The 57,671-nt window shown below is 70.5% G+C and carries 47 protein-coding genes (1 of these 47 running past the window's edge); 33 read left to right on the top strand and 14 right to left on the bottom strand.

All coding sequences use genetic code 11. From position 1 onward, the window contains the following. Positions 1-1,765: the 3' portion of a methyltransferase, FxLD system gene (gene fxlM, locus IG08_RS0130375; protein WP_030609476.1), read on the top strand. The gene continues 326 nt to the left of window position 1, outside the view; the window shows 1,765 of its 2,091 coding nt (coding positions 327-2,091); its start codon lies off the left edge, out of view; its stop codon occupies positions 1,763-1,765. Between the two features lie 90 nt (positions 1,766-1,855). Continuing rightward, positions 1,856-2,992, top strand: a complete 1,137-nt coding sequence (locus IG08_RS0130370; RefSeq protein WP_030609473.1) for a hypothetical protein — start codon at positions 1,856-1,858, stop codon at positions 2,990-2,992. 98 nt (positions 2,993-3,090) lie between these two features. Here the strand turns inward: IG08_RS0130370 and IG08_RS0130365 are convergent, their stop codons facing one another. The 5 genes from IG08_RS0130365 to IG08_RS0130345 all read right to left on the bottom strand — a co-directional run bounded on the left by IG08_RS0130365 (position 3,091) and on the right by IG08_RS0130345 (position 7,811). Further along, complete coding sequence (locus IG08_RS0130365) at positions 3,091-3,375, bottom strand: hypothetical protein (RefSeq protein WP_030609469.1); 285 nt, start codon at positions 3,373-3,375, stop codon at positions 3,091-3,093. Between the two features lie 71 nt (positions 3,376-3,446). Continuing rightward, on the bottom strand, positions 3,447-4,133 hold the full coding sequence (locus tag IG08_RS0130360) for a TniQ family protein (RefSeq protein ID WP_030609467.1): 687 nt from the start codon (positions 4,131-4,133) through the stop codon (positions 3,447-3,449). Beyond that, positions 4,124-5,176 (bottom strand): TniB family NTP-binding protein, encoded by a 1,053-nt coding sequence (locus IG08_RS0130355; RefSeq protein ID WP_106981051.1) that lies wholly within the window; start codon positions 5,174-5,176, stop codon positions 4,124-4,126. Before IG08_RS0130355 ends, IG08_RS0130360 begins: the two co-directional genes overlap by 10 nt. Continuing rightward, on the bottom strand, positions 5,173-7,062 hold the full coding sequence (locus IG08_RS0130350) for a Mu transposase C-terminal domain-containing protein (protein WP_030609462.1): 1,890 nt from the start codon (positions 7,060-7,062) through the stop codon (positions 5,173-5,175). The genes IG08_RS0130355 and IG08_RS0130350 overlap by 4 nt, the downstream gene beginning before the upstream one ends. Further along, positions 7,059-7,811, bottom strand: a complete 753-nt coding sequence (locus IG08_RS0130345) for a TnsA-like heteromeric transposase endonuclease subunit (RefSeq protein ID WP_030609460.1) — start codon at positions 7,809-7,811, stop codon at positions 7,059-7,061. The genes IG08_RS0130350 and IG08_RS0130345 overlap by 4 nt, the downstream gene beginning before the upstream one ends. A gap of 716 nt (positions 7,812-8,527) precedes the next feature. Between IG08_RS0130345 and IG08_RS0130340 the strand changes: the two genes are divergently transcribed. The 4 genes from IG08_RS0130340 (at position 8,528) to IG08_RS0130325 (ending at position 13,006) form a co-directional block, all read left to right on the top strand. Continuing rightward, positions 8,528-9,733, top strand: a complete 1,206-nt coding sequence (locus IG08_RS0130340) for a site-specific integrase (protein WP_234343009.1) — start codon at positions 8,528-8,530, stop codon at positions 9,731-9,733. Between the two features lie 457 nt (positions 9,734-10,190). Beyond that, positions 10,191-11,489 carry a bifunctional 3-oxoadipate enol-lactonase/4-carboxymuconolactone decarboxylase PcaDC gene (pcaDC, locus tag IG08_RS0130335; RefSeq protein WP_030609457.1) on the top strand — a complete coding sequence of 433 codons (1,299 nt, stop codon included), beginning with the start codon at positions 10,191-10,193 and terminating at the stop codon, positions 11,487-11,489. A 71-nt stretch (positions 11,490-11,560) separates the two neighbouring features. Continuing rightward, positions 11,561-12,196, top strand: coding sequence for an MBL fold metallo-hydrolase (locus tag IG08_RS0130330; protein WP_030609455.1), 636 nt, complete (start codon positions 11,561-11,563; stop codon positions 12,194-12,196). Between the two features lie 30 nt (positions 12,197-12,226). Further along, positions 12,227-13,006: an exodeoxyribonuclease III gene (locus IG08_RS0130325; RefSeq protein WP_030609453.1), complete on the top strand. Its 780-nt coding sequence runs from the start codon at positions 12,227-12,229 to the stop codon at positions 13,004-13,006. An 85-nt stretch (positions 13,007-13,091) separates the two neighbouring features. Here the strand turns inward: IG08_RS0130325 and IG08_RS0130320 are convergent, their stop codons facing one another. Next, positions 13,092-14,915: an SGNH/GDSL hydrolase family protein gene (locus IG08_RS0130320; RefSeq protein WP_030609451.1), complete on the bottom strand. Its 1,824-nt coding sequence runs from the start codon at positions 14,913-14,915 to the stop codon at positions 13,092-13,094. Between the two features lie 125 nt (positions 14,916-15,040). On the opposite strand from IG08_RS0130320, the gene IG08_RS0130315 reads away from it, so the two are divergent. The 3 genes from IG08_RS0130315 to IG08_RS60270 all read left to right on the top strand — a co-directional run bounded on the left by IG08_RS0130315 (position 15,041) and on the right by IG08_RS60270 (position 16,552). Further along, positions 15,041-15,448, top strand: coding sequence for a DUF6278 family protein (locus tag IG08_RS0130315; RefSeq protein ID WP_030609449.1), 408 nt, complete (start codon positions 15,041-15,043; stop codon positions 15,446-15,448). A gap of 134 nt (positions 15,449-15,582) precedes the next feature. After that, a complete protein-coding gene (locus tag IG08_RS0130310; RefSeq protein WP_030609448.1) occupies positions 15,583-16,326 on the top strand; it encodes an amino acid ABC transporter ATP-binding protein in 744 nt (247 codons plus the stop codon). Positions 16,327-16,363: 37 nt separating this feature from the next. Further along, complete coding sequence (locus IG08_RS60270; RefSeq protein WP_158812295.1) at positions 16,364-16,552, top strand: hypothetical protein; 189 nt, start codon at positions 16,364-16,366, stop codon at positions 16,550-16,552. 47 nt (positions 16,553-16,599) lie between these two features. On the opposite strand, the gene IG08_RS0130300 is transcribed toward IG08_RS60270, so the two are convergent. Together IG08_RS0130300 and IG08_RS0130295 are read right to left on the bottom strand one after the other, a co-directional pair. Continuing rightward, a complete protein-coding gene (locus tag IG08_RS0130300) occupies positions 16,600-18,165 on the bottom strand; it encodes a CocE/NonD family hydrolase (RefSeq protein WP_030609446.1) in 1,566 nt (521 codons plus the stop codon). Positions 18,166-18,281: 116 nt separating this feature from the next. Beyond that, positions 18,282-19,040, bottom strand: coding sequence for a hypothetical protein (locus IG08_RS0130295; RefSeq protein WP_030609444.1), 759 nt, complete (start codon positions 19,038-19,040; stop codon positions 18,282-18,284). A gap of 144 nt (positions 19,041-19,184) precedes the next feature. Here IG08_RS0130295 and ggt point away from each other — a divergent pair, with 144 nt between their 5' ends. Beyond that, complete coding sequence (ggt, locus tag IG08_RS0130290; protein WP_030609442.1) at positions 19,185-20,984, top strand: gamma-glutamyltransferase; 1,800 nt, start codon at positions 19,185-19,187, stop codon at positions 20,982-20,984. Between the two features lie 70 nt (positions 20,985-21,054). On the opposite strand, the gene IG08_RS0130285 is transcribed toward ggt, so the two are convergent. The 3 genes from IG08_RS0130285 to map form a co-directional block, all read right to left on the bottom strand. Then, positions 21,055-23,592 carry an ATP-dependent Clp protease ATP-binding subunit gene (locus IG08_RS0130285; RefSeq protein ID WP_030609439.1) on the bottom strand — a complete coding sequence of 846 codons (2,538 nt, stop codon included), beginning with the start codon at positions 23,590-23,592 and terminating at the stop codon, positions 21,055-21,057. Between the two features lie 87 nt (positions 23,593-23,679). Continuing rightward, positions 23,680-24,213, bottom strand: coding sequence for a GNAT family N-acetyltransferase (locus tag IG08_RS54550; protein ID WP_043455579.1), 534 nt, complete (start codon positions 24,211-24,213; stop codon positions 23,680-23,682). A 44-nt stretch (positions 24,214-24,257) separates the two neighbouring features. Continuing rightward, entirely contained in the window at positions 24,258-25,031 is a 774-nt protein-coding gene (map, locus tag IG08_RS0130275) for a type I methionyl aminopeptidase (protein WP_030609434.1), read from the bottom strand. Positions 25,032-25,063: 32 nt separating this feature from the next. Here map and IG08_RS0130270 point away from each other — a divergent pair, with 32 nt between their 5' ends. The 11 genes from IG08_RS0130270 (at position 25,064) to IG08_RS0130220 (ending at position 38,331) form a co-directional block, all read left to right on the top strand. Continuing rightward, positions 25,064-25,315 (top strand): helix-turn-helix domain-containing protein, encoded by a 252-nt coding sequence (locus IG08_RS0130270; protein ID WP_030609430.1) that lies wholly within the window; start codon positions 25,064-25,066, stop codon positions 25,313-25,315. Positions 25,316-25,463: 148 nt separating this feature from the next. Further along, a complete protein-coding gene (locus IG08_RS0130265) occupies positions 25,464-26,342 on the top strand; it encodes an HAD family hydrolase (protein ID WP_030609427.1) in 879 nt (292 codons plus the stop codon). After that, positions 26,330-27,523: an MFS transporter gene (locus tag IG08_RS0130260; protein WP_030609423.1), complete on the top strand. Its 1,194-nt coding sequence runs from the start codon at positions 26,330-26,332 to the stop codon at positions 27,521-27,523. Before IG08_RS0130265 ends, IG08_RS0130260 begins: the two co-directional genes overlap by 13 nt. A gap of 135 nt (positions 27,524-27,658) precedes the next feature. Further along, the gene (locus IG08_RS0130255) at positions 27,659-29,128 is read left to right on the top strand and encodes a hypothetical protein (protein ID WP_030609420.1); all 1,470 of its coding nucleotides are present in this window, start codon (positions 27,659-27,661) and stop codon (positions 29,126-29,128) included. Positions 29,129-29,426: 298 nt separating this feature from the next. After that, positions 29,427-30,269 carry a nitrilase-related carbon-nitrogen hydrolase gene (locus IG08_RS0130250; RefSeq protein ID WP_030609417.1) on the top strand — a complete coding sequence of 281 codons (843 nt, stop codon included), beginning with the start codon at positions 29,427-29,429 and terminating at the stop codon, positions 30,267-30,269. Next, positions 30,266-31,552: an aspartate aminotransferase family protein gene (locus IG08_RS0130245; protein WP_030609414.1), complete on the top strand. Its 1,287-nt coding sequence runs from the start codon at positions 30,266-30,268 to the stop codon at positions 31,550-31,552. The genes IG08_RS0130250 and IG08_RS0130245 overlap by 4 nt, the downstream gene beginning before the upstream one ends. A 38-nt stretch (positions 31,553-31,590) precedes the next feature. Next, positions 31,591-33,141 carry a PucR family transcriptional regulator gene (locus tag IG08_RS0130240; protein WP_030609411.1) on the top strand — a complete coding sequence of 517 codons (1,551 nt, stop codon included), beginning with the start codon at positions 31,591-31,593 and terminating at the stop codon, positions 33,139-33,141. 155 nt (positions 33,142-33,296) lie between these two features. Continuing rightward, positions 33,297-34,139, top strand: coding sequence for a nitrilase-related carbon-nitrogen hydrolase (locus IG08_RS0130235; protein WP_030609408.1), 843 nt, complete (start codon positions 33,297-33,299; stop codon positions 34,137-34,139). Between the two features lie 97 nt (positions 34,140-34,236). Further along, positions 34,237-35,640 carry a dihydropyrimidinase gene (hydA, locus tag IG08_RS0130230; protein WP_030609405.1) on the top strand — a complete coding sequence of 468 codons (1,404 nt, stop codon included), beginning with the start codon at positions 34,237-34,239 and terminating at the stop codon, positions 35,638-35,640. Between the two features lie 11 nt (positions 35,641-35,651). Continuing rightward, positions 35,652-36,671, top strand: coding sequence for a TIGR03842 family LLM class F420-dependent oxidoreductase (locus IG08_RS0130225; protein WP_030609402.1), 1,020 nt, complete (start codon positions 35,652-35,654; stop codon positions 36,669-36,671). A gap of 133 nt (positions 36,672-36,804) precedes the next feature. Further along, entirely contained in the window at positions 36,805-38,331 is a 1,527-nt protein-coding gene (locus IG08_RS0130220; protein WP_030609399.1) for an NCS1 family nucleobase:cation symporter-1, read from the top strand. Between the two features lie 21 nt (positions 38,332-38,352). Here the strand turns inward: IG08_RS0130220 and IG08_RS0130215 are convergent, their stop codons facing one another. Together IG08_RS0130215 and IG08_RS0130210 are read right to left on the bottom strand one after the other, a co-directional pair. Next, the gene (locus tag IG08_RS0130215) at positions 38,353-39,018 is read right to left on the bottom strand and encodes a hypothetical protein (RefSeq protein ID WP_030609395.1); all 666 of its coding nucleotides are present in this window, start codon (positions 39,016-39,018) and stop codon (positions 38,353-38,355) included. Between the two features lie 148 nt (positions 39,019-39,166). Beyond that, positions 39,167-40,183, bottom strand: coding sequence for a carboxymuconolactone decarboxylase family protein (locus tag IG08_RS0130210; protein WP_030609392.1), 1,017 nt, complete (start codon positions 40,181-40,183; stop codon positions 39,167-39,169). Positions 40,184-40,350: 167 nt separating this feature from the next. Here IG08_RS0130210 and IG08_RS0130205 point away from each other — a divergent pair, with 167 nt between their 5' ends. From IG08_RS0130205 to IG08_RS0130165, 9 genes are all read left to right on the top strand, one after another. Continuing rightward, on the top strand, positions 40,351-41,463 hold the full coding sequence (locus IG08_RS0130205; RefSeq protein WP_030609387.1) for a sensor histidine kinase: 1,113 nt from the start codon (positions 40,351-40,353) through the stop codon (positions 41,461-41,463). After that, positions 41,460-42,122 (top strand): response regulator, encoded by a 663-nt coding sequence (locus tag IG08_RS0130200; RefSeq protein WP_030609386.1) that lies wholly within the window; start codon positions 41,460-41,462, stop codon positions 42,120-42,122. Before IG08_RS0130205 ends, IG08_RS0130200 begins: the two co-directional genes overlap by 4 nt. 37 nt (positions 42,123-42,159) lie before the next feature. Next, positions 42,160-42,975, top strand: a complete 816-nt coding sequence (locus IG08_RS0130195; protein WP_030609384.1) for a class I SAM-dependent methyltransferase — start codon at positions 42,160-42,162, stop codon at positions 42,973-42,975. Positions 42,976-43,020: 45 nt separating this feature from the next. Continuing rightward, positions 43,021-44,847, top strand: a complete 1,827-nt coding sequence (locus IG08_RS0130190; protein WP_030609381.1) for a gamma-glutamyltransferase family protein — start codon at positions 43,021-43,023, stop codon at positions 44,845-44,847. A gap of 85 nt (positions 44,848-44,932) precedes the next feature. Beyond that, complete coding sequence (locus tag IG08_RS0130185) at positions 44,933-45,778, top strand: inositol monophosphatase family protein (RefSeq protein ID WP_030609378.1); 846 nt, start codon at positions 44,933-44,935, stop codon at positions 45,776-45,778. Positions 45,779-45,890: 112 nt separating this feature from the next. After that, positions 45,891-47,300, top strand: coding sequence for a phytoene desaturase family protein (locus tag IG08_RS0130180; RefSeq protein ID WP_030609376.1), 1,410 nt, complete (start codon positions 45,891-45,893; stop codon positions 47,298-47,300). Continuing rightward, positions 47,297-47,806: an O-acetyl-ADP-ribose deacetylase gene (locus IG08_RS0130175; RefSeq protein WP_030609372.1), complete on the top strand. Its 510-nt coding sequence runs from the start codon at positions 47,297-47,299 to the stop codon at positions 47,804-47,806. The genes IG08_RS0130180 and IG08_RS0130175 overlap by 4 nt, the downstream gene beginning before the upstream one ends. A gap of 356 nt (positions 47,807-48,162) precedes the next feature. Then, positions 48,163-48,753 (top strand): hypothetical protein, encoded by a 591-nt coding sequence (locus IG08_RS0130170; protein WP_030609369.1) that lies wholly within the window; start codon positions 48,163-48,165, stop codon positions 48,751-48,753. A gap of 221 nt (positions 48,754-48,974) precedes the next feature. After that, a complete protein-coding gene (locus tag IG08_RS0130165; protein WP_030609366.1) occupies positions 48,975-52,835 on the top strand; it encodes a glycoside hydrolase family 2 TIM barrel-domain containing protein in 3,861 nt (1,286 codons plus the stop codon). A 42-nt stretch (positions 52,836-52,877) separates the two neighbouring features. Here IG08_RS0130165 and IG08_RS0130160 read toward each other — a convergent pair whose 3' ends face one another. Then, positions 52,878-53,234, bottom strand: coding sequence for an ArsR/SmtB family transcription factor (locus IG08_RS0130160; RefSeq protein ID WP_030609363.1), 357 nt, complete (start codon positions 53,232-53,234; stop codon positions 52,878-52,880). 56 nt (positions 53,235-53,290) lie between these two features. On the opposite strand from IG08_RS0130160, the gene IG08_RS0130155 reads away from it, so the two are divergent. From IG08_RS0130155 to IG08_RS0130145, 3 genes are all read left to right on the top strand, one after another. After that, positions 53,291-55,384: a heavy metal translocating P-type ATPase gene (locus IG08_RS0130155; protein ID WP_199820928.1), complete on the top strand. Its 2,094-nt coding sequence runs from the start codon at positions 53,291-53,293 to the stop codon at positions 55,382-55,384. A gap of 207 nt (positions 55,385-55,591) precedes the next feature. Beyond that, complete coding sequence (locus IG08_RS0130150; RefSeq protein ID WP_030609358.1) at positions 55,592-57,061, top strand: AlkA N-terminal domain-containing protein; 1,470 nt, start codon at positions 55,592-55,594, stop codon at positions 57,059-57,061. A 32-nt stretch (positions 57,062-57,093) separates the two neighbouring features. Next, positions 57,094-57,576, top strand: a complete 483-nt coding sequence (locus IG08_RS0130145; protein ID WP_030609355.1) for a methylated-DNA--[protein]-cysteine S-methyltransferase — start codon at positions 57,094-57,096, stop codon at positions 57,574-57,576. Positions 57,577-57,671: the final 95 nt, after the last annotated feature.

The raw sequence follows: 57,671 nt of genomic DNA, 5'->3' as shown, positions 1-57,671 counted from the left end.
CAAGGACAGCCGCCACCTGCTCACCTATCAACCAGGCTCGGAGCAGCTGGGACGCCGGGAAACCGCCGTGCTGCTGGCAAGCGTGATGATGCGGGCGGCCGACCTGGACTGGTTCGAGCAGGGCGACGTATGGGAAAAGGTCGCCGCCCTCCGACCGGCCACCGGCCTTCTACCTCCTGCGCGGGCCGCCGAACTGGCGCCCGCGATGCGGAAGCTGATGGCGGTCGACGCCCATGGCCTGTGCCGCCCGAACGGCCCGCTCGCCGAGCACAACGAGTGGGTCGCCGCTTTCGAGTGGGCGGGCAGCGCGCTCGCCGACCTCGCAGGCCGCGGCGCCCTCACCCGCGGTCTGCGAGCCGTCATTGCCCACCACGTGATCTTTCACGCCAACCGCGCCGGTCTCCTCCGGGACGACCAAAGCGCCATGTCCCACATCGCACGAGAGGTCATCATGGGAACGAGTGACAACACCGCGTCGACCGACGACGCAACGGCCGAGACGGATAGCGTCAGGGCGGTGAACACCGACACGATCGCCACCCCCACGGCTGACGCCGAACGCCTCCGCAACGCCCTGGTCGACCAGCTCCGCGCGGACGGACACGCCCGCACGCCCGCCGTCGAGACCGCGTTGCGGACCGTGCCCCGCCACGTGTTCGTGCCCGAGGCGTCGCTCGAAGACGCCTACGCCAATGCACCAGTGCACATCAAGTACGACACCGACGGCACGTCCATCTCCTGCGCCTCCCAGCCGGGCGTCGTCGCCCTCATGCTGGACCAGCTCGACGCCCAGCCCGGCGAGCGCATCCTCGAACTCGGCGCCGGCACCGGCTACAACGCCGCTCTCCTCGCCCACCTGGTCGGGGAGAGCGGGCACGTGACCATCCTCGATGTCGACGACGACCTTGTGGAGGGCGCTCGCGCACACCTGGCCGCAGCCGGTCTCACCAACGTCGAGGCCGTGACCCGCGACGGGGCCCTCGGCTACGCCGAAGGAGCGCCGTACGACCGGATCATCGCCACCGTGGGCGCTCACGGCGTACCACACGCCTGGATGCAACAGCTCGCCCCCGACGGCCGGCTCCTCGTCCCCCAGCGTCTGAAGGGCACCGTCTCCCGGTCCATCGCCTACGAGCAGCGTGACGGTCGATGGGTGTCTCTCGGCAGCGAGATGAACACCTTCATGCCGCTCCGGCGGGGCATCGCCGACGACGACCGCCGCGTCATCCCGCTCAGCGCAGACGGCACCGTCCGGCTTCAGTTCCCCGCTGGGCAGCACATCGATGCCGATGCGCTCGCCGGAGTCCTGGACCAGCCGCGCACCGAGGAGTGGACCGGCATGATGGTCCGCGCCATGGAATCGCCGGAGTGGATGGAACTTTTCGTCACCTGTTCCCTTTCCGCCGGCCTCATCCGGATGCTGTTCCCCCAGAGCGCCAAGGGCACTCTGCTCACGGAGGACCCCTACCCCTCGTCGACCGCGGCCGTCGACAAGGGCGCCGTCACCTACCTGGCGCGACGCGTGTCGAAGAAGAAGACCCCCGAGGGCGGCAAGCTCTGGGAGTTCGGCGTCATCGGCCACGGCCCCGGCAGCGACGAGCTGGCCGCGAAGGTCGCCGACGCCATCCGCACCTGGGACAGCGCATACCGCGGCCGCGAGGCCACGTTCGAAATCCAGCCCCTCGACGCCCCCGCCATCGAGCAGCGCCCCGGCCTCTTCGCTCTCGACACCCCGCTGAACCGCATCGTCGTCGACTGGCGGTGACGCCCCCTGCGTAGGGGACGGTGCCCGCTGGCGTACGGCTGCTGGCGGGCACCGTCGCCCCAGCACTTCTCACTCACGCCCGGGGGGCCCATGGACCCGCACGGACCCATAGCCCAGCGCTTCCCGCTCGTCGCCCGATTCCGGCCCGCCTGTCTGCCCCTGCCCGAACGCGTGGGCGGCCTCGTCGACCTCGCCGAGACGGCGGTGAACAAGGGCGACCAAGGGCTCGCATCCGCCGTCTACAACCAGGCCGCACTCATCGCCTCCGACCTCGGCCTTCCCGATCTCGCCCGCGAGATGTGTCACCAGCACGCCGCCGCCTACCTCGACGCGTGCCCCCTACCCGGCATGAGCGCAATCCGGGGACTGGAACCGGTCGTCAACCTCGCCCGCCTCCAGATCCGCGCCGGCCACACCGACGAGGGACGCCAGCACCTACTCGACCTGTACAAGGTCGTCGAGGCAGGCACAGCGGCCCGGTTTGAGGGTGTCGCCGTACCGGCGGACCTCACTACGACCGACGAGGACCGCCACGAGGTCCGCGCGTGGCTGTGGCGCGTGCTCCTTGCCGATGGGACCCGCACTCTCACGACCAAGGGACGTTGGGCGGAGGCCAAAGCACATATCGAAGTTCACCACGGAGTAGGCAAACGGATGCTCGATGGGCGCCAAGTCGCCGTACTCGCCACCCTCGTTGCGGGTGACACGAAATGGGCTGCTGCCCTCCTCGCCGACACCGTGCCCGGCGATCCGTGGGAGCAAGCTGTCACGGCTTGCCTCGCCGTCCTGTGCCGCCGAGATGCCGGGCGGCTGGTTGACGGCCACCTGGCGGAATTGGTGACGACCTACTCCGAGCGGAAGGCCGAACCTGGGATGACCGTCTTCGACATCCGGCTCGGCCTGACCATCCTCGACGCGATCGGTTCCGCCGAGGCGCCCGGTGCACACGACATTGTCGAGCAGCTGCACCGCAGGATGAAGGAGGCTGAGGACGGCTACGCGGCCCGCGAGAATCTGCAGCACTCTCTGTTCACCGCGCTTGCCACGGACCGGCAAGCGCAGGACTGCCGCGCTCTGGTTCGCGCCTGCGCCCTCGGGGCAGGGTCCATCCCCGACAAGCTCCATGGAGAACTGGCGGCGGTTTTGCGCGCCAGCGACGGCGTGATCCGGACGAGTCTCGCGCGGCCCTTCGACCCCGGACATACACCCTATATGAAGAGAGCCTGATGGCCGCCCGCTGGCGGCTCGTTGTGCGGCTGAGGTACGCACGGACGCCGCGGACCCGGTGATCGGCGACACCGCCCAGAATGCCCATGCGGTCGTGATCAGCGCTGCCGCGTCGGCTGCGGCTCGCCGCTGCGGCGCAGGATGCGGGTGCTGCCGAGGTCGGCGGTGGCACGGGAGCGGGTGGCGCGCTCGAAGACGGCTGCGACCTGTTCGAGTTCGGCCTTGACCGGGTGCCGTGACCGGTAGTAGGTCCAGTGCGGAGCCGAGCGCGACCAGTTGTCTTTGGGCCGTCGGGACATCCCCGTGGGTGAGGTGGTGGGCCAGGATGCGGCCGAGCTCGTGCCCGCCGCTTCCCGGTCGGCGGCGTAACCGAGGGCGTGCATGCACACACAGTCGGGCCCCGAGCAGGGAGCAAGTTGTCTGCCGGAAACCTTCATGTCCTTTGACATCGAAGTTAGTCGGGTGCAGTGCGCTGACCTGGGGCGACTAGGTTGGATGTCAAGGGGGAGGCTGACCGCTTCTTGCGCTGTCTGCCGGATCGCGTGTAGTCGATGTAGTGGCGGATGCTGTGGTATTTGACCAGGTAGTCGTGGTCGTCCATGAGCTCGATCCAGATCTGCCTCTTGTTCAGCCCTCTGCTGATCATGTTCTCGATCAGGTCGGCGAGTTCGCCGGTGATGGGGTCGGCCAGCTGTCCCGTCTCTGTGGTGGTCAGGCGTGGGGTCTCCAGGGCGAAGCGGATATCCCAGCAGCGGAGGTTGTAGCGCTTGGCGAGCGTGTGGATCCGTGTGCCTTTCAGGGCTTCTTGGGCGATGCGGTGCGCCAGGTCCTGGCGCCGGGCGAAGGGATTCTTCCTGGGCAGGCGGCGGCGTGGCCTGTTGGCGCCGCCCAGGGCGCTGGCGTCGGCCAGGGCGCGTTCGAGTGCCTCGGGCGAGTGGCCTGCGACCGTGGCGAGGTGTTCGAGGAGCGGCCTGGCGAACCACTGCGGTGGGCCGGAGAGATAGCAGTGCAGGAAGCTGGGCTTGAGATGGTTGGCGCGGGCCAGGCGCCGGATGTATGAGTCGGAGGATTCTCCTAGGCAGGGGCGGAGGCGGACCGGTAGGGGTGCATACCGGGCCGGCAGTTCGCTGTTCATCGGCATGTTGCGGTCTTCGTGGCCATCGAGGCGGTGGTGTGGGCAGTGTGGTCGAGCGGAATGGCCTGCAGACTCTTCTTGGTGATCTTCTCGGTGCCGGTGAGGATGGCGTCGATCGCGGCTCCGCGGATGGCGTGTGAGAGGGATCCGATCATGCCGCCGGTGTGGTCGTGGAGGAATCGGTCCAGGCTGGTCAGCGTGCCGGGGCGGTGGTCGTGGAGCCGGAGGGTGTCTTCCATGGTGGCGACCAGGCCCTTCCATTCGCTGTTGTAGGGGAAGGGGCGGGAGGGGATCAGGGTGAAGCGGCCGGCGATCTGGGCGCCGCGTGTCCCGGTCAGCAGGCTGGATTCGGCGATGTCGATGCCGGCATAGATGAAGGTGGCGGGCAGGCGCTCGGAGAAGTACTTGAGGGTGTCGGCGACTTCGGCGCCGTGGCGGCTGGTGAGTGAGATGTTGTGGAGCTCGTCGACCAGCACCAGACCGGTGCGCGTGTCGGTGCAGACACCGACCACGGCCTCGATGATGTCGGTCATGTTCGAGCGGGCCCGCACCGGCAGGCCCAGGAAGCGAGCGAACTCGGTGCCGATCATGCGGGCCGTCGCGGCCGGCGGGACGGTGACGTAGACGACCGGGATGCGGTCGGTGACGTGTGGGTGCCGGGCCCGGTCAAGGAGTTCGTGGGAGCGTCCCAACTGGGTGATGGCGATGGTCTTTCCGGTGCCCGCGGGGCCGGAAACGATCAGCCCGCGGCGGGCGCTGATCGCGTGGCGGTTGAGCAGGACCAGCCGACGGCCGCAGATCGCCGTCTTCTCGACGAACGAGGTGGCGATCGTGAGCATGCGGGCGTGATGGTCCAGGCGGTCTTCGTCGTAGAGGTCCCGCTCGGATACTGGCATCTGCTGCCAAGCGCTCCGGGAGGCCAGGTCCGGGGGTGCGGGCGGCCCGTCGATGAACCTGTGCCATCCAGTCAGGGTGTTCAGCTGTCGGTCGGCCTCGGCGTCGGCCTCCCGCAAGACGGCTTGCCGGGCTGTCGGCTTGGAGAGGGTCACGGGCGCCTCCAGGGGTTGGCGAGCGGGTCGAACAGACCTAGCGGGATGACCTTGGCCGGCGAGGTCTCGGTGTCCTCATCCGTTGGTTCGCGGTCGGTCGGCGGATCGGGGATCTCCCGGCCTGGGGCGGTCGCCCGGGTGCGGGCGGCAATCCGGCGATCTTTCTGAGACCGTTTGGCCGGAGGGTCCTTCTCATCCTGGGGGCCATCGTGGGCGCGCTGGAGCAGGGCGGCCGCCGCATCCGCGATCTGTGCCTCGTTGCCGTCCTGGACCTGTTGGCGGGCGTGGTCCCAGGCCATTTCGCCGAACGGGACGCCGACGCGGTGCAGGTGCCGCCAGAACACCGTGATCCACCGGTCCCTGTCGCCGCGGCGGTCGCGTACCCAGATCCGGGAGACGTCGTAGGGGTCGTGGTGGATCTCCCACAAGCCGTTCTTCTCTGCGATGCCGGAGCGCTGACGGCGCAGCGGGTTCAACTCCGGGCTGTCGTAGGTGCGGTGGTTGATCTTGATGCCGTAGGCGTTGATCGCCTGCCACCGTTCCGGCAGCAACTCGACGTAGTCCTCACCGCTCAGCGCGGCCGGGACGTAGCCGCTCGACTCCAGCAGCATCGCGTACTTCTCGTTCGGCGAGAACGCCCGCCTCGGTGCGTCGGGGTCGCGCAGGGCGTCGTGCGGCCGGTTCTGCCAGACGGCGACGATCCACTCGTCCAGCAGTTCCTGCAGCTCGGGCAGCGACCACAGTGGTCCGTCCTCCAAGTGCCGGCCGCGGCGGTCCACCGACCGGCCGGTGTAGCCCGCGACGAACTGCGCGAACAGCGTCGCCACCGACCCCAGGGTCTTCTCGATCACTCCTTTCTCGAAGGGCGACGCCTTGTGTGTCGGCTGCAGCGTGATGCCCAGAAAGCGGCAGGAAGCGCGGAAGTTGTTCGAGATGAACAGCTTTCCGTGGTCGCAGACGACCGTCTCCGGAACGATCACCGGCCTCGCCGCCGCATGCTCCAGCCGCTCGTCCAGGGCCAGCAGTCGGCGGTGCGGCAGTACCGACCGGGACATGCGCAGCGACTCCGACCAGCCCGGACGCATCATGTCCGGCGTGATGCTGCGGGCCACCAGGGCGGAGGCGTCGGCCGCCTTGGTCGTCGGCCGCAGCACCGCCGCAGTGATCGACCTGGAAGCGATATCGACCAGCGCGGTCAACTCGACCTTCTCCGCGATGCCGTCGTCCAGCCTGACCAGGACATCCAGCGGACTGGAGTCGATCTGCATCAGCTCGCCCGGCGCGATGGCCGGGACTTCCCCGAACGGGCCGGCCGGACGCGCATGCAGCGAGCGGCGCGTAGTGGCAGAGCCGGTCGCATGTGTCCCGGCGGCCAGTTTGTCGAACAGCCGGTAGAGCGTGCGCTCGTGGGGCAGCTCGATGCCGTCGCCATCCTCGCCGGATGCCAGGATCTGCTTGGTCCGCCAGATGGTGAATCGGACTGTCCTTGAGGAGGCATCGGTCGTCTCGGCGATCGCTTGCCGCATCGCGTCGACCACCGCCGGGGCGATCTGGCCGAAGGGAGGCAGCTGCTTGGCCGAGCGGCCGTCGGCCAGCCCAACCAGCCCGTCGCGGTGATAACGCTGGCGCCGCTGCTTGACGCCGCTGGCCGTCATCCGGTGGCCCGCCGCCGTCAGCTCGGCCGCCTTGGCCCGCTCGCGTTCGGCCAGCGAGTGCAGCCTGGGGTCGAACTCCGGCCGCGGCACCGCCCCTTGGGGAGCATCCGGCGGCAGACCATGCAGTACCTCCAAGATGTGCCCCTCCCACCAACGGGCCTGGTCAGCAGCCGTCTTGGGGAACTCCGCGATCCGGGCAGTCGGCGGAACCCGCCGCCCCTCCTCCGTCATCCGGCACCCCCACCGGCCAGGCGCACGACCGTGCGCGGCCCCAGCAGTTCGACCGCCATCCCCTCGGCGGACAACTCCTGCTGCCACAGAAGGTGGAACAACACGGGCAGCGTCGCCAGCCGGTCGCCGGCGCTGTCGGCCCCGGCCACGAGCGGTCCCGGTTGCGAGAAAACCTCCATCAGCCGGGCCGCGACCGGATGTTGCCGGCAGCGGGGGTGACGGTAACGCGACAGCCACCGCACGTTCGCCAGCAGCACCGTCTCCGGGGTCCCCACCCGCTCGAAGCCCCACCCGGCCTCGGCGCAGGCCCGGCGCGTCACCTCGAACGCTTCGGCATCGCGCGGTGCGATGCAGTCGTCGGCGCGGACGTCGACAACCATGGCCGAGCCATCCGCGCGGCGCACGAAGAAGTCCGGGGCATGCCGACGCTCACGCGTCCCGTCGTGCCAGTGCAGCCAGAACGGCTGGGAGGCAACACCCACCACAGCCGGGTCAAAATCCATGAGCACGAGGCGGTCCCGCTCCAGCCACGACTCGAAACCGACATGCTGCCGCGTCGTCGCCGCCCAGTACCAGCCCGGGAAATAGCGCCCTCCTGGCGGCCACCGAAACGGCCGTACCGGACGAGCATCCTCGAACCTGACCGACACACAGTCCAACAGCGGACGCCGCAGACGCTCGCGCTTGCCCACCACACTCGACACCTCGACGTACGGCGCCGTCCCTTCCGACCCAGCCGATACCGACATACGACACCCCCAGCCTGCTCACCCCTCACGACTAGATTCACTGTCAAAGAAGCCGAAACGACTGGGTTCGCTGTCAAACGCCTCGATTGGATGACAAAGCGACTGGGTTCGCTGTCAAAGGACACTTCAGCTCACGGCAGACGGGAAAGAGCCCCAACGGACTGGAACCTCCTCCGGGATCATGTCAACGTACAACGAGCTGGGAAACGCCAGGTCAGCAAAGGGATGTGGGCCTCTGAGTCGAACCGGCAGACGGTCGGCCGTCCCCAGTCCGCAGCCCGCGCCACTCGGTCTCCTGAACGAGCGCAGCCCCAAGGAGGTCCACCTGCAGATTCCCGCAATCCGATCTGCCCGTCTTCCCCGCCCCCATCCTCATGGCGCTTGGCGCCTTGAGCGTGTCGTGGCCAGCAACCTCGACCGCCTCACCGGCGACGGGCTACTGGGGCTTGCCACTGATGGAGTGACCCCTGCTCTCTGCTCGTACCGTCTGGCCGCCTGACCGAGGCGAAGAAAGGGATGAGGGGCAGGCTCCCGTAGTGCAGCGCGATACATAGCAGACGATCCCCGGTTACCGAAACCGGGGATCGTGCGGAGCATTAATGGTGTTCGCACCCGGCTGTGCTTGGCGGTGGAGCCGTAGCGAATAGTGCCGCCAGTTTGCCTACCCCGATCGGTAGACGCGGCGTTGTGAAGTCATGTCCGCCTGTTCGAGGAGTGTGAGTATTCTGTCCGATCCCATCAAGAAACTTCCGCCGAACTCGAAGGGGAAGGTTCGATACCGGTTTGTTGTCGACGCAGGAATCGACCCCGAAACTGGGAAGCGTAAGCAGTTGAGGCGCACCTTTGACTCGTTGAAGGGGGCCAGGGCTGAGTACGCGAACATAACCAATCGGCGGCATGATGGGTCGCTTGTACCGCCCAACAAGATCACAGTGAATGAGTGGCTCGACCGATGGCTGGCCATGAAATCGGAGGACCTCGAAGAAACCACCATCTACAACTACGGGATCACCCTGGACCGAGTTCGAGGGAGGCTCGGCAATATCCGTCTCCAGGACCTTACTGAAGAGCACGTGGAAGAGTGGAGGGACTGGGCGCTGGCGCATGGCCGCGTGCGCGGTAAAAGGGCCGGGACGCCACTCAGTGTCACGAGTGTGGATATGAGCCTCGCTCGGCTGAAGGAAGCGCTGGGGAGAGCCGTTACCCGGCGGTTGGTGTACGTCAATGTCGCTGCGCACGTGACCATTCCCCGGAGAGCGCGCAAGGAAGAGCGGAAGACTAAAGAGGAGGTGCCGCCCTGGAACGTCCAGGAGGTTCAGAAATTCATCCATGGAATTAGGGGTGAGCGTCTCTATGCTGCGCTTCTTCTTTCGCTGATGGGGCTTCGTCCAGCTGAAGTCTGCGGCCTCCGGTGGGAAGACCTTGACTTGGAGAACGCCACGATCGTCATTGCCAACACGCGCACGATGATGGGCAACCGGTACGTGGTGGAGAAGGACACCAAGTCTCTTGCGGGTGAGCGGGATCTGCCGCTGCCGGCGCTGGTGCTGGGAGCCCTCAAGGCGTTCCGGGCTCTCCAAGCCGAGGAGAGGCTCGCTCTGGGGGAGGCATACACGGTGTCGGGCTACGTGCTGGCACATGAGGCGGGCGACGCCTTCACGATCAAGCAGCTTCGCCGACGCGCGTACCGGCTTATGGAGCTCCTCGGGCTCCGTCGCGTCAGGCTCTACGACGCACGCTCGTCGTGCTTCACCTTCCTGGCCAACAACGGCGTCCCGGACCACATCCTCGCGCGATGGGCCGGACATGCGAATGTAAAGACGACCAAGCGGTGGTACGTCAAGCCGGATGTAGAAGATCTTCGCGGAGCCGCCACCACTTGGGATGGCCTGCACGGGGGTGCGGCAGAGGGGCAAGAGTGAGCCAGGCGGACTATGAGCCGAGCGACTTGCGCGTCGTATGGCCTGCAGGATTGGGGCGAGGTGGCTTCGGAGTCCGCTTGCTGGTTTTGGACCGGTGGCTGTGACTGAGAGCATCCGGCTACGGCCAAGCCGTCTACCAAGCGTTCACCGTGTGGTGTTTAAGCTGCTGTTGGGCGGGATTTCGGAAGGTTTCCAGGTGGATCACGCCGAGCCTCGTTCGTGCCACCACACTCGATGCTGCTTCCTGAACCGCCTGGAGGCCTTGATCAAAGAGGAAAGCGTTGCTCGTAGCGACTGAAGGAGGGCACGCGCCCGCAGGGCCCACTGCCGACACGGCCACGAGTACATGCCGGAGAATGTGTACCTGGGTTCTCGTCGGCAGGACCGGAGCGGGGCAAGGCCCGCTAGGTCCACCCCGGCGATGTGACATCTTGTGACAGATGAGAGGCTCAGACGGGTGAGCGAGACACCACCGAACACCCTGCAATACCGCCTTGACGGGCCAGAAGAGGCCCCTGTCCTGATCTTGGGCCCATCCCTGGGTACCACATGGCACATGTGGGACCGGCAGGTCCCGGAGCTGGCCAAGCAGTGGCGTGTCTTCCGGTTCGACCTGCCGGGGCACGGCGGCGCGCCCGCGTACCCGGCGGGCTCGGTCGGCGACCTCACCGCCCGGCTGCTCGCCACGCTCGACGGGCTCGGCGTGCAGCGCTTCGGCTACGCGGGCTGTGCGTTCGGCGGCGCGATCGGCATGGAGCTGGCGCTGCGCCACCCGGAGCGGATCGCCTCGCTCGCGCTGATCGCCGCCTCGCCCCGGTTCGGCACGCCCGACGAGTTCCGGCAGCGCGGGGTGATCGTCCGGACGAACGGGCTCGACCCGATCGCCCGCAGCTCGCCCGACCGCTGGTTCACCGGCGGGTTCGCCGCCGCCCAGCCCGCGATCACCGAGTGGGCCGTGCAGATGGTCCGAACGACCGATCCCGGCTGCTACATCGCGGCCTGCGAGGCCCTCGCCGCCTTCGACGTACGGGCCGAGCTCGCCGGTGTCGCCGTCCCGACCCTCGTCCTCGTCGGCTCGGACGACCAGGTCACCGGACCGGCCGAGGCCCGCACTCTGGTCGCGAGCATCCCGGACGCCCGCCTGGCCGTCGTACCCGGCGCCTCCCACCTGGTGCCGGTCGAGCAGCCCGCGGCCGTCACCGACCTCCTCGTGCGGCACTTCTCCACCGCCTGGCAGCCCGCCTTCGACTCCTCCACCGGCCAGATGGCGATCCCCGCGGCTCCGGTCAAGCCGGTCCTGCCCGCCACCCCGCCGCAGCCCGCGCCGATCGCCGAGATCGCCCCGGCCGTCGTGGAACCGCAGGTCACAGGGAGACCCGACCCGTACGACGCCGGCCTCAAGGTGCGCCGCGAGGTGCTCGGCGACGCGCACGTCGACCGGGCGCTGGCGCAGGCCGACGAGTTCTCGGGCGACTTCCAGGAGTTCATCACCCGCTACGCCTGGGGCGAGATCTGGGACCGGCCCGGCCTCGACCGGCGTTCGCGCAGCTGTGTCACGCTCACGGCCCTGGTCGCGGGCGGTCACCTGGAGGAGCTCGCCTTCCACGTCCGCGCCGCCCTGCGCAACGGCCTCACTCCCGGCGAGATCAAGGAGGTGCTGCTGCAGGCGGCCGTCTACTGCGGCGTCCCGGCGGCCAACAGCGCCTTCAAGGTGGCCCAGCAGATCATCCGCGAGGAGACGACCCCGACGGAGTGATCGTCAGCCGAGCAGCGAGAGCACCAGGCTGAGCCACCCGGGCTGCCCTGCGAAGGGGCAGGATGGGGGCCATGAAGCTCACGAAGAAGTCGCACTCCTGCGTCCGTCTCGAGAAGGACGGACAGACGCTCGTCCTCGACCCCGGAGGGTTCAGCGAGGAGGACGCCGCCGTCGGCGCGGACGCGATCCTCGTCACGCACGAGCACCCCGACCACTTCAACGAGGAGCGGCTGCGGGCCGCCCTGGAGGCCAACCCGGCGGCCGCGGTCTGGACACTGAGGTCGGTCGCCGAGAAGCTCTCGGCGGCGTTCCCGGGCCGTGTGCACACCGTCGGCCACGGCGACACCTTCACCGCCGCCGGCTTCGACGTCCAGGTCCACGGCGAGCTGCACGCGGTGATCCACCCGGACATCCCGCGCATCACCAACGTCGGCTACCTGATCGACGGCGGCAGGATCTTCCACCCCGGCGACGCCCTCACCGTCCCCGACCACGCCGTCGAGACGCTGATGCTCCCGGTCATGGCCCCCTGGAGCAAGATCTCCGAGGTCATCGACTACGTCCGCGAGGTCAAGCCGCAGCGCGCCTACGACATCCACGACGCCCTGCTCACCGACCTCGCCCGCCCGATCTACGACAACCAGATCGGCGCGCTGGGCGGCTCGGAGCACCTGCGGCTGGCGCCGGGCGAGGCCACGGTCCTGTGAGTGTCAGAGCCGCCCGGTAAGTTGTGGGGCATGCGTATCGCCACCTGGAACGTGAACTCGATCACCGCCCGTCTCCCGAGGCTGCTGGCCTGGCTGGAGAGCAGCGGCACCGACGTGCTCTGCCTCCAGGAGGCCAAGCTCGCCGAGGAGCAGTTCCCGTTCGACCAGCTGCGCGAGGCGGGCTACGAGGCGGCGGTCAACGCGACCGGCAGGTGGAACGGCGTGGCGGTGCTCTCCCGCGTCGGCCTCGAGGACGTCGTCAAGGGCCTGCCCGGCGGCCCCGGCTACGACGGCGCGGAGGAGCCCCGGGCCGTCTCGGCGACCTGCGGCCCGGTCCGCGTCTGGTCGGTGTACGTGCCGAACGGCCGCGAGGTCGACCACGCGCACTACGCCTACAAGCTTCAGTGGTTCGAGGCCCTCAAGGCGGCCGTCGCGGGCGACGCGGCCGGCGGTCGCCCGTTCGCCGTCCTGGGCGACTACAACGTGGCCCCGACGGACGACGACGTCTACGACGTGGCCGCCTTCGAGGGCCTCACCCACGTCACCCCGGCCGAGCGCGCCGCCCTCGCCTCCCTGCGCGAGGCCGGTCTCTCGGACGTGGTCCCGCGCCCCCTCAAGTACGACCACCCGTACACCTACTGGGACTACCGCCAGCTCGCCTTCCCCAAGAACCGCGGCATGCGCATCGACCTGGTCTACGGCAACGAGCCCTTCGCGAAGGCCGTCACCGACGCGTACGTCGACCGCGAGGAGCGCAAGGGCAAGGGCGCGTCGGACCACGCGCCGGTCGTGGTCGACCTGGACGTGTAGGCAAGGCCCGCAATGACCAGCCCGTCCGGCGTTTGAGGACGAGGCCGTTCGGGCCGATGGGGGTCTGGGGCGCAGCCCCAGGCGGTCACGGCACCAGCGCCCGCAGATCCACCGACTCGGCCAGCGCAGCGAGACCCGCGTCCCCCGGGTGCAGATGGTCCCCGCTGTCGTACGCGGGCAGCATTCGTGCGGGGTGCGCGGGATCCCGTACCGCGTCGTCGAAGTCCAGTACGCCGTCGAACTCGGCGGCGTCCCGGATCCAGGCGTTGACCGCGATCCGCTCGGCGTCGACGGCCTCCGTACACCGGGCCTCGCCCTCGCACGGCAGGATCGTCGCCGCGAGCATCCGCAGCCCGCGCGCGTGCCCCCGGTCCGCGAGCTCCCGCAGCCCGGCGATCAGCTCCTGGGCCGACGTGCCCCACCGCACGTCGTTGACGCCCTGGAACACCACCGCCGTACGCGCCGATGTCTGGGCGAGCACATCCCGGTCGAAGCGGTTCAGGGCGCTGACCCCGCCGTGGTCCGTGGAGACCCCGTCGCCGGGATACCGGTCGGTGACCACACGGTTCGCGGAGATCCCCTGGTTGAGCACCCCATAGTGCGGGACCACATCCTGCGCCCGTAGACGTGTAGCCAGCACATCGGGCCAGCGCCGGTTCGCGTCCATCGTGGACCGGTCCCCGTCGGTGATCGAGTCCCCGAGCACCACCACGGACCCCGGCCCGCCGCCCACGTCCACACCGGTCAGCAGTGGCCAACTGGTCAGGACAGTGGCGTACGCCGTCGGGGAGCCGTCCGCCGTATGGTCGCCCGGCTCGCTCACGTACGACCGCTGCACCGCGAGCCGGTGGACGGGAGCCGCCGGCACCGTGTCGGGCAGGTGGAAGCTCACCAGCAGATTGGCGTCCGGAGGCACCTCGAAGCCGAGTGGATCGCTGAACGCCTGTGCCCCCGCCGGGATTTCGACACCGGCGGCTCTCCGGAAGGACAGCGCCACCGGCACATCCTGCGCCGTCGCGCCCTCCGCCTGCACCGCCACGGTCGCGCTTCCGATCCGTACCGGCACCGCCGCGAAGGTGTTGTCGAAGCGCAGCCGCAGCCGCGCCCCGCCCACCGAGGTGTGCACCACGAGCCGCAGCGTGCGGTCGGTCCGCGGCCCCAGGGCGGGGTAACCCGACGTGGAGGCGGCCCAACTCCCCGTCCAACTCGGCGAGGTGGCTCGCACGGACAGCGCGAACACATGCAGATCGGGCGCGTGCGGCAGCCGTACGGAGGCGACCTCGCGGCCCGGCACCAGCGGCACCGTCACGACGTACAGCCGTGCCTGCTCGGCGAGTTGACCCCCGGACGTGTTGATGTGCGGCAGTGCGACCGCCTTCGTGCCGAGCGGGCCCCGGCGCCAGTCGGATGCGGTCAGCCGGTACGGGGAGTGGGTGCCGTCGGCGTACGACACCGTCCCCGTCCCACCGACCTCGTCTCCGCCCGTGCCCGCCACCAGGAGGGCGAGCGCGTCACCGCGGCCGCTCAGACGGACGTCCTGCCCGGCGGACCGCACATTGTCCGGCGTGCCCGGCCGTCGGTCCGGCAGCCGCAGCCGTGCCCCCTGCACGGTGAGGACTCGGCCGGGCGTCCAGCCCGCGGCCGTGAGATCCCGTGCCGACAGGGAGGCGCCCGAGCCGTCGAAGTCCGCCTCGCCCGGCCGGGCGTCGTCGCTGACCGCTGTGGTGTCGAAGAGCCGCTCCAACGGGAGCGGCTTGCCCGGCTGGTGGGGGAGAGACGTCTTCGCGGGGGCCGCCGATGCGGAGCACCCCGGCACGAAGGCCGCGAACAGGGCGAGGGCGACCGCACAACCTCGGACACGTCGGTGCACAGACGGCTCCTTCTGTTCACGAGGGGACGAAAGGCGCATCGTGAAACTAAGGAGACAGAGGCGACACGTCAACGAGCCATGCGCAAACCCGCCATGAAGTCGGCCTGAAACGACAGCCCGCGCGCCTGTAGTGCGTACGGCAGTGTGAGTGACACGCTGGGCGTATGAAGATCCCTTTTCTGGGCGGCCGGCGTGAGAAGCCGGGGGCGCGCGACCCCGAGGGCATCGCCGAACTCCTCTCCGAATGCGAGCTGCTGCGCTCCCAGGCGTCCCGGTCGGGTGTCCAACTCGACGACACGGCCGCCTCGTTGGAGGCACTGGACCAGCTGGTGCCGCGCTGGCGGGACGACGAGGAGGTCCTGCCCTGGCTGGGGAACGACGCGGGGCTCTACCTCGGCACGGTCATCGTGCGCACCGTCCCCGGCGCCGCCTGGGACCTCAGGTCGGACGGCCAGCCCGTGATCCGGCTCGCCTCCGGCCGCGAGTTCGACGTCGTGGCCTCCGGTCACGAGTGGGCCGCCAGCGGGGTGCCCGAGCTCTCGCAGCTCTATGCCGAGCTCGCGGAGGAGTGAGCCCCTGAAGCGCCGACTCCCGGTACGACGTAAATACGGCTAATGCCCGAAAAGTGCGTGTCGTGCCTTAACCGCGATCTTGCCCCGATAAGTTGCGGCAACCACGACACAGCTGAGAGTGAGTAGGGCTGGGCATGGCCGTCGATCCGTTGATCGAACTGCGTGACGTCAACAAGTACTACGGGGAGCTGCATGTCCTGCAGGACATCAACCTCACCGTCGGCAAGGGGGAGGTGGTCGTGGTCATCGGCCCTTCGGGGTCGGGGAAGTCGACACTGTGCAGGGCGATCAACCGGCTGGAGACCATCCGCTCCGGTTCCATCACGCTGGACGGGCAGCCGCTGCCGGAGGAGGGCAAGGCCCTCGCGCGGCTGCGCGCCGAGGTCGGCATGGTCTTCCAGTCCTTCAACCTCTTCGCCCACAAGACGGTCCTGCAGAACATCTCGCTGGCCCAGGTCAAAGTCCGGGGGCGCAAGAAGGAGCAGGCCGACAAGCACTCCCGCGCTCTCCTCGACCGGGTGGGCCTCGCCGACCAGGCCGACAAGTACCCGGCACAGCTCTCCGGCGGCCAGCAGCAGCGCGTGGCCATCGCCCGCGCCCTCGCCATGGAGCCCAAGGCCCTGCTGTTCGACGAGCCGACCTCGGCCCTCGACCCGGAGATGATCAACGAGGTCCTGGAGGTCATGCGGCAACTCGCGCAGGAAGGCATGACCATGGTCGTCGTCACCCACGAGATGGGCTTCGCCCGCTCGGCCGCCAACCGCGTCGTGTTCATGGCCGACGGCCGCATCGTCGAGGACCGCACCCCCGAGGAGTTCTTCACCAACCCGAACAGCGAGCGGGCCAAGGACTTCCTCTCCAAGATCCTCAAGCACTGAACGGGGGAGTGCGAACCGTGTTCCGTACCACCCGTGTGTGCCCAACTCCGCCCGAGGCCGCCCGATGACGGTCGTCGGCCCGGGCGGCTGGATCCTGCCGGCGACGATCTTCTTCGTCTTCGTGGCCGGCACGCTCATCGCGTCGAACCTCGACTACGATGTGCCGTTCATCCCCGGGACGCTGCTGCCTGGTGGGGGTCCCCCCACGGCCCCGGAAAGACCGTAGGGGGGTGGCAGCTCACAGAGCCATACCCGCCCGGCGCCGGCCGGAGATCACTGTTCGCGCAGCGGAATCGACACGTACGACGGGTCGTTCGCAGGCGAGGAGAAGGTCAGCTGCGCGCCGGACGGGTTGTGCTCGATGTAGAGCGGGTCGACCGTGTCGACCACCAGGGCCAGCCGGTGCCCTGCCGGGACGTCGTAGGCCGTGGAGTACAGCTCCAGGTCGACGTCGAACGGCTTCCCGGGTGTCTGCCCGTGGAAGGTGTACGGCGCGTTGCTGACCAGCTTGCCGAGGCCGAGCGGCCCCACGTCGTAGAGGTACGCGACGAGGGTGCCGCTCTCCTTGGTCGGGGTGAGGGTGGTGTGCAACTTCGCGGTGCCGCGCACCTGCTGGGCGGTCGTGTACTTCTCCGACTGCCATACGCCGGCCCAGCGGCGGGGGAGCAGGGGGATCGAGGCGACCGGCGGCAGCTGGGCGATCTGGTCGAGGATGCTGGACAGGAAGACGATCCCGCCGTCCGCGCCCGAGTCGACGTTGGTGTGGATCGTGGTGGTGCCCGCTAGGGCGATCTTCTTCCGTGTCTCGCCGACCGACTTCCAGTCCGGATAGCCCTCGTAGCCGCCCGTGGAGCGGGACTTGAGCTGGACCGGCTGCTCGCGATCGATGCCGTTGTCCTCGCCCTTGAGGTAGTGGTCGAACCAGCGCTCGGTGTCGGTCCACACGTCGTTGGGCAGGCCGAACAGGCCGGTCAGCTCGGCCGTGGCGTGGTCGCCGGGGCGGAACTCCAGTCGCTTCGGGCCGGTGAGCTTCTCGTAGAAGTCCGCGTACTGGTTGGGCGGGAAGATCGTGTCGCCCCAGGCGTTGGCCATCATGACCGCTGCGCCGTTCTTGTTCAGCTGGTCCACGTATGTGGTGGCCGAACGTTTCTTCCCCCAATCGAGCATGTCCTGTTCCTTCGACAGGTTCGATGCGTAGAAGTCGTCGAAGATCTGCCGGAGTTCGGCGCTCTGGCGGCCGGTGACGAGGCTCGCGCCGTCCAGGAGGGCGGCGGCCTGGACGTGCTGGGTGCGGCCGGAGTAGATCGAGTCGATCAGGTCGGCCCAGCCGCTGAGGGCGGCGACCGCCTTGACGCGCTTGTCGTGCGCGGCGGTGAGCAGGCTGATGCCGGCGCCGTACGAGACGCCCCCCATGCCGATCTTCTGCGCGTCGGCCGGGGTGTTGGCGAGCGCCCAGTCGATGACCTTGGACGCGTCGGCTATGTCGGGCGGGCCGGCCACTTCTATCTCCCCGCCGGACTGCCAGAAGCCGCGGACGTTGTAACTGACCACGACATAGCCGGAGTTCGCCAGCTTCTGGGCCTGGGCGAGGTACTCGACCTGGGGCAGGCCCCAGCTCGTGGGGAGCACGAGCAGCGGGTAGCGGTGCGTGCCGTCGGCCCCGGCGGGCGTGATGACGTTGGCCTTGAGGACCGTGCCGCCGTCCCCGCTGATGTCGACGAACCGGATGCCGGTCGCGGCCTGGGCGGTGGGGGCGAGTCCGAGGATGCCCCCGGCGATCAGGGTCGCGGAGACGGCGCCCACGGCGGTCGTACGCAGGGCCTTGCGAGGGTGTCCCACGGGTCACTCCCTACTCGTGTCAATGCAAAGTGACCCGACGGTAACCTCGCCTCCTTACCGGAGGTAACCCGTCGGTAAGTTACGTGGGAGTAACGATTGTTGTCGTGTGAATGAATTCAGGTGGCGCGGTGGGAGTTCTGGGGAGCCGCGGGTGTGGGCAGGGGTGTCTGTGCAGCTCGTGTCACGTCGGCGACGAGCTCGACGACGTCCGGGCCGTACGCCTGTGAGTTGACCACCTTCAGCAGCAGCACGAAGGAGTTGTTGCCGTGCTTGCGGGACAGCCGCTCGTGGTTGCGGGCGAGATAGCGGGTCAGGGCCTGGTTGGTGATCGCGGTCTGGCCGCAGAAGAGGAAGACGGGGCGGGCGCCGTTGCTCTGGTCGACGGTGAGCCGGGCGAGGATGGCGTACTCGGACCTGCCGACCTCCACGCGGTAGCGCTCGGAGCCGACCAGGAAGGCGCCGCGGTCCGGGCTCGGTTCGGCGTCCACGTTCACCCGTACACCGGGCAGCAGCGAGACCAGGTGTGCTGCCATACGGCGGTTCGACGCCGGGCCGCCCACGCAGAACTCGGTGCGCTCGCCGAAGCCCTGGCGGGCCATGTCGTGCGGGATGACCTGGGCGTGGGCGTTGCAGTCCTTGATCAGCGCGGCGAGTTCGAGCAGCGCGAACACGTCGTGGCGCATCACCGCCAGGTCGGGTCCGGCCGCGCCGCGGTTCACCACCAGCAGCGACTCGGAGTTGTCGGGCAGCCCGAAGAAGGCCTGCTTGCGGCGGAGCTTCCGCTTCCACAGGTAGGTCCGGGCCAGCCAGCCGAGTGCGGCGCTGATGCCGGCGGCCAGCACGCCCAGGACGATGTTGCGCACGTCGTCATTCATGGGCGCGCATGGTATCGGGCCGACGCCTCTGGTACGTACCGGTGTTCGAAGTGTGGCGTTCGTATGACACCTGCCCGGAAGGGGGCTGTCGGGGCCCCGGCGATGTGGTTACGCTGCGCGGACGGTCCTTGACTGGAGGTACGAATGCGTCGGCCTGTCGCACGGAAACTGTCGGTGCTGGCGGTCTCGGCCGCCGTGGTGTCGGTGGGGGCGGCAGCGCCACCTGCCGCACAGGGCACTGCCGTTGAGAAGGTTCCCGTGGCCGTCGGCTACGGCGGCGCGGTCGCCAGCGTCGACACCGACGCCTCCGCCGCCGGCATCGAGGTCCTGAGGAAGGGCGGCAACGCCGTCGACGCGGCCGTCGCCACCGCCGCCGCGCTCGGCGTCACCGAGCCCTACTCCTCCGGCATCGGCGGAGGCGGCTACTTCGTCTACTACGACGCCAAGTCCCGTACGGTGCACACGATCGACGGCCGTGAGACGGCACCGCTGACCGCGGACTCGAACCTGTTCGTCGAGAACGGCGCACCGCTCGCCTTCGCCGACGCCGTCAGCAGCGGCCTGAGCGTCGGCACGCCGGGTACGCCCGCCACCTGGGCGACGGCGCTCGACAAGTGGGGCAGCAAGAGACTCGGCAGCGTCCTGAAGCCCGCCGAACGGATCGCCCGCGACGGCTTCACCGTCGACGACACCTTCCGCACGCAGACCGCCTCCAACGAGACCCGGTTCCGCTACTTCCCGGACACCGCGAAGCTGTTCCTGCCGGGCGGGCAGCTCCCGGTCGTGGGCTCCACCTTCAAGAACCCCGACCTCGCCGACACCTACGCGGAGTTGGGCAAGAAGGGCGTCGACGCGATCTACCGCGGCGACCTCGGTGAGGACATCGTCGACACGGTCAACAACCCGCCGGTGGAGGCGAGTTCCGGCTGGAACGCCCGCCCGGGCGAGCTGTCCGACAAGGACCTTGCGGCCTACCGCGCCAAGCTCCAGGCGCCCACCAAGACCTCGTACCGCGGTCTCGGCGTCTACTCCATCGCGCCCTCCTCGTCCGGCGGCACGACCGTCGGCGAGGCCCTCAACATCCTTGAGAAGACGGACCTTTCGAAGGCGAGCGAGGTCCAGTATCTGCACCGCTACATCGAGGCGAGCCGGATCGCGTTCGCGGACCGGGGGCGCTGGGTCGGCGACCCCGCCTTCGAGGACGTCCCGACGAAGGAGCTGCTGTCGCAGAAGTACGCCGACTCGCGGGCCTGCCTCATCAAGGACGACGCGGTGCTGACCAGCCCGGTGGCGCCCGGGGATCCGCGTAGCCCTTCGGCGTGCTCGGAAGGGGGTACGGCGGCTCCGACCACGTACGAAGGTGAGAACACCACCCATCTGACGGTGGCCGACAAGTGGGGGAACGTCGTCTCCTACACGCTCACGATCGAGCAGACCGGCGGCAGTGCGATCACTGTGCCCGGCCGTGGGTTCATCCTCAACAACGAGCTGACGGACTTCTCCTTCGCCCCGGCCAACCCGGCCGTGCACGACCCGAACCTGCCGGGGCCGGGGAAGCGGCCGCGGTCGTCGATCTCGCCGACGATCGTGCTGGACCGGCACAACAAGCCGGTCGTGGCACTTGGTTCGCCCGGTGGGGCGACCATCATCACCACCGTGCTTCAGGTGCTGACCGAGTTCGTGGACCGTGGGTTGCCGCTCGTCGACGCGATCGCTGCGCCGCGGGCGAGTCAGCGGAATGCCGCGCAGACGGAGTTGGAACCCGGGCTCTACAACAGTGACTTGAGGACACAGCTGGAGGCCATCGGGCATTCGTTCAAGCTCAACGCCGAGATCGGGGCGGCGACTGGTGTGCAGCGGTTGCCGGGTGGGAAGTGGTTGGCTGCCGCCGAGACCGTACGGCGGGGTGGCGGGTCTGCGCAGGTGGTGTACCCGGCGCCGTAGCTGTCCGCGGGTGAGTGGGGGCTGGTCGCGCCCGCGCGGCGGAGCCGCATAGCGATACAGCCCCGCGCCCCTATCGGGGCGCTTCAGGCGCCGTCGGTTGAAATGTCAGGCGGTCGGCCTTCACGTCGACCGTCACCCGGGTGCCCTCGTCGATCGTGCCGTCCAGGAGCAGACGCGACAGCTGGTTGTCGACCTCCCGCTGGATCGTGCGGCGCAGCGGACGCGCGCCGTACTCCGGCTGGTAGCCGCGTTCGGCGAGCCAGTCGACGGCCCGGTCGGTGAAGTCGACCGTGATGCCCTGGGCGTGGGTCAGGCGGCGGGTCCTTTCCAGCAACAGCTGGGTGATCTCACGCAGTTGGCCGGAGGCGAGTTGGCGGAAGGCGACGATCTCGTCGATGCGGTTGAGGAACTCGGGCCGGAAGTGCTCGCGCAGCGGACGCAGGATCTGCTCGCGCCGGGCCTCCTCGTCCGCGTTGGCGCCGCCAGGACCGAAACCGATGCCGACGCCGCGCCGGCTGATCGCCTCGGAGCCGAGGTTACTGGTCATGACGATGACGGTGTTGGTGAAGTCGACGGTCCGGCCCTGGGCGTCGGTGAGCCGCCCGTCGTCGAGGACCTGGAGCAGGATGTTGAAGACGTCCGGGTGCGCCTTCTCCACCTCGTCGAGCAGGAGGAGGGAGTACGGGTGCCGGCGGACGACCTCGGTGAGCTGGCCGGCCTCCTCGTGGCCGACGTATCCGGGCGGGGCGCCGACCAGGCGGCTGACCGTGTGCCGTTCCTGGTACTCGCTCATGTCCAGGCGGACCATGCGCTCCTCGCTGCCGAACAGGGCCTCGGCGAGCGCGCGGGCCAGCTCGGTCTTGCCGACGCCGGTGGGGCCGAGGAAGAGGAAGCTGCCGATCGGCCGGTCGGGGCTCGCGAGCCCGGCGCGGGAACGCAGCACCGCGTCGGCGACCACCCGGACCGCCTCCTCCTGCCCGACGACCCGCCGGTGCAGATGCTCCTCCAGGCCGAGCAGCCGGTCCTTCTCCTCCTGGGTGAGGCTGCTGACCGGGATGCCGGTCTGCCGGGACACGACTTCGGCGATGGCCTCCGCCGTCACCTCCAGTCCCATTCCCTCGTCGGCCTCGCCGCCCCCGCCGGCCTCGCCGATCCGATGCTTCAACTCGCCGATACGGTCGCGCAGTTGCATGGCCTGCTCGTACTGCTCGTCCGCGACGGCCTGGTCCTTGTCCCGGACGAGCTGCTCGACCTCGCGCTCCATGGCGCGTACGTCCGTGCCCTTGGTCCGCGCCCGCAGCCGTACCCGCGCCCCGGCCTGGTCGATCAGGTCGATCGCCTTGTCCGGGAGGCGGCGGTCGGTGAGATAGCGATCGGAGAGTTCCACGGCGGCCACCAGGGCCTCGTCGGTGTAGCGGACCTGGTGGTGGGCCTCGTAGCGGTCGCGCAGCCCGCGCAGGATCTCGAGCGCGTCCGCGGCGGTGGGCTCCGGCACCAGGATCGGCTGGAAGCGGCGGGCCAGGGCCGCGTCCTTCTCGATCCGGCGGAACTCCTCCAGCGTGGTCGCACCCACGATGTGCAGCTCGCCGCGGGCCAGGGCGGGCTTGAGGATGTTGCCGGCGTCCATGGAACCGCCCTCACTGCCGCCTCCGGCGCCCACGACGGTGTGCAACTCGTCGATGAAGACGATCAGTTGGTCGGAGTGGGCGCGGATCTCGTCCACGATGGTGTTCAGCCGCTCCTCGAAGTCACCGCGGTAGCGGGTGCCGGCGACCACACCGGTGAGGTCCAGGGCGACGACCCGCCGCCCGACGAGCACGTCCGGCACGTCGCTCTCGGAGATGCGCTGCGCGAGCCCCTCCACGATGGCCGTCTTGCCGACGCCCGCGTCGCCGATGAGCACCGGGTTGTTCTTGCCGCGCCGGGAGAGCACCTCGATGGTCTGCTCGATCTCCTCCTCCCGCCCGATCACCGGGTCGATACGGCCCTGACGGGCCAGGTCGGTGAGATCGCGGCCGTACTTGTCCAGGGTGGGCGTACCCGTGTCGCGGGGCCCTTCGGCGCGAGGCTGCCCGGCGTCCGGTGCCGTCTCGGGCGGGAGGCCGGTGGGGGCGAAGTGGGCCGAGCTGAGGATGTGCCCGGCGGCCGAGTCGGGGTTCGCGGCCAGGGCGCTGAGCACGTGCTCCGGGCCGATGTAACCGGCGCCGCGCGCCCGGGCCAGGTCGTGCGCGTCCAGCAGGGCGCGTTTGGCGGCCGGGGTCAGGGACAGCGAGGTCGGCGGCGGGACCTCGCCCGGCGGGTGCTGGACCGGGCCGGAGCGCTCGTCGATCTCGGTGGCGAGGGAGTCGGGATCCGCGCCGGCGCGGCTGAGCAGACTCCGGGTCGGCTCGGCGGACAGCGCGGCCCGCAGCAGGTGCTGGGTGTCCAGGTCCCGGCTGCCGTGCTCGGCGGCGTACTGGGCGGCACCCCGGACCAGCTCCCGGGCGGGCTGGGTCAGGAGCTGGCCGATGTTGATCTGCCGGGGTCCGGGACGTGGGCCGCCGAAGAAGCGGGCGAGGAATTCTCCGAAGGGGTCGTAGCCCTCCGGTCCGCTGAAACCGCTGGTCATGGCCGTTCCCATCCGGCGTCCCTGCGCGGGCCCGGGGACGCGCTCGCTGATCGACGTGCCGGAGTCGGGTAACCGGGCGGGAGTCGGTTACACCTGTGGCTCCTGCTCGGCCAGGCGGCCCACCTGTGCGGCGGGCCAGGTGTACTCGATCTCGTCCAGCACGAGTCCCGGAGCGAGCCGCAGCGGGCGTTCGGCCGTGCGCAGGCCGCCCTGGCGCTCGTAGAACACGATCGCACGATCGTTGCCCCGCAGCACCTCCAGGAAGACGTCCCGGCCGGGGTACTCGGTGGCCGCCCAGGCGAAGCCGCGGCGCAGCAGCCGTCGGCCGAGGCCGGTGCCCACGCGGTCCGGGCGGACGTGCAGATTGTCCACGTGGACACGGCGGTCCTCGGTGCACAGGTGAAGGAACCCGCACACCTCGCCGTCCTCCTCGGCGGTCAGCAGCAGGCGGTCCGCGCCGAGGGCGGACGTCCGCGTCCGCCACTTCTCCCGGTGCTCCTCGGCCAACGGGCCCTGCAGATACGCGGCCGGCATGAGCGTGGCGTACGCGCTGCGCCAGCTGGCCGTGTGCAGGGCGGCGATCCGGTCGGCGTCGGCCGGGGTGCCCTTCCTGATGAGCATGGGTCAGGGTAACTCGGCTGCCTGGCACGCCACTTGGTGGGCGGTCAGTCCTGCCGCGCCGTCAGGATCCGGGGCCCCGCCTCCGTGATCGCCACCGTGTGCTCGGCGTGCGCCGCGCGCGAACCGTCGTTCGTCCGCAGGGTCCAGCCGTCCGGGGCCGCGTGGTAGTCGTCCGTGCCGCCGCCGATCAGCATGGGCTCGATCGCGAGGACCATGCCGTGCCGCAGGGGGAGCCCCCGACCGGGGCGGCCCTCGTTCGGCACCCCCGGGTCCTCGTGCATACGGCGTCCGATGCCATGTCCGCCGAAGCCGTCCGGGATGCCGTATCCGCCGTCCCGGCACACCGTGCCGATCGCGTGCGCGATGTCGCCGATGCGGTTGCCGACGACCGCCGCCTCGATGCCTGCCGCCAGTGCCCGCTCGGCGGTCTCGATCAGCCGTACGTCGGCCGCGCGCGGCCTGCCCACGACGAAGCTGATCGCCGAGTCGCCCACCCAGCCGCCCAGTTCGGCACCGAAGTCCATCGAGACGAGGTCGCCGTCGCGCAGCCGGTAGCCGGTCGGGATGCCGTGCACGATGGCGTCGTTCACGGAGGCGCAGATGACCGCGGGGAAGGGGGTGGGGGCGAAGGATGGCCGGTAGCCGAGGAAGGGCGAGGACGCCCCCGCCGCCCGCAGCACGTCGTGTGCCACCTCGTCCAGCTCCAGCAGGGAAACGCCCACGTCAGCGGCTTTTCGTACGGCCGTCAGGGCGCGCCCGACGACCTGTCCCGCCTCGTACATGGCGTCGATCGATGTGTCTGTTTTCAGTTCCACCATGCCAATTACTATACCGGTATTAGAATGACGGCATGGTACGCAACCCCCTGACCCCCGAAGAGCGCGAACGCGGCGAGCGGCTCGGGCGGCTGCTCCGCGAGGCTCGCGGCGGTCGCAGCATGACGGAGATCGCGGCGAGCGCCGGTATCTCCGCGGAAACGCTCCGCAAGATCGAGACGGGGCGCGCCCCGACGCCGGCCTTCTTCACGGTGGCGGCGCTGGCCGGGGCGCTGGGGCTGTCCATGGACGACCTCCTGGTCAGGTGTGCGGCGGTGCCCGTCTGAACCTGCTTTCCAGGGGCGGGAGTTCGGCATTTCGGTGCGGGGATTCCAGCAGGTGAAAAAGGTCTTGCCGTCTACGCGCGTAGTCACTAATCTCCCGTCATGTCGATCACGAACACCCTTCAGTCCGTGCTCGCGAGGGGGGAATCCCGTGGGGGCGAGTGACGGCCCACTGGTCCCGGGCGCCCGCACGAAGGGGCGCCCGCAGCGCACCGTACGGCTGCTGTGCACCGACTTCGGCGGCACCCTGCTCGACTCGCGGGGCGGTATCGGCCGGCGCACCATGGGCGCGCTGGCCGAGGCGGCGCGGGCCGGGCTCACCGTGGTCGGCGTCACCGGGCGGCCGGTGCAGGACGCGCTCGACATCACCCGGCGCCACGGCCTCACCGGGCCCGTCGTGTGCAGCAGCGGCGCGGTGATCGTGGACGGCAGGACGGGAGACATCCAGGACTGTCATGGCTTCGCGCCGGCCCGGGCGACGGAGATCCTCAACACCCTGCGCACCATGGTCCCCGGGCTCGCCCTGGGCGTCGACTCCGTGACCGGGCTGCGTCTGGAGCCGGAGTTCACGCGGCTCGTGCCCGATCCGTGGGCCCACGCGGTCATGCCGACGGGCGGCTCCCCGCAAGATCACGACCCGGTGGTGAAGATCCTCGCCGCTCATCCCGAACAGTCCGTGGACGAACTGGCCGACACGCTCGCCGAGTTGATCGGCTCGGCCGCTCGGATCACCAGATCCACGGGCCACTTCCTCGAACTGTCCGCCCCGGGCGTCGACAAGGGCGAGGCGCTGCGCCGCCTGGCGCGACGCCTCGGCATCCCCCTCGAACACACCGCGGCCGTCGGCGACATGCCCGACGACGTCCCCATGCTGCACGCGGCGGGCCTCGCGGCCGCGGTGGCCGGTGCCCACGAGGACGCCCTGCGGGCCGCCGACATCGTGCTGCCCGGCAACGACGACGAGGGAGTGGCCACCCTCATCCGGATGCTGCTGCCCCGTACCGCCACAGGAGAACCGTGCTGTATCTGAGGCTGCTCCAACGCCCGTATGTCACACGGCTGTTGACGGGCTCCCTGATCGGACGCATGCCCGGTGCCATGGCCGCCCTCGCCATCGCGCTGTCCGTTCGCGAGGCCGGGGCCGGCTACCGGCTCGTCGGCGTGGCCACGGGCGTCTTCGCCGTGGCCGGGGCGATCGGCGGCCCGCTGCTCGGCCGGGTCGTCGACCGCACCGGCCAGCCGCGGGTGCTCGTCGTGTCCGCGGTGGTCTCCGGGCTGGGGTACGCGCTGCTCGCGCTCGCCCCGGGATCGGCGTACGCCATCCTCGCCGGCGCCGTGATCGCTGGTGCCGCCGCGCCGCCCCTGGAGCCGTGCCTGCGCGCCCTGTGGCCCGCGCTGGTGGACGAGGACCAGCTGGAGTCGGCGTACGCCGTGGACGCCGGGGCGCAGGAGGTCATCTTCATCGCCGGTCCGCTGGCGGTGGCCGGCGTGGCCGCGCTCGGGCCCGCGCCGCTCGCGCTGTGGCTCGCCGCCGTACTCGGACTGTCCGGGGCCCTGGTCATGGCCACCGCCGAGCCCTCCCGCGCCTGGCGGACGGAGGCCCGCGACGCGCACTGGCTCGGCCCGCTGCGCAGCCCCGCCCTGCTCCTGCTGCTCCTCGCCCTGTTCGGGGCCGGCTGGGCGGTGGGCACCTTCAACGTCTTCAGCGTGGCCTACGCCGAACAGCACACGGTGCCCGGCGGCGCGGGCACGCTCATGGCCCTGTCGGCGTTCGGCGCGCTGCTCGGCGCGGTGACGTACGGCGCGCTCCGCTGGAGTGCCGCCGCACCGCTCAAGGCCGTCGTGCTGTGCGCCGGGATGGCGGCCGCGTACTGGCTGGTGGCGCTGGTGCCGGGCCCCCTGGGTGCCTGTCTGGTCGCGGTCGGCACGGGCGTGTTCTTCGCCCCGCTGCTGACGGTGTCCTTCGGGATGGTCGGCGCACTCGCCCCCGAGGGGACGGTGACCGAGGCCTTCGCCTGGCTGGTGACCCTGATCGGTGCCGGGATCGCGGCCGGCTCCGCCGTGTCCGGCCTGCTGCTCGCGGACTCCACGCTGACGGCGGCCGCGGGGCTCGGTGCGTGCGGGGTCACGGTGGGTGCCGTACTGCTGGCCCTGTCCCGGGGGCGCCTGTCCCGGCCGGTCCCGGCCCATGAGACGGTGAGGGCCGACTGAACCGCGCTGCGCACAACCCGGCACCACCGACTTCGAGATCATTGCGCCCGGCTCGAAAAGCCTCTGTAGCCGCGTCGTAACACAACTGGTGTTTTCTACGGACCGGAGTATTCCGGTCTGGGCGGGAGCTGAGCAATGGCTGTGGATCAACTCCCGGGGCGTGTGCGGGAGTTCGCGAACTACCTGAACGGACTGCTGGCGCGCCTTGACCACGGCGGCGGCTGGTGCGCGGTGTTCTGGCAGCGCGACCCGGACGGTATGCAGGCCTGCCTCGACGGACGTGAAGTGCCGCCCTGGGACGTCGTGGAGGCGCTCCTCCAGGACCTCGCCGTGGGATACGGCCCCGAGACCGCCCGCGCGGAGGCGGAACAGGTCCGCCATCTGCACGGCGCCGCGCTCGCCGCCCACGACGCCCGTCCCGGCGGCCGCGACGCCCTCGGGGACCGCTTCGACGTCATGCTCCGCGAACAGCGCTACGCCACCGAGCGACAGGCCGAACTGGGCCGTCTGCTGGCCTCCGCCACCACCCAGGAGGAGGTCGACGTGATCCGCCTCGACCTCGCCTGGGCCCGCGACGACCATGAACGCGCGACCCGCCGCTGCACCGAACTCCAGGCGCGGATGGCGGAGTTGGACCGCCGGTCGGTGGGCGGCCAGGTGCAGGCGATCCGGCGGGGACAGGGCGGGGACGGCTCATTCGGCCGCGGCGCCCACGGGAGCGACACACACGGCACCGGATTCCCCAGCATGCCGCAGCAGCGCGACACCGGGTCGGTGGCCGCCGGGGAAGCCACCCGTCCCGCATACGTCCCCGAGCCCCAGGCCCCGCAACAGCCCGAACCCGCCGCCCCACCGCCGGAGACACCGGCTCCCAAGCAGAAGAAGCGCCGCCGGGGCAGTGCCCGCTTCGCCGGGATGGTCGAGGAGGAGGCGGCCCCGGTCGTCGTACCGCCGACCGCCGTACCGGATCTGCCCGCGGCACCCGTCGCCGGTCGGCGCAGTCCGCGCGGGGCCCGCTTCGCCGGTGCCGCCGAGACGACCGAGCAGCCGGAACCGCAGGCCGAGGCGCCGGACGCGGCGGCCGGGCGGGAGACCGTCGAGACCGTCAGGGCGCTCGTGCGGCTGCGCGGCGAGGGCCGTAGCGGCGAGGCGCACGCCCTGCTGGTCGAGATCGCCTACTGGCCCGCCGCCCGCTTCCCGCTGCTCGCCGCCGAACTGCAACACGCCGGGCTCACCTCCGACTGGGCGACCCTGCTGTGGGAGGCCGCCTCGCTGCCCGCCGGGCAGCTCGTGGCCGCGGCGGACGCACTGGTCGCGGCCGGACGCGTCGACGACGGGGAGCAGATCCTGCGGCAGGGCGTCGCACGGCCCGCCGTCGAGATCGGGGAGGCCGTGCTCGGGCTGGTCGCCGGGGGCCGCCGTCGCGAGGTCAGCGCGCTCCTCGACGCCTACGTCCGCGTCCGCACCCCGGAGGAGGCCGCCCGCAGCGTCGCCCCCGACCCGCAGACGCTCGTACCCCTCCTGCTGGAGGCCGCCCGGGGTGCCTCCGAGGAGCGCCACTGGGACCTGGTCCACGCTCTCCGGGTGGCGGGCTTCACCGCGTGAGCGCTTCGCTGGATGTGGGGTCCATCGGCTGCGGCTGGTGGGGGTGGTCGCGCCCACGCGGCGGTAGCCGCATATCGACACAGCCCCGCGCCCCTTTGGGGCGCTGCCGAGCCGGACGGGACATTGCCAAACCCGCCTGACCGGCCCTGCGGCTCGCCCACGAGAGTGTGAAACGTGATCGACTCCGCGGGTTAACGACGATGGTCTTGGCAAGCCTCTCGGGGAGGCTTACGTTCATCCCTCTACGGCCTTCATCTACGGGCGTAGAGGCTCTGACGTCCCGCCGAAGGAGCAGCTCATGGCCAACGTCGTACGCGCAGCTCTGGTCCAGGCCACCTGGACCGGCGACACCGAGTCCATGGTGGCGAAACACGAGGAGCACGCCCGCGAGGCCGCCCGCCAGGGCGCGAAGATCATCGGGTTCCAGGAAGTGTTCAACGCCCCCTACTTCTGTCAGGTCCAGGAACCGGAGCACTACCGCTGGGCCGAGCCGGTGCCCGACGGGCCGACCACCCGTCGTATGCAAGAGCTCGCGCGCGAGACCGGCATGGTGATCGTCGTGCCGGTGTTCGAGGTCGAGCAGTCCGGCTTCTACTACAACACCGCGGCCGTGATCGATGCCGACGGCACCTTCCTCGGCAAGTACCGCAAGCATCACATCCCGCAGGTCAAGGGCTTCTGGGAGAAGTACTACTTCAAGCCGGGCAACGTCGGCTGGCCCGTCTTCGACACCGCCGTCGGCAAGGTCGGCGTCTACATCTGCTACGACCGCCACTTCCCGGAGGGCTGGCGCCAGCTCGGCCTGAACGGCGCCCAGCTCGTCTACAACCCGTCGGCCACCCACCGGGGACTCTCGTCCCACCTGTGGCGCCTCGAACAGCCCGCGGCCGCCGTCGCCAACGAGTACTTCATCGCCGCGATCAACCGGGTCGGCGTCGAGGAGTACGGGGACAACGACTTCTACGGGACGTCGTACTTCGTCGACCCGCGCGGACAGTTCGTGGGCGACACCGCCGGCGACAAGGAAGAGGAACTGCTCGTCCGCGACCTCGACTTCGACCTCATCGAAGAGGTACGGCAGCAGTGGGCGTTCTACCGTGACCGGCGCCCCGACGCGTACGAAGGGCTGGTGCAGCCGTGACCAAGGACCTGCTGGGCCGCCACCGGGCCGTCCTGCCCGACTGGCTCGCCCTCTACTACGAGGACCCGCTGGAGATCACGCACGGCGAGGGCCGGTACGTGTGGGACGCCGAGGGCAACAAGTACCTCGACTTCTTCGGCGGCATCCTGACGACGATGACCGCGCACGCGCTGCCCGAGGTGACGAAGGCGGTGAGCGAGCAGGCCGGGAGGATCATCCACTCGTCCACGCTCTATCTCAACCGGCCCATGGTCGAACTGGCTGAGAGGATCAGCCAGTTGTCCGGAATCCCGGACGCCCGCGTCTTCTTCACCACCTCCGGCACCGAGGCCAACGACACGGCCCTGCTGCTGGCGACGACGTACCGCCGCAGCAACACCATCCTGGCGATGCGCAACAGCTACCACGGCCGCTCCTTCAGCGCGGTGGGCATCACCGGCAACCGCGGCTGGTCGCCCACGTCCTTGTCACCGCTCCAGACGCTGTACGTCCATGGAGGCGTGCGGACGCGCGGCCCGTACGCGTCCTTGAGCGACGCGGAGTTCATCGCGGCCTGCGTCGACGACCTCACGGACCTCCTCGGTCACACCCGCCCGCCCGCCGCCCTCATCGCCGAACCCATCCAGGGCGTCGGCGGCTTCACCTCCCCGCCCGACGGGCTGTACGCGGCCTTCCGCGAGGTGCTCCAGGAGCGCGGCATCCTGTGGATCGCCGACGAGGTACAGACCGGCTGGGGCCGCACCGGCGACCACTTCTGGGGCTGGCAGGCGCACGATGCCTCAGGTCCGCCCGACATCCTCACCTTCGCCAAGGGCATCGGCAACGGCATGTCCATCGGTGGGGTCGTCGCCCGCGGCGAGATCATGAACTGCCTGGACTCCAACAGCATTTCGACGTTCGGCGGCACCCAGATCACCATGGCGGCGGGCCTCGCGAACCTGACGTACCTCCTGGAACACGACCTCCAGGGCAACGCCCGGCGCGTCGGCGGACTGCTCATCGAGCGGCTGCGGGCCGTCGCCGCGCAGATTCCTGGCGTACGGGAGGTCCGCGGGCGTGGACTGATGATCGGCGTCGAGCTGGTCAAACCCGGCACCGACCAGGCCGATCCCGAGGCCGCGTCCGCCGTGCTCGAAGAGGCCCGCGCGGGCGGGCTCCTCCTCGGCAAGGGCGGTGGCCACAACACCAGCGCCCTGCGCGTCGCCCCGCCCCTGTCCCTCACCGTCGCGGAGGCGGAGGAGGGCGCCGCGATCCTCGAACACGCTCTGAGGAGCATCCAGTAGCAGCAGCCTGAGCACGTCCGAGTAAGGGAAACACCGCCATGACCACCACCCTGGAGCCGACCCTCTCGGTCCGGCAGGTCCTCGCGCTGGAACGGGTCCTCGCCGGGGAGCCCGAGGTGGTGGCCGGCGCGGCCCAGCTCGACCGGGCCGTGCGCTGGGTGCACGTCGCCGAGGCCGCCGATGTCGGCGTCATGCTCAGCGGCGGCGAGATGGTGCTCACCACCGGAGTGCTGCTCGCCGGCGACGAGGGCGCGCAGGCCGAGTACATCCAGTCCCTGCACCGCGCGGAGGCCTCCGCCGTCGTCCTCGGACTCGGTCGTGCCTTCCCCGCCCCGCCGGACGTGATGCGCCGGGCGGCCGAGCGGTGCGGGCTGCCGATGGTCGTCCTGCACCGGCCCTTCCCCTTCGCCGAGCTGACGGAGGAGGTCCAAGGGTGGCTCGTGCGGCGGAAGTTCGCCGCCGTCAGCATGTCCGAGGCCGTACGGTCCGCACTCACCGGACTCATCACGGCGGGCGCCCCGCTGCAGCGTCTGCTCGACGAGGTCGCCCAGCACAGCGGCTGCCCCGTCGTCGTCACCAACCTCGCCCACCGCGTCCTCGCCACGGCGGGGGAGCGGCCGGCCGTGGACGACGTGCTGCGCGACTGGGAGCGCATCTCCCGACAGGCCGGCGGCAGCGAGGGCGACGGCTGGATCCGCGCGGAGCTGACGGGACGTGGCGAGCGGTGGGGCCGGATCATGCTGTGCGGCTACCGCGGCGACACCGCCACCGGGCGCCTGCTCGCCGACCGCGCCGCCGAGGCCCTCGTCCTGCACCGCATGCTCGGCGGCAACTCCGCGCACACCTGGGAGGAGCAGTCCGCGCAGAGCCTGCTGACCGACCTGGTCAGCGGGGTCGTACCGGCGCGGCAGCTGCTGCCACGCGCGCGTGCGGCCGGACTGCCGGTCAACCGGCGCACCTTCGTCCCGCTCGTCGTACGCGACGGAGATCCGGCCCAACTCGACCGTGTGCTCAGGATGTTGGGCCTGCCCGGGATCGTCGCCGAGCTCGCCGACGGCGCCACCGCCGTGCTGCTGAGCCTGGCCCGGGACCAGGACGCCTCGGTGCTCGCGGCGAACTTCGCGGCCCGGGTGCGCTCGGAGGCCGTGGGGTCGGCCGTGGCCGCGGCCGATCCCCGCATCGCCTGGGACGACGTGCCCGCCGGGCTGCGCGAGGCCCAGCACGTCGCGGACGCCGTGGCCGACTCCTCGGCAGTCCTCGATCTCCCGGCGGTCGTACGCCTCAAGGACGTACACCTGCGGGGCCTGATCCGGCTGCTGCGCGACGACCCGCACGTGCAGTCCTTCGCGGAGCGGGAGCTGGACGGGCTGCTCTGCGGCGCCGGCGAGGACCTGCTCGCCGTACTGCGCACCTATCTGGCCAGCGGCCGCAACAAGTCCCGCACCGCCCAGCTCCACCACGTCTCGCGGCCCGCGCTCTATCGGCGGCTGGAGGCGATACAGGCCCGGCTCGGCGTCGACCTCGACGACTTCGAACAGGCCGCCTCGGTGCACATCGCGCTCCTCGCGCATGACGCGCAACAGGGTTGAAACATGGAACGACCTGGGAAAACGGCGGTGAAACATGGGCCCACGACAGGGTGACACCGTGGCACGCCGCACGCCCGTAGACGTGACACCGTGCAACTCAAAGCCTGCTTTCGGACTTTCTAGCCTTCTCGCACACCGAGTGACCGGAGGTCCCGATGAGCAGGGTGATTCGCGCCGCCATCTTCCAGACTGCCTGGACGGGCGACAAGGAGTCGATGATCCAGGTACACGAGCAGGCGGTGCGCGACGCCGCGGCCCAGGGTGCCCAAGTCATGTGCTTCCAGGAGCTGTTCTACGGGCCGTACTTCTGCCAGGTCCAGGACAAGGCGTTCTACGAGTACGCCGAGCAGATCCCGGACGGCCCGATCGTCAAGCGCTTCCAGGCGCTGGCCAAGGAACTGGGCATCGTCCTCGTCCTGCCGATGTACGAGGAGGAGCAGCCGGGCGTCCTCTACAACACGGCCGCCGTGATCGACGCGGACGGCTCGTTCCTCGGCAAGTACCGCAAGCACCACATCCCACAGGTGCCGGGCTTCTGGGAGAAGTTCTACTTCCGCCCGGGCAACCTCGGCTGGCCGATCTTCGACACCAAGGTCGGCAGGATCGGCGTCTACATCTGCTACGACCGCCACTTCCCCGAGGGCTGGCGGGCGTTGGGCCTCGCGGGTGCCGAGATCGTCTTCAACCCGTCGGCCACCTCGCGCGGTCTGTCCGCCTACCTGTGGCAGCTGGAGCAGCCGGCCGCGGCCGTCGCCAACGAGTACTTCGTCGGCGCGATCAACCGGGTCGGTGTCGAGGAGCTGGGCGACAACGACTTCTACGGGACGACCTACTTCGTCGACCCGGAGGCCCAGTTCGTGGGCGAGGTGGCCAGCGACAAGGAGACCGAGCTCGTGGTCCGCGACCTCGACCTCAACAAGCTGCGCGAAGTGCGCGACCGCTGGCAGTTCTACCGGGACCGCCGTCCCGACGCGTACGAGCCGCTGACCGCTCCGTAGCCACCCGTGACCACCGCCGGTCCGGTGCACGGGGGCCGGACCGGCGGTACCGATCGACCTGCACGTCACCAGTGTTGAGCACGGTAGGAGAGGGAGCATGAGTAGTCGTACCGTCATCCGCGGTGGTCTCGTCATCACCGCGTCCGACGAGTTGCACGCCGACGTCCTGATCGAGGACGGCCGCATCGCCGCCCTCGCCGCGAGCGGTACCCCGGCCGCCGAGGCCTGGACGGCCGAGCGCACCATCGACGCCACCGGGAAGTACGTCATCCCGGGCGGCGTCGACGCCCACACCCACATGGAGCTGCCGTTCGGCGGCACCTTCGCAGCCGACACCTTCGAGACCGGCACCCGGGCGGCCGCCTGGGGCGGTACGACGACGATCGTCGACTTCGCCGTGCAGAGTGTCGGCCACTCCCTGCGCGAGGGCCTGGACGCCTGGCACGCGAAGGCGGAGGGCAACTGCGCGATCGACTACGGCTTCCACATGATCGTCTCCGATGTGAACCAGGAGACGCTCAAGGAGATGGACCTGCTGGTCGAGGAGGGCGTGACCAGCTTCAAGCAGTTCATGGCCTACCCCGGGGTCTTCTACTCCGACGACGGCCAGATCCTGCGCGCCATGCAGCGCTCCGCCGAGAACGGCGGCCTGATCATGATGCACGCGGAGAACGGCATCGCGATCGACGTGCTGGTCGAGCAGGCGCTGGCGCGTGGCGAGACCGACCCGCGCTACCACGGGGAGGTGCGGAAGGCGCTGCTGGAGGCCGAGGCCACCCACCGCGCGATCAAGCTCGCCCAGGTCGCCGGCGCACCCCTCTACGTCGTCCACGTCTCGGCGATGGAGGCAGTCGCCGAGCTGGCCAGGGCGCGCGACGAGGGGCTCAACGTCTTCGGCGAGACCTGCCCGCAGTACCTGTTCCTGTCGACGGACAACCTCGCGGAGCCGGACTTCGAGGGCTCGAAGTACGTGTGCAGCACGCCGCTTCGCCCCAAGGAGCACCAGGCCAAGCTGTGGCAGGGCCTGAGGACGAACGACCTCCAGGTCGTCTCCACCGACCACTGCCCCTTCTGCTTCGTGGGCCAGAAGGAGCTCGGCCGCGGCGACTTCTCGAAGATCCCCAACGGCCTTCCCGGCGTCGAGAACCGCATGGACCTCCTCCACCAGGCCGTCGTCGACGGGCACATCTCGCGCCGCCGCTGGATCGAGATCGCCTGCGCCACCCCGGCCCGGATGTTCGGCATGTACCCGAAGAAGGGCACCATCGCCCCGGGCGCCGACGCGGACGTCGTCATCTACGACCCGCACGCCGAGCAGATCATCTCCGCCGAGACCCACCACATGAACGTCGACTACTCGGCGTACGAGGGCAAGCGCCTCACCGGCCGCGTCGAGACGGTCCTCTCGCGGGGCGAACTCGTCATCACCGAGCGGGAGTACACCGGCCACGCCGGCCACGGCACGTACACCCCGCGCTCCACCTGTCAGTACCTCAACTAGGAGTGGCGCACATGGACTTCGGACTCGTCCTGCAGACCGACCCGCCGGCCTCGAAGGTCGTCAGCCTGATGAAGCGGGCCGAGCGCAACGGCTTCACGTACGGCTGGACCTTCGACTCCGCCGTGCTGTGGCAGGAGCCGTTCGTGATCTACAGCCAGATCCTGGCGAACACCTCCAAGCTGACGGTCGGCCCGATGGTCACCAACCCGGGCACCCGCACCTGGGAGGTCACCGCCTCCACCTTCGCCACCCTCAACGACATGTTCGGCAACCGCACGGTGTGCGGCATCGGCCGCGGCGACTCCGCGATGCGCGTCGCGGGCCGCACCCCGAACACGCTGGCCCGGATCAGCGAGGCCATGAAGGTCATCAGGGCGCTCGGCTCGGGCAAGGAGGCGGACCTCGGGGGCACGGTCATCAAGTTCCCCTGGATCAAGGAGGACGCCGAACTCCCCGTCTGGATGGCCGCGTACGGCCCGAAGGCGCTGAAGATGACCGGCGAGGAGGCCGACGGCTTCATCCTCCAGCTCTCTGATCTTTATTTGACGGAGTACATGGTCAAGGCCGTCAAGGACGCGGCAGTCGCTGTCGGCCGGGACCCCTCCGAGGTGAAGATCTGCGTCGCCGCCCCCGCCTACGTCACCGAGGACGACTCGCCCGAGGCGCTCGCCCACGCGCGTGAGCAGTGCCGGTGGTTCGGCGGGATGGTCGGCAACCACGTGGCCGACCTGGTGTCGAAGTACGGCGAGCACTCCGCGGCCGTGCCCGAGGAACTCACGGACTACATCAAGGCCCGCGAGGGGTACGACTACTCCCACCACGGGCGCGCCGACAACCCCGACACCGCCTTCGTGCCCGACGAGATCGTCGACCGGTTCTGCATCATCGGCCCGGTCGAGAAGCACATCGAGAAGCTGAACGCGCTGCGTGAGCTGGGCGTCGACCAGTTCGCCGTCTACGACATGCACGACGCGCAGGAAGCGACCATCGACGCGTACGGCACGAAGGTGATCCCGGCCCTCAACGGCTGACCTGTTCCCGAGCCGACCCACCGCTCAACTCCCCATCCCCCCACTCCTGTTCTCCCCTCCCCGGCCGTCCCCGGGGAGGGGACCGGAGCCCGCACGGCCTTTCCGGACCCACCCCTCATTGATTGGCCTGCCCATGACCGACACCGCTCCCACGGCCATACCGCCGTCCTCTCAAGTCACCCTCGCCGACGGCCGGGTGGAGCTCGCTCCGGACGCTCCTGTCCCGAGCGGCCCCTACGCCAACGAGGACCTGCTGCCGGTTCCGGTGGAGAAGCGCACCTGGACCACGTACAACTTCTCCGCGCTGTGGGTCGGTATGGCCCACAACACGGCTTCCTGGACCCTGGCCTCCGGTCTGATCGCCGTCGGCATGGACTGGAAGCAGGCGGTGTTCACCATCGCCCTGGCCAATGTGATCGTGCTGGTCCCGATGCTGCTCACCGGGCACGCGGGACCGAAGTACGGCATCCCCTTCCCGGTCTTCGCCCGCGCCTCCTTCGGTATCCGCGGCGCCAACCTCCCCGCTGTCGTACGGGCGTTGGTGGCGTGCGGCTGGTTCGGCATCCAGACCTGGATCGGCGGCGAGGCGATCTACTTCCTCGCCGGCAAGCTCATCGGCAACGGGTGGAGCGACGCCGGGAAGGTCGGCGGCTACGCCTGGACCATGTGGCTGTCGTTCGCGATCTTCTGGGCGATCCAGGTCGCGATCATCTACCGGGGCATGGAGACGATCCGCCGCTTCGAGAACTGGGCGGCGCCCTTCGTCATCGTCGGCGCGCTCGTGATGCTGATCTGGATGAGCAACAAGGCCGGCGGCTTCGGCCCGCTGCTCGACCAGCCCTCCAAGCTCGGCTGGGGCGGCGACTTCTGGAAGCTGTTCTGGCCCGCCCTCATGGGCATGATCGGCTTCTGGTCCACTCTGTCCCTGAACATCCCGGACTTCACGCGGTACGGCAAGAGCCAGAAGGCGCAGACGTGGGGCCAGGCGCTCGGCCTGCCCACCACCATGACGCTCTTCGCGCTGCTGTCGGTGATGGTCACCTCCGGTTCGCAGGCGGTCTACGGCGAGACGATCTGGGACCCGGTACAGCTCGCCGCCAAGACGGACAACGTCGTGGGCCTGCTGTTCGCGCTGGTCACCGTGCTGGTGGCGACCCTGTCCGTGAACGTCGCGGCCAACCTGGTCTCCCCGGCCTTCGACTTCTCCAACATCGCGCCCCGGAAGATCACGTTCCGGGCCGGTGCGCTCGCCACCTGCGTCCTCGGTGTGCTGATCTTCCCGTGGAAGCTGTACTCCGACCCGCAGGGCTACATCTTCACCTGGCTCGGCCTGGTCGGCGGTCTGCTCGGCACGGTCGCCGGCATCCTCATCGCCGACTACTGGATCCTGCGCCGCGGCAAGCTCGACCTCGTCGACCTGTACCGCACGGGCGGCCGCTACTGGTACGACGGCGGCTGGAACTGGCGGGCCGTGGTGGCCTTCGTGGTCGGCGGCGTCCTCGCGATCGGCGGCGCCAGCTTCAAGCCGCTGATCGACGGGCGCCCGATCCCGGCGCTGGAGTCGCTGGCCGACTACGGCTGGGCGGTGGGCCTGGGCACGTCGATGGTGCTGTACGTGGTGCTGATGCTGGCGCGCGGAAAGGACCGCCTCGAAGCGTGACGCAGTACTGCTGGAGGGCGGTCAGGTCTTCTGACCGCCCTCCAGTGCTGCCACGGCCTCCTTGGCGGCCTTGATGGCGCCCTTGTTGATCTCGTCCGTGCTGGGCGCCTTCTTGGACTCGAAGTCACTGCCGTTGTAGGTGATGGTGACCAGCGCGTTGGACGCCTGGACCACCACGACGCCCTCGCGGGTCTGCTGCTTGTCCTCGGTGGTGAGGTTCACGACGGAGTAGGCCGCGTCGCCGAGGCCGGGCACGTCCCCGCCGCCGCTCTTCTCCGTGATCGTCTCCTTGTACGACTTGGCCGCCGCCTCGTCCGAGTCCGTGATCTCGTAGGACACGTCGAGCCAGCGGTAGTCGTAGCCCTTGAGCGCGTTCCAGGAGCAGGTGCGGCGCAGCTTCGTGTCCGTCGACGGGATCTCCTTGCCGGCCGTCTTGGCGCCCGGCACCAGCGACTTGACCGTCGCCGTGGCCACGCTGCCGCACGGGGCGGGAGAAGCGGCGTACGCCTTCGACGCCGCCGCGGTCGACGCGCCGGAGGGTGACTTGCTCGCGCTCTGCGGCGCCGACTCCTTGTCGGCGGCCGGCGTCGCGGCCGGACCTGACGTCAGCGCCCATCCCGCCGCGGCGAGCACGACGACGGGCGAGATGCGTGCGGTGAGGGCGAGCGGCAAAGGAAAGGAACGCACGGCGCACTTTTCGTGGGGGACGGTGCGGAGGGGGTCCGCACTGCGGACGGGACGCCAGTTTCACACGAGTCCCTGTGGGGCGGAAGTATGAACTCGCTCCGTACCTGTGCGGTGACTGTCGTTCGCTGTTGATGCGCCATGTGTCCCTTTATGTCCGTGAGATGGGTTCGGCGGGGAGATTCAACGCCGACTCGATGCGGTCCACGGCCGCGAACGCCCCGTACGCCACGAGGCGCACCAGACAGTGGTCGGTGTGCTCGGGCCGTCGCCAGGCCGCCACGTCCTCGTCCGTGATGCGGTACGGCGCGAGGGCGGCCAGCAGCGCGAGGCGCGCCCCGGGACGCTCCCGGCGGTCGGGGAAGCCGTCCAAGGCGATCAGCGGGTGCGCTCCGTCCCAGTCCCACAGGGTTTGCTCCACGACGTCCTGGTCGTCGGCGTCGAGGAGGCCGGCGCTCCCCGCCAGGGCCGCCCTGAGCAGCGCCGCGTACGCGAGGCCGACGGGCGTGCCGTCCGCCCACGCGGGGGCTTCACCGGGGTCGGGGTGGTCGAGCAGCGCGAGGGCCTCGCCGGGCCGGGTGGGGCGGCGGACGGTTCGGCCGAGGGTGCGGCCCGCGAGACTGCGTACCGCCCGGAAGCGCTGGGCGTTGCCCGGCAGGAGGTTCTCGGTCAGCAGGGCCGACACGATCCGGTTGATGAAGTGGAAGGCGAGCGCGGTGCCCAGGTAGCCGGGGGCGTGCTCGCGGGGGAAGGGATACGGCTCGGCGGCGAGGCCGCCCGGCACGCGCGTGTGCCTGCCCCAGGCCAGCACGCGCGCGTGCTCCTCGTTCTCCGGCTGCTCCCCGCGGGCGAGGCGTTCGGCGAGCGCGTGGTCGCCGGTGGCGTGCAGCAGCACCGTGTGCGCGTCCACGCAGAACGGGCACTGGTTCGCGAGCGACACCCCGAGCGCCGCGAGTTCCTTGCCGGTACGGCTGCCCGGGCCGGCGATGAGTGACTCGCGCATCAGCGCCCAGGTGGGGGCGAGGAGTTCCGGCGCGGAGGAGAGGACCACGAACGTGACCGGTTCGCTGATGCCGAAATCGCGGGCGATCTGCTCGTAGACCTCGGCTGTGCGACCGGTGGCCGCCTTGGGCGGCAGGGGCTCGGTGTAGCGGAATGGTGTGGTCATGGGCAGCAGCCTGCGCCTCGCGGGTACCCATGGTCGTCGTACGGCCGAAGGGAGTTGGGGCTGCGTCGGCGGGGCGGGACGGGCCCGGGAAGTACTGCGTGGGGAGTAGTCCGGGAGTTGTCCACAGGGCTGACGCCGGTGTCGGTGCGGCCGTCTAGTGTGCGGGCATGAGCGGGCACTCGGTCGACTCGGCCACACGCAGGCGTCTCGCCGACGCGACCCTCGCGGTCGTGATCGGCGCCCTCGTCGTGACCGTGGCGGCCTTCGACGCGGACACGGCCGCCGTCGACTACACGCTCGTCGCCCTCGCCTCGGCCGCCCTGGCGTTCTACCAGAAGGCTCCGAGAGCGGTCCTCGCCGTGGCCACGGCGAGCGGCGCGGCCTACGTCCTGCACGCCCACCCGGGGCCGATCGCCGGCCTGCCCGTCCTCGCCGCCATGCACACGGCGGCCCGCGCGGGACACCGCGGTTGGGCGGCCGCGGCGGGCGGATTGTTCCTGGCGGCGTACCTCGCGACGGGACCGACGACCCAACAGGTGGTCGAGAGGACCGCGCTGCTCGCGGGCTGGTTCCTGTGCGCGGTGGTGACGGGCCTCGCCGACCGCAACTGGCAGGCGTATCTGCGCCAGACCGAACAGCGCGCCCTGGAGGCCGAGCGCACCCGGGAGGAGGCCGCGCTGCGCCGCGCGGGCGAGGAACGCCTGCGCATAGCCCGGGAGTTGCACGACTCCCTCACCCACAGCATCTCGATCGTCAAGCTCCAGGCCGGTGTCGCCGTGCATCTCGCCCGCAAGCGGGGCGAGGAGGTGCCGCCCGCCCTGCTCGCCATCCAGGAGGCGGGCGGCGAGGCGATGCGTGAACTGCGCGCCACGCTGGAGATCCTGCGCACCGACGAGCCGACCGGCACACCCGCGCTGCTCGTGGAGCGGGCCCGGGCGGCGGGCCTCGCGGTCGACCTGACGGTGACGGGCGAGGAGCATCCGCTGCCGGCGACCCTCGACCGGGCGGTGTACCGCATCGTCCAGGAGGCGCTGACGAACGCGGCACGGCACGCCGGGCAGGCCAAGGTCGATGTCCAACTCCGCTATGGCAAAGAGGAGTTGACGGTATGTGTGGACGACGACGGGAGCGCCGAACCGGACCGTGCGCCGATGCCCGGCATCGGCCTCACCGGCATGCGTGAACGCGTCACTGCCCTGGGCGGCACGCTGCACACCGGCCCCCGCGCGGAGGGCGGCTTCTCGGTGCGGGCGCAGCTGCCGTTGGGGGAGGCGGGATGATCCGGGTCGCACTGGTGGACGACCAGGCGCTGATGCGCGCCGGGTTCCGTGCCCTTCTCGACGCCGAGGACGGCATCGAGGTGGTCGGGGAGGCGGCGGACGGGGAGCGGGGCGTGGAGCTGGTGCGCGCGCACGTGCCCGACATCGCGTTGATCGACGTACAGATGCCGGTGATGACGGGCATCGAGGCGACCCGCCGGATCGCCGCGGACCCGGCGCTCGACGCCGTCCGTGTCGTGATCCTCACCAACTACGGCCTCGACGAGTACGTCTTCGAGGCCCTGCGGGCGGGCGCGAGCGGCTTCCTCCTGAAGGACACCGAACCGGCCGACCTGCTCCAGGCCATCGAAGTGGTGGCCCGGGGCGAGGCACTGCTCTCCCCGTCCATCACCCGCACCCTGATCGGCGAGTTCGTCGCGCGCCCGCCGGACCGGGCCACCGCCCCCGGCCTGGAGTGCCTCACCCGCCGCGAACGCGAGGTCACCGCCCTGGCCGCCCGCGGCCTCACCAACGAGGAGATCGCCGACCACATGGTCATCAGCCCCTTCACGGCGAAGACCCACATCAGCCGCGCGATGACGAAGCTGGGGGCGCGGGACCGGGCGCAATTGGTGGTGTTCGCCTATGAGTCGGGGCTGGTGCGGGCGCGCGGCAATTGAGTTGCCTGTCACGGGCGGCGATCAGCACCCTGGAGCGATGACCGAGACGAGACAGCACGTGCGTGAGGAGATCCTCGCCTACTACGCCCAGGGCAAGGAGGACGCCCGCCTCAGAGAGGGTGGCGCCCCCGCCGGGCGCCTGGAGTTCTGGCGTACGCAGGACGTGCTGCGACGGCTGCTGCCCGCGGCTCCCGCGCGCGTGCTGGACAGCGGCGGCGGCAGCGGGGTGCATGCGGAGTGGCTCGCGCGGGACGGATACGAGGTCGAACTCGTCGATCCCGTACCGCTCCATGTCGAGCAGGCGGCCCGGATCCCCGGTGTGCGCGCACGGTCCGGGGACGCCCGCTCGCTGCCCGCGGACGACTCCGCGTACGACGTCGTACTGCTGCTCGGTCCGCTGTACCACCTGCCCGAACGAGCGGACCGGGTAAGGGCGTTGGGGGAGGCGTACCGGGTGGTGCGGCCGGGTGGACTGGTGGTCGCGGCCACCATCAACCGGTTCGCGGGACTGCACGACGTACTGCGTGAGGAGCGCTACTTCGACCCGGCGCAACGCGCCCGGACCGACGCGGTCGGCCACCACGGTCGGCACGGTACCGAGGGCGGACTGTTCACCACCGCCTACTTCGCCCAACCGGACGAGCCACCGGCGGAGTTCACCGATGCGGGGCTCGCGGTCGAGGGTCAGTACGGCCTTGAGGGCGTCGCCTGGCTCATGGGCGGTGTGGAGGACTGGCTGGACGACCCGGAGCGCCGCGAGGCGGTCCTGGCGGCGAGTCGGCGCATCGAGTCCGAACCGACACTGTTGGGCGCGAGTGGACATCTGCTCACCTCGGGCAGACGCCCTTTGTAGGTCCGTACGATCATGAGGTCGTCGCCGTGCAGTGAGGAGCCCCCCGTGTTCACCACTCGACCCACCCTCCAAGGCACCTTCGGCATGGTGTCCTCCACCCACTGGCTGGCCTCCCAGTCGGCGATGGCGGTCCTGGAGGACGGCGGCAACGCGTACGACGCGGCGGTGGCGGGTGCCTTCGTGCTGCATGTCGTCGAACCGCATCTCAACGGGCCCGCGGGTGAGGTGCCGATCCTGCTCGCGCCCGCGGGCGGCGAGGTACGGGTGCTGTGCGGACAGGGCGTCGCGCCGGCCGGGGCGACGGTCGCGCACTACCGGGGACTGGGGCTGGATCTCGTACCCGGCACCGGCCCCCTCGCCGCCGCCGTCCCCGGCGCGTTCGACGCCTGGATGCTGCTCCTGAGGGACCACGGCACGAAGCCCCTCGCCGACGTCCTCAAGTACGCCATCGGGTACGCCGAACACGGGCACGCGCCCGTGGAGAACGTCGGCGCGACCGTCGAGACCGTACGGGAGCTCTTCGAGACCGAGTGGACCTCGTCGGCGGACGTGTACCTGCCCGGCGGCAAGGCACCCCGGCCCGGCGAGCTGTTCCGCAACCCCGCCCTCGCCGCCACCTGGAAGCGGCTGCTCGCCGAGACCGCCGACGCGGGGGACCGGGAGGCGCGGATCGAGTCCGCCCGGGAGGTGTGGCGCACCGGGTTCATCGCCGAGGCGCTGGTACGGCAGGCTCAGCGGCCCACGCTGGACACCAGCGGCGAACGCCACACCGGCACGCTGACGGCCGCCGACCTCGCCGGCTGGTCCGCGACCTACGAGACCCCGGCGACGTACGACTGGAACGGCTGGACCCTGTGCAAGGCCGGCCCCTGGAGCCAGGGCCCGGTGCTCCTTCAGCAGCTGGCGCTGCTCCCGCCCGAGCTTCCGCGGTACGGCTCCGCCGACTACGTCCACCTGCTGATCGAGGGCTGCAAGCTCGCCATGGCCGACCGGGAGGCCTGGTACGGGGACGCGGGCGAAGTTCCTCTTGGCGAGCTGCTGTCGGCGGAGTACAACGCCGGGCGACGCGAGCTCGTCGGTGACAAGGCCTCGTACGACCTGCGGCCCGGCAGTCCCGGCGGGCGCGCCCCGCGACTGTGCGCGCACGCGCGCGTGGTGGCCACGGACGACCCTGGGTTCAACCCCTTGGGAGCAGGGGAGCCCACGGTCGCGAAGCACCCCGGCGCGCCGGTGCCGGGTGAGCCCGACGTCACCGCGGACGGCCTTACCCGTGGCGACACCTGCCACCTCGACGTCGTCGACCGCTGGGGCAACATGGTCGCCGCCACGCCCAGCGGGGGCTGGCTGCAGTCCAACCCGGTCGTGCCCGAACTGGGCTTCCCGCTCGGCACCCGGCTGCAGATGTCGTGGTTGGAGGAGGGCCTGCCGAACTCCCTCACCCCGGGCCGTCGCCCCCGCACCACCCTCACCCCCTCGATCGCCCTGCGCGACGGCGTGCCGGTCATGGCCTTCGGTACGCCGGGCGGGGACCAGCAGGACCAGTGGCAGCTGCACTTCTTCCTGGGCGTCGCCCTGCGCGCGCAGGTGCGCGGCGGCCTCGACCTCCAGGGTGCGATCGACGCCCCGAACTGGCACAACGACAGCTTCCCGGGCTCCTTCTATCCGCGCGGCATGCGGCCGGGGAGCGTCACGGTGGAGGCCCGCACGAGCGCCGAGGTCGTCGAGGAGCTGCGGCGGCGCGGGCACGACGTGACCGTGGGCGACGCGTGGTCGGAGGGCCGGCTGTGCGCGGTCGCGCGGGACCCGGGGACCGGGATTCTGTCGGCGGCCGCGAATCCGCGAGGCATGCAGGGGTATGCCGTGGGTCGCTGACCCCAGATCCCCATGTTCATGGTGATTCCACCCACGGTCCACCGGCCGGGTGGGGTTTGTCAGTGGCGCGTGCTCTTATGGAGTCATGATCGGAGACACGGAAACCATCGACGAGTTTCTCACCCAGCACGCAGCCGACGTGGAAGCAGCGGTCCGCAAGGCGGCCGCGGCCGAGATCATGCCGCGCTTCCGCCGGCTCGCCACCCACGAGGTCGACCAGAAGAGCGGCCCGCACGACCTGGTGACGGACGCCGACCGCCAGGCCGAGCTGTATCTCACCGAGGCGCTCGGCGCCCTCCTGCCCGGCTCCGTCGTGGTCGGCGAGGAGGCGGTGCACGCCAACCCGGCGTCGTACGAGGCGATACAGGGCGACAAGCCGGTCTGGATCGTCGATCCCGTCGACGGGACACGGCAGTTCGTGCACGGCGACCCGGGATTCTGCACGCTGGTCGCGCTCGCGCAGGGCGGAGTCCTGCTCGGCTCGTGGACGTACGCACCCGCCCGCGACCAGCTGGCCACGGCGATCCGGGGCCGGGGCGCGTTCCTCGACGGCGAGCGGCTGCACGCCGGTCCGCCCGAGCCGGGCCGTGACCTGGAAGTCGCCACGTCCCACCCGGACTACACCACCGACGAGCAGAAGCGCGCCCTGGTGGGCCTGTGGACGGACGGTGTCGCACCGCGTGCCTGCGGATCGGCCGGACTGGAGTATCTCGCCGTCGCCCGTGGGGAGTTGGACGCCACCGCGTTCTCGTGGGAGGCGGCCTGGGACCACGCGGCGGGCCTGCTGCTGGTCGAGGAGGCGGGCGGAGCCCACCTGACGCTCACGGGCGAGCCGTTCCGCATCACGGGCGGTAACGCCCTGCCGTTCACCGCGGCCCGGGACGCGGCCACGGCGCGCCGGGTGACGGGACTGCTGGCGGGCGGCGCCTGACCCGAAAGGGGGTCAAGGGAGAAGAGACCACCCGAGGCCGGGCGTTGTCGTTCCCCGGGCATATCCTGATCCTCTGGCCATCGGCTGACGAAGGGGTCCGAAGGTGCCGTCGATGCTCGATGCGGTCGTAGTGGGTGCGGGACCGAACGGCCTGACGGCTGCCGTGGAGCTGGCCCGTCGGGGCTTCTCCGTGGCCGTCTTCGAGGCGCGGGACACCGTGGGCGGGGGAGCCCGCACCGAGGAGCTCACCCTGCCGGGCTTCCTGCACGACCCGTGTTCCGCGGCGCACCCGCTCGGCATCAACTCGCCCGCGTTCCGGGCCCTGCCCCTTGAGCGGTACGGCCTGGAGTGGCTGCACGCCGAGCTACCCATGGCCCACCCCTTCACCGACGGCACCGCCGCCGTGCTGTCCCGGTCGGTGGCCGAGACCGCCGCCTCCTTCGGACCGCGCGACGCGGGGGCGTACCGCAGGCTGGTCGAGCCGTTCCTGCCCAAGTGGGACGCCTTGGTCCGCGACTTCATGGCCCTGCCGCTCACCGCGCTGCCCCGCGACCCGGTGACCCTCGCCCGCTTCGGCCTCGTCGGGCTGCCCCCGGCGACCTGGCTGATGCGCCGCTTCCGCGACGAGCGGGCGAAGACCCTGTTCGCCGGCCTCGTCGCGCATGTCATGGCCCCGCTCAGCGGCTTCGCCACCGGCGCCATCGGCCTGGTCTTCGCCCTCGCCGCCCACGCCCGCGGCTGGCCCGTGGCCCGCGGTGGCTCGCAGTCCATCTCCGACGCGCTCACCGCCTACCTCAAGGACCTCGGCGGCACCGTCCACACCGACTACGAGGTCAAGCGCCTCGACGACCTGCCGCCCGCGCGCGCGTACATCTTCGACACCTCGCCGACCGCACTGGCGAGGATCGCGGGCTTCGGCGACTACTACGCGGGCTACCGGTACGGCCCGGGCGTCTTCAAGATCGACTACGCGCTGGACGGCCCCGTGCCGTGGACCGCCAAGGAGGCCCGCAACGCCGGCACCGTGCAGATCGGCGCCGACAGCGCGGAGATCGGCACCGCCCTGCGGGCGGCGTCGCGGGAGGGCCGGGCGCCCGAGAAGCCGTTCATGATCACGGTGCAGCCCAGTGTCGTCGACCCCACCCGGGCCCCGGCCGGAAAGCACGTCTTCTGGGCGTACGGCCATGTCCCCAGCGGCTGGACCGGAGACCTCACCGACGCCATGGAGCGCCAACTGGAGCGCTTCGCCCCGGGGTTCCGCGACCGCGTCCTCGCCCGCGCGACCGCCGGCCCGCCCGAGCTCGCCGCCCGGAACGCCAACTACATCGGCGGCGACATCGCCTCCGGCGCGGTGACCGGACTGCAGATCATGCTGCGCCCCAAGCTGTCCCTGTTCCCGTACGGCACCCCGCACCCGGCCGTCTTCATCTGCTCGTCGGCCACCCCGCCCGGGCCCGGTGTGCACGGCATGTCGGGGCACAACGCGGCCAAGGCGGTATGGCGCAGGCTGAGGCAGACATGACCGCCATCACCCTCGTCCAGGGCGACATCACGCGCGTCAGCGCCGACGCCATCGTCAACGCGGCGAACTCCTCCCTGCTCGGCGGCGGAGGCGTGGACGGCGCGATCCACCGCCGCGGCGGTCCCGCGATCCTCGCCGACTGCCGCAAGCTCCGCGCCTCGCACTACGGCAAGGGCCTGCCGACCGGCAAGGCGGTCGCCACCACCGCGGGTGAGCTGGACGCGCGCTGGGTGATCCACACCGTCGGTCCCCGGTACAGCCTCGACGAGGACCGCTCGGAGCTGCTGGCCTCCTGTTATCGGGAGTCGCTGCGGGTCGCCGACGAGCTGGGCGCCCGGACCGTCGCCTTCCCGGCGGTCTCCGCGGGCATCTACGGCTGGCCGATGGACGACGCCGCCCGGATCGCGGTGGAGACGGTGCGGGCCACGGAGACCGCGGTCGAGGAGGTCAGCTTCGTGCTGTTCGACGAGAAGGCGTACGAGGCGTTCGCCGGGCAGCTGGGCTGACGGAGTCACCGGCCCGCACCCGGTCGCAGTCACGGGCCCGCACCCTCGCGCGGGCCTGGGCCCACACCCTCGCAAAGGCACCGTCCCGCACCTTGCCGGAGTCACGTCCCGCACTTTGCCGGAGTCACGTCCCGCACCTTGCCGGAGTCACGTCCCGCACCCTGCCCGAGTCACGACCCGCACCCTGACGGACGAACCCGTCCAGGGCACCGAAAGCGGGGGCATCCGCGGGGAAATGGCCTGGTCAGAGGCGCTGCGGTGTCGGGAGGGGCCGGGCAGGAGCCGCGCGATCGGTTGCGGTGGATCGAGGCGCTTCACACGGTGGGCCCAACGAAGCGACTTCGAAAGGAACGTGCATGCGCCCCCTCGTCTCCCGCGGTCTCCTCCTGCCGCCCCTGCTCTGCGCCGCGCTGGTCCTCGTCCCGGCCGGCACCGCAGCCGCCGCAGTCGACGCAGGCCAAAGAGCTCAGGACCACAGCGTGGCGCAGCTCGCCGCCTGGCCCGGCTCCGACGCGGACGCGCTCGTGGAGCACCTCGGCGTGCCGGACAGTGCGGAGCACAGCGGCGACGTACTCGCACCCCTGCTGGACGCCGTGACCGCCATCGCCGAACACGCGGGCGGCCATCTCGACGCGGCGGAGGCGGCCGGGTACGCGAGGTCCGTGGAGACGGCGAACGCCACGGTCCAGGAGCAGCTGCGGACCATGGGCGGCACCGCCACGGACAGCACGCAGCGGTCCGTGGCACCGGCGGCCGACCCGGTCTCGGACCTCCTGGCCACGGTCCAGTCCGCGGTCGACGGACTGCTCGGCGCACTGACCTCGCTCGATCTGTCGTCCGTGCTGGGCACGGTCACGGGCCTGCTGTCCACGGTCGTCGGAGCGGTCACCGGCCTCCTCGGTGGCGGACTGCCCTCGCTGCCGGCCGCGCAGGTGCCGGCCACCTGAGCCGACCCACCCACGGCGCCCCCTCGTGCATGCACGCACGAGGGGGCGCTGTTCGTTTCCCGGCCGAAGCCTTCCCGGCCAAAGTCCGACGGCAATGTTGATTCAGTTGTGGCCGAGTCCTAGTGTGACGAGCCGTTGTTCGGTAACTCAACAACACCGAACAGAAGTTGACGCGCCCTCAGTACGTACACCGCACTGTCGTCCCGAGGAAGGCCACCGTCATGCCGCACTCGTTCGTGTCCCGCGCCGTCAGCCGCCGCCGTCTCCTGGAAGCCTCGGCCGCCGTCCTCGGCGGACTCGCCCTCGCCGCTCCGCCCAGGACGGCCCGCGCGGCGGACGGCACTCCGGAGTGGAACGGCCACATCAACGTCTTCCGGCTGGGGACCGAGCCCCCGCACACCACGCTCACGCCGTACGCGAACGTAGGACAGGCGCTGGCCGGCGACCGCTCCCGCTCGCCGTACAGACTGAGCCTCGACGGCAGATGGAAGTTCGCCTACGCCGAGCGCCCCGACGACCGGGACACCGACTTCTACCGCACCGACGTCGACGACGGCGACTGGGACAGCATCCCCGTCCCCTCCGCCTGGCAGCTGCACGGCTACGACTCCCCGATCTACGTCAACATCACGTACCCGTGGTGGGGCCCCAACGGCCGGGGCGAGGAGGCACAGCCGCCGGCCGCCCCCACCCGGTACAACCCCGTGGGCCAGTACCGGCGTACCTTCACGGTGCCGCGCGACTGGGCCGGGCGGCGGACGTTCCTGCACTTCGAGGGCGTCAAGTCCGCCCACTACGTATGGATCAACGGGGAGTTGGTCGGCTACCACGAGGACTCCTACGACCCCGCCGAGTACGACATCACCCCGCACCTCAGGCCGGGCACCAACCACATCGCCGTCGAGGTCTACCGCTACTCCGACGGCGACTGGCTGGAGGACCAGGACATGATCCGGCTGAGCGGCATCTTCCGCTCGGTCCACCTGTACTCCACGCCCGCCGTGCACCTGCGCGACTTCAAGCTGGACACCCCGCTGAGCGACGACTACACGGCGGCCGAGCTGTCGTTCACCGCGAGCGTGCGCGACCAAGGCGGCGGCAACGAAGGCCAGTACTCGGTGGAGACCCAGCTCTACGACGCCGACGGCCACGCGGTCTGGTCCCGTCCCCTGCAGCAGAGCATGGCCCTCGACTCCGGCGCCGAGACGACCGTACAGGCCGCGAAAGCCGTACCCGCTCCGAAGCTGTGGTCGGCCGAGCACCCCAACCTCTACACGGCCGTGCTCCGTCTGCGCGACCCGGCCGGCAAGGTGATCGAGACCCTCTCCCACCGGGTCGGCCTGCGCGAGTTCGCGCTCAAGGACGGGCTGATGCGCATCAACGGCAGACCGGTCTCCTTCCGGGGTACCAACCGGCACGAGATGCACCCGGTCCACGGCTCGGCCCTCACCCGCGCGGACATGGTCGAGGACATCGGGATCATCAAGCGGCTGAACATCAACACCGTCCGGACCTCGCACTATCCCAACAACCCGCTGTGGCTGGAACTCGCCGACGAGTACGGCCTGTACCTCGTCGACGAGACCAACCTCGAGACCCACGGCATCCGGAGCGAGTACCCCGGCAACCACGCCGACTGGACCGAGGCGTGCGTGGCGCGCGCCCAGAACATGGTCCACCGCGACAAGAACCACGCCTCGGTGGTCATCTGGTCGCTCGGCAACGAAGCGGGCGGCGGCAGCACCTTCAACGCCATGTACGACTGGATCCGCTCCTACGATCCCACCCGCGTCATCCAGTACGAGGGCGACGACCGCCCGGGGATCAGCGACATCCGTTCCGAGATGTACGACAGCCCCTCGCGCGTCGAGGCACGGGCGAAGGACACGAGCGACACCCGGCCGTACGTGATGATCGAGTACTCCCACGCGATGGGGAACTCCAACGGCAACTTCAAGAAGTACTGGGACATCGTCCGCCGCTACGACGTGCTGCAGGGTGGCTGGATCTGGGACTTCGTCGACCAGGCCCTGAGCTGGCCCACCCCGACCCGCAAACTGCTCACCGAGTCCGGGCCCGCCGCACTCAGCGGCGAAGTCATAGCCCCCGGCGGCACCTTCACCCGCGACGAGGGCGTCTCGGGCGGCACCGTCTTCGCCCGCGACCCGAGCCTCGACCTCACCGGCTCGCTGACCCTGGAGGCCTGGGTCACCCCCCACTTCACCGGATACCACCAGCCCGTCCTCGCCAAGGGCGACACCCAGTACGCCCTCAAGCAGACGGACAAGACTCTGGAGTTCTTCATCTACGGCGGTGGCCAGTGGATCACCGTGAACTGGGCGCTGCCGGACGACTGGACCGGCCGCGAGCATCACATCGCGGGCGTCTTCGACGCGGACGCCGGCACGCTCACGCTCCATGTCGACGGCGTCGCGAGGGCCACCCGGACCACCACCCGGCGGCCCGCCGGCAACACCGCGTCCCTCTCGCTCGCCACCGACGTGGACAACCCGACCCGCGAGTTCAGCGGCACCATCCGGCGGGCCCGCGTGTACGCCCGGGCGCTCGGCGCCGCCGAGCTGGCCTCCGACAGCCGTGGCCCCGGCGACGACGGCGTGCGGTTCTGGTTCGACGCCGCCACCGTCGGCCTCACCGAGAAGCGGCCGCGCGACAGGACGTTCTTCGCGTACGGCGGCGACTGGGGCGACAACCCCAACGACGGGGCCTTCTCCGGGGACGGCATCGTCACCGCCGACCGTGGCGGCACCGGCAAGTCCGTCGAGGTCAAACAGATCTACCAGGCGATCAACGCGGCCTGGGCGTCGGGCGGCGCGGTCACGCTCACCAACGAGTACCTGTTCACCAACCTCCGCGAATTCGACGGCAGTTGGGCGCTCATCGAGGACGGAGAGGTCGTTCGGCGCGGGAGGTTGACCCGCGACCAGCTGGACCTCGCGCCGCTGTCGAGCAAGGACATCACCGTGCCGTACAAGCTGCCGGACGATCCGGCGCTCGGCGCGGAGTACTTCCTCCAACTCTCCTTCACCATCCGGGAGTCCACCCCCTGGGCGAAGGCCGGCTTCGAGCTGGCCAAGCAGCAACTCGCCGTCGACGCGGGCAGCCCGGCGGTGACACCCGTACCGCTGGAGAGCGTGCCGGGGCTGACGTACGAAGACGCGGTAGGCCAAGTCACCGTCAACGGCGAGGGTTTCTCCGTCGTCGTCGACAAGAAGAGCGGCACCATCACGTCGTACGAGGCTCACGGAGCCCGTCTGATCACCGACGGTCCCGTGCCGAACTTCTGGCGGGCGCCCACCGACAACGACCGCGGCAACGGCCAGCACACCCGCAACCAGACCTGGCGCGACGCCGGCACGAACCGCACGGTGACGGACGTGAGCGTGCGCGCCCTGCGGGACAAGGCCGTCGAGATCAAGGTCAGCGGCACCCTGCCGACGACCACCGAGTCGACGTACACCACCATCTTCACCGTCTTCGGCAACGGCGAGATCAAGGTCGACAACACCCTGCACCCGGGGGCGAGTTCACTGCCGTACATCCCCGAGGTCGGCACCCTGCTGTTCCTGCCCCGCCGCCTCGACCGCCTGCACTACTACGGCCGTGGTCCCGAGGAGAACATGTGGGACCGCAACAACGGCACCGACGTGGGCCTGTACTCCGGCACCGTCTCCGGGCAGTGGACCTCCTATCTGCGCCCGCAGGAGAACGGCAACAAGACCGACGTCCGCTGGGCCGCCCTGACCGGCCGCGACGGCGTCGGACTGCTCGTCTCCGGTGAACCGCTCCTCGAGGTCAACGCCTCGCACTTCACCCCGGAGGACCTGTCGGTCGGGGCCCGCCACGACTACCAGATCACCCCGCGCGACGCGGTCGTCCTGCGGCTGAACCACCGGCAGATGGGCGTCGGCGGCGACAACAGCTGGGGCGCGCACACGCACGACGAGTACAAGCTGTTCGCCGACCGCGACTACTCCTACACCTATCGACTGCGGCCGTTGACCGACGTCGACGAGGCGACGGCGGCCTCGCGGCGGCCGACGGCGGGGGAGTTCGGCGGGTAGGGCTCGCGGGGGCGGGCTCCTGGGCGGGGCCGCCCGGGCGGCTCACTCGGTGGTGTCGCTGAGCCCCAGTCGCAGGTGCTCCACGTGGTAGACGGCCTGGTCGAGGAGCTCGGCGACATGGTGGTCGTGCAGGGCGTACACGACCGACCGGCCGCGGCGCTCGCCCACCACCAGGCCGAGATTGCGCAGCAGGCGCAGCTGGTGCGAGCACGCGGACTGTTCCATGCCCACCTCGGCGGCCAACTCCGTTGCGGGCAGCGGTCCTTCGCGCAGTCGCGCCAGGATCAGCAGCCGGGAGGGCGTGGAGAGGGCCTGGAGCGTGGTGGCCACCTTGGCGACGTTGGCCGCGTCCAGGCGTACGCGCTCTTCGGCGGTGGTGGTGACGGCTCCATGACCCATGGGGGTATCTTACTCACCGTACATGAACAGATGAATGAGTCTTCATGTGTTCCTGTATGGTGTGGCGGGTGTCCACGACCCTTGCCCCCACCCCTGTCCCCGCTCCCGCCCGGTCCGCACCCCGCCGCCGCACCGGCGTCCTCGCGCTGCCCGAGGCGCGCTGGGCGCTCGCGGCGACCGTCGCCTTCCTGCTGGGTCTCGCCCTGGATCTCGGCGGCATGCCGTCCTGGGTGTACGGACCCCTGTACGCGATCGCCTACCTCGCCGGTGGCTGGGAACCGGCCCTCGAAGGGCTGCGGGCGCTGCGCGAGAAGACGCTGGACGTCGACCTGCTGATGATCGTCGCGGCGCTGGGCGCGGCGGCGATCGGGCAGGTCCTGGACGGTGCCCTGCTGATCGTCATCTTCGCCACGTCCGGGGCCCTGGAGGCGCTGGCGACGGCCCGGACCGCCGACTCGGTAAGGGGACTGCTCGACCTCGCGCCCGCCACGGCGACCCGGCTGACCGGGAGCGGCAGCGGTAGCGGCGGCCGCAGCGGCTTCGGCTTCGGTGAGGCCGGCGAGGAGACGGTCCCGATCTCCGAACTCGCCCTCGGTGACGTCCTGTTGGTCCGGCCGGGGGAGCGGATCGGTGCCGACGGCCGGGTGCTGGACGGGGCGAGCGAGGCCGACCAGGCCACCATCACCGGCGAACCCCTCCCCGTCCCCAAGGGCCCCGGCGACGAGGTCTTCGCGGGCACCCTCAACGGCACCGGCGTCCTGCGCGTCCGCGTCGAGCGCGACCCCGCCGACTCCGTGATCGCCCGGATCGTGACCCTGGTCGAGGAGGCCTCGCGCACCAAGGCGCCGACGCAGCTGTTCATCGAGAAGGTCGAGCAGCGCTACGCGGTCGCCGTGGTGGCTGCCACGCTCGCCGTCTTCGGTATCCCGCTCGCCTTCGGCGCCGGCCTCACGGACGCGCTGCTGCGGGCCATGACCTTCATGATCGTCGCCTCGCCGTGCGCGGTCGTCCTCGCGACCATGCCGCCCCTGCTGTCCGCCATCGCCAACGCCGGCCGACACGGCGTCCTGGTCAAGTCGGCCGTCGCGATGGAACGCCTCGGCGAGATCGACACCACCGCCCTCGACAAGACCGGCACGCTGACCGAGGGTGCGCCCGAGGTGACGGACGTACGGCCGCTGCCGGGCTGTGGCCTGGATCCGGACGCGCTCCTGGCGCTGGCCGCGGCGGCCGAGCATTCCAGCGAGCATCCGCTGGCGCGGGCGATCGTGGCTTCCGCCCGGGTTCGGGGGCTGCGGATCGCGGCGGCGGAGGACTTCGCCGCGATGCCGGGGCGTGGCGTCACGGCGGTGGTCGAGGGGCGGGTGGTGGGTGTCGGTCGCGTGGACGGGGTCGGTCGCGCGGGCGTCGAGGGGCAGGTTGTGGGTGTCAGCCGCGCGGGCGTCGAGGGGCAAGGCGTGGGTGTCGGTCGCGCGGGTGTCGAGAGCGACGGGACGGTCGTTCTGGTGACCCGTGACGACGAGGCGGTGGGCACCCTCACCCTCACCGACCGGCTCCGCCCCGATGCCCCCGCGACCACCGCCGCGCTCACCGCCCTGACCGGCACCGCCCCCGTCCTGCTCACCGGCGACAACGCGCGCGCCGCGGCCCGCGTGGCCGAGGCCACCGGCCTCACGGACGTCCGCGCGGACCTGCTGCCCGAGGACAAGGTGAACGCCGTACGGGAGCTGCAGGACGCGGGTCGCAAGGTGCTGTTCGTCGGTGACGGCGTCAACGACGCCCCCGCCCTGGCCGCCGCCCACTCCGGCATCGCGATGGGCCGCGCGGGTTCCGACCTGGCGCTGGAGACGGCGGACGCCGTCATCGTGCGCGACGAGCTCGCGACCGTTCCGGCGGTGGTACGGCTGTCCCGTGCGGCCCGCCGGCTGGTGTTGCAGAATCTGGTGATCGCGGGCACGTTCATCACCGGGCTCGTGCTCTGGGACCTGGTCGGTCACCTCCCCCTCCCGCTAGGCGTCGCGGGGCACGAGGGCTCGACGGTGCTGGTCGGCCTCAACGGGCTGCGGCTGCTGCGGGAGTCCGCATGGCGACCGGGACAGGCCCTGAGCAGGCCGAGCGAAGTCCGCTGCGGTTTCGGCAGCGCCCCTTAAGGGGCCGCGGGGCTGTATCGACATGCGGCTCCTCCGCGGGGCGCGACCAGCCACGACGGCGCCGCGGACGATCGACGGCACATCGCGGCCCCGCGGCGGACCGCATATCGACACAGCCCGCGGAGCGCCAAGGCACGTGAGGTTGATGTCGGATTCTCGCCAGCCCGTGTCCGGCACGTGGTCGATGCTGGACCCATGCAGATGGGGATGTACACCGACACCGAGCGCTGTGTGCGCGCCGTGCAGTCCAAGGACGCGCGGTTCGACGGATGGTTCTTCACGGCCGTCCTGACGACCCGCATCTACTGCCGGCCCAGCTGCCCGGTCGTACCGCCCAAGCCCGAGAACATGACCTTCTACCCGAGCGCGGCGGCTTGCCAGCAGGCGGGATTCCGAGCCTGCAAGCGCTGCCGGCCCGACACCAGCCCCGGCTCCCCGGAGTGGAACCAGCGCGCCGACCTCGTGGCCCGCGCGATGCGGCTGATGGCCGACGGCGTGGTCGACCGCGAGGGCGTGCCGGGCCTCGCCGCCCGGCTCGGCTACAGCACCCGCCAGATCGAACGCCAGCTCCTCGCCGAACTGGGCGCGGGCCCCCTCGCTCTCGCCCGCGCCCAGCGCGCCCAGACGGCCAGGATCCTCATCGAGACGACCCCGCTCCCGATGGCGGACATCGCCTTCGCGGCCGGCTTCTCCGCGATCCGCACCTTCAACGACACCGTGCGCGAGGTCTTCGCCCTCTCGCCCAGCGAACTGAGGGGCCGGGTGCCGAGGAAGAACCACCAGGCCACCCCGGGCGCGCTCGCCCTCCGCCTGCCCTTCCGCGCACCCCTCAACCCCGACAACCTCTTCGGCCACCTCGCGGCGACCGCCGTCCCGGGCGTGGAGGAGTGGCGGGACGGTGCCTACCGACGCACGCTCCGACTGCCGTACGGACACGGCATCGTGGCCCTCACCCCGCAGCCCGACCACATCGCCTGCCGCCTCACCCTCAGCGATCTGCGCGACCTGACCGTCGCCATCAGCCGCTGCCGCCGCATGCTCGACCTGGACGCCGACCCGGTGGCGGTCGACGACCAGCTGCGCACGGATCCGCTGCTCGCGCCTCTGATCGACAAGGCTCCCGGGCGGCGCGTCCCGCGCACCGTGGACGAGGCGGAGTTCGCGGTCAGGGCCGTGCTCGGCCAGCAGGTCTCCACGGCCGCGGCCCGCACGCACGCGGCCCGACTGGTGACGGCCCACGGCGAACAGGTGGACGACCCCGAGGGCGGTCTCACCCACCTCTTCCCGTCCCCCGAGGCGCTCGCCGCCCTCGACCCCGCCTCACTCGCCATGCCCCGCACGCGCCGCACGACCTTCACCACCCTGGTGAACCAACTGGCGGACGGATCCCTCCAGTTGGGAGTGGAGAGCGACTGGTCGGAGACCCGGGCCCGGCTCCTCGACCTCCCCGGCTTCGGCCCCTGGACGGTCGACGTCATCGCCATGCGCGCCCTCGGCGACCCCGACGCCTTCCTCCCGAGCGACCTCGGCATCCGCAAGGCCGCCCAGGAGTTGGGCCTGCCGTCGACGCCGGCGGCCCTCACGGCCCGAGCCGCGGCCTGGCGGCCCTGGCGCGCGTACGCCGTCCAGTACCTGTGGGCGACCGACAGCCACCCGATCAACTTCCTGCCCGTGTAAGGACGTTCAGTTCGATGAAGACGAAAATGAAGATGAAGCGGCACACAGTGATCGACAGCCCGTACGGTCCGCTGACCCTCGTCGCCGACGACGGCGTCCTGTGCGGCCTCTACATGACGGAACAACGCCACCGCCCACCGGAGGAGACTTTCGGCAACCGCGACGACTCCCTCTTCGGGGAGACCGAGGAACAACTACGGGCCTACTTCGCGAACGAGTTGAAGGAGTTCACGCTCGAACTGCGCCTGCACGGAACGATGTTCCAGCGCACCGTCTGGCAGCAGCTCCAGAAGATCCCCTACGGCGAGACCCGCACCTACGGCGAACTCGCCGACGCCCTGGGCAACCCCAAGGCCTCCCGCGCGGTGGGCCTCGCCAACGGCAAGAACCCGATCGGCATCATCGTCCCCTGCCACCGCGTCGTGGGCGCCGACGGCAGCCTGACGGGTTACGGCGGCGGACTGGAGCGCAAGCAGCGGCTGCTGGACTTCGAGACGGGGACGGCGCTGTTCTAGGCGCTGTTTCTCGGATCCCCTTACGTGGGTGGGGTGTTGGGGTCAGGCTGGCTGCATGGGACGTGGTGACCTGACGAACGCGGAGTGGGATCGAC

It is taken from the genome of Streptomyces fulvoviolaceus, from assembly GCF_000718165.1.
In the GTDB taxonomy this organism is placed as follows: Bacteria; Actinomycetota; Actinomycetes; order Streptomycetales; family Streptomycetaceae; genus Streptomyces; species Streptomyces fulvoviolaceus.
This window is presented reverse-complemented; position numbering and strand designations above follow the sequence as displayed.

Excerpts from the sequence above, each read along its gene's own strand:
- IG08_RS0130255 (WP_030609420.1), top strand. The coding sequence starts at position 27,659 with ATGGCTGTGGATCAACTCCCGGGGCGTGTGCGGGAGTTCGCGAACTAC.
- IG08_RS0130345 (WP_030609460.1), bottom strand. The coding sequence starts at position 7,811 with ATGTCGGTATCGGCTGGGTCGGAAGGGACGGCGCCGTACGTCGAGGTG.
- IG08_RS0130350 (WP_030609462.1), bottom strand. The coding sequence starts at position 7,062 with ATGACGGAGGAGGGGCGGCGGGTTCCGCCGACTGCCCGGATCGCGGAG.
- map (WP_030609434.1), bottom strand. The coding sequence starts at position 25,031 with ATGGTGGAACTGAAAACAGACACATCGATCGACGCCATGTACGAGGCG.
- IG08_RS0130285 (WP_030609439.1), bottom strand. The coding sequence starts at position 23,592 with ATGACCAGCGGTTTCAGCGGACCGGAGGGCTACGACCCCTTCGGAGAA.
- IG08_RS0130315 (WP_030609449.1), top strand. The coding sequence starts at position 15,041 with ATGAAGATCCCTTTTCTGGGCGGCCGGCGTGAGAAGCCGGGGGCGCGC.
- ggt (WP_030609442.1), top strand. The coding sequence starts at position 19,185 with ATGCGTCGGCCTGTCGCACGGAAACTGTCGGTGCTGGCGGTCTCGGCC.
- IG08_RS0130240 (WP_030609411.1), top strand. The coding sequence starts at position 31,591 with ATGACCACCACCCTGGAGCCGACCCTCTCGGTCCGGCAGGTCCTCGCG.
- IG08_RS0130210 (WP_030609392.1), bottom strand. The coding sequence starts at position 40,183 with ATGACCACACCATTCCGCTACACCGAGCCCCTGCCGCCCAAGGCGGCC.
- IG08_RS0130220 (WP_030609399.1), top strand. The coding sequence starts at position 36,805 with ATGACCGACACCGCTCCCACGGCCATACCGCCGTCCTCTCAAGTCACC.
- IG08_RS0130225 (WP_030609402.1), top strand. The coding sequence starts at position 35,652 with ATGGACTTCGGACTCGTCCTGCAGACCGACCCGCCGGCCTCGAAGGTC.
- IG08_RS0130160 (WP_030609363.1), bottom strand. The coding sequence starts at position 53,234 with ATGGGTCATGGAGCCGTCACCACCACCGCCGAAGAGCGCGTACGCCTG.
- IG08_RS0130250 (WP_030609417.1), top strand. The coding sequence starts at position 29,427 with ATGGCCAACGTCGTACGCGCAGCTCTGGTCCAGGCCACCTGGACCGGC.
- IG08_RS0130165 (WP_030609366.1), top strand. The coding sequence starts at position 48,975 with ATGCCGCACTCGTTCGTGTCCCGCGCCGTCAGCCGCCGCCGTCTCCTG.
- IG08_RS0130200 (WP_030609386.1), top strand. The coding sequence starts at position 41,460 with ATGATCCGGGTCGCACTGGTGGACGACCAGGCGCTGATGCGCGCCGGG.
- IG08_RS0130370 (WP_030609473.1), top strand. The coding sequence starts at position 1,856 with ATGGACCCGCACGGACCCATAGCCCAGCGCTTCCCGCTCGTCGCCCGA.
- IG08_RS0130360 (WP_030609467.1), bottom strand. The coding sequence starts at position 4,133 with ATGCCGATGAACAGCGAACTGCCGGCCCGGTATGCACCCCTACCGGTC.
- IG08_RS0130325 (WP_030609453.1), top strand. The coding sequence starts at position 12,227 with ATGCGTATCGCCACCTGGAACGTGAACTCGATCACCGCCCGTCTCCCG.
- hydA (WP_030609405.1), top strand. The coding sequence starts at position 34,237 with ATGAGTAGTCGTACCGTCATCCGCGGTGGTCTCGTCATCACCGCGTCC.
- IG08_RS0130175 (WP_030609372.1), top strand. The coding sequence starts at position 47,297 with ATGACCGCCATCACCCTCGTCCAGGGCGACATCACGCGCGTCAGCGCC.
- IG08_RS0130330 (WP_030609455.1), top strand. The coding sequence starts at position 11,561 with ATGAAGCTCACGAAGAAGTCGCACTCCTGCGTCCGTCTCGAGAAGGAC.
- IG08_RS0130205 (WP_030609387.1), top strand. The coding sequence starts at position 40,351 with ATGAGCGGGCACTCGGTCGACTCGGCCACACGCAGGCGTCTCGCCGAC.
- IG08_RS0130195 (WP_030609384.1), top strand. The coding sequence starts at position 42,160 with ATGACCGAGACGAGACAGCACGTGCGTGAGGAGATCCTCGCCTACTAC.
- IG08_RS0130170 (WP_030609369.1), top strand. The coding sequence starts at position 48,163 with ATGCGCCCCCTCGTCTCCCGCGGTCTCCTCCTGCCGCCCCTGCTCTGC.
- IG08_RS0130235 (WP_030609408.1), top strand. The coding sequence starts at position 33,297 with ATGAGCAGGGTGATTCGCGCCGCCATCTTCCAGACTGCCTGGACGGGC.
- IG08_RS0130155 (WP_199820928.1), top strand. The coding sequence starts at position 53,291 with ATGGTGTGGCGGGTGTCCACGACCCTTGCCCCCACCCCTGTCCCCGCT.
- IG08_RS0130270 (WP_030609430.1), top strand. The coding sequence starts at position 25,064 with ATGGTACGCAACCCCCTGACCCCCGAAGAGCGCGAACGCGGCGAGCGG.
- IG08_RS54550 (WP_043455579.1), bottom strand. The coding sequence starts at position 24,213 with ATGCTCATCAGGAAGGGCACCCCGGCCGACGCCGACCGGATCGCCGCC.
- IG08_RS0130310 (WP_030609448.1), top strand. The coding sequence starts at position 15,583 with ATGGCCGTCGATCCGTTGATCGAACTGCGTGACGTCAACAAGTACTAC.
- IG08_RS0130185 (WP_030609378.1), top strand. The coding sequence starts at position 44,933 with ATGATCGGAGACACGGAAACCATCGACGAGTTTCTCACCCAGCACGCA.
- IG08_RS0130365 (WP_030609469.1), bottom strand. The coding sequence starts at position 3,375 with ATGCACGCCCTCGGTTACGCCGCCGACCGGGAAGCGGCGGGCACGAGC.
- IG08_RS0130180 (WP_030609376.1), top strand. The coding sequence starts at position 45,891 with ATGCTCGATGCGGTCGTAGTGGGTGCGGGACCGAACGGCCTGACGGCT.
- IG08_RS0130320 (WP_030609451.1), bottom strand. The coding sequence starts at position 14,915 with ATGCGCCTTTCGTCCCCTCGTGAACAGAAGGAGCCGTCTGTGCACCGA.
- IG08_RS0130295 (WP_030609444.1), bottom strand. The coding sequence starts at position 19,040 with ATGAATGACGACGTGCGCAACATCGTCCTGGGCGTGCTGGCCGCCGGC.
- IG08_RS0130145 (WP_030609355.1), top strand. The coding sequence starts at position 57,094 with ATGAAGCGGCACACAGTGATCGACAGCCCGTACGGTCCGCTGACCCTC.
- IG08_RS0130150 (WP_030609358.1), top strand. The coding sequence starts at position 55,592 with ATGTACACCGACACCGAGCGCTGTGTGCGCGCCGTGCAGTCCAAGGAC.